Annotated in this window: 56 protein-coding genes (2 of these 56 running past the window's edge); 36 read left to right on the forward strand and 20 right to left on the reverse strand. The window is 32.9% G+C overall.

Translation table 11 applies throughout. From position 1 onward, the window contains the following. From treP to ACFWM3_RS06305, 4 genes are all read left to right on the forward strand, one after another. Positions 1–454, forward strand: the final stretch of a protein-coding gene (gene treP, locus ACFWM3_RS06290; RefSeq protein ID WP_390310751.1) for a PTS system trehalose-specific EIIBC component. Its footprint begins 965 nt before the window's first position; 454 of the gene's 1,419 nt are visible here — the last part of the coding sequence; its start codon lies beyond the left edge, outside the window; the stop codon is at positions 452–454. Positions 455–523: 69 nt separating this feature from the next. Then, positions 524–2,200: an alpha,alpha-phosphotrehalase gene (treC, locus tag ACFWM3_RS06295; protein WP_390310752.1), complete on the forward strand. Its 1,677-nt coding sequence runs from the start codon at positions 524–526 to the stop codon at positions 2,198–2,200. Positions 2,201–2,223: 23 nt separating this feature from the next. After that, entirely contained in the window at positions 2,224–2,949 is a 726-nt protein-coding gene (gene treR / locus ACFWM3_RS06300) for a trehalose operon repressor (RefSeq protein ID WP_056469120.1), read from the forward strand. 538 nt (positions 2,950–3,487) lie between these two features. Further along, a complete protein-coding gene (locus ACFWM3_RS06305; protein ID WP_390310839.1) occupies positions 3,488–4,684 on the forward strand; it encodes a class I SAM-dependent rRNA methyltransferase in 1,197 nt (398 codons plus the stop codon). A gap of 35 nt (positions 4,685–4,719) precedes the next feature. Here the strand turns inward: ACFWM3_RS06305 and pepT are convergent, their stop codons facing one another. The 5 genes from pepT to ACFWM3_RS06330 form a co-directional block, all read right to left on the reverse strand. Further along, positions 4,720–5,961, reverse strand: a complete 1,242-nt coding sequence (gene pepT / locus ACFWM3_RS06310) for a peptidase T (RefSeq protein ID WP_390310754.1) — start codon at positions 5,959–5,961, stop codon at positions 4,720–4,722. 117 nt (positions 5,962–6,078) lie between these two features. Continuing rightward, a complete protein-coding gene (locus ACFWM3_RS06315; protein ID WP_082459416.1) occupies positions 6,079–6,714 on the reverse strand; it encodes a lysoplasmalogenase in 636 nt (211 codons plus the stop codon). Between the two features lie 131 nt (positions 6,715–6,845). Then, positions 6,846–8,417: a L,D-transpeptidase gene (locus tag ACFWM3_RS06320; protein WP_082459417.1), complete on the reverse strand. Its 1,572-nt coding sequence runs from the start codon at positions 8,415–8,417 to the stop codon at positions 6,846–6,848. Positions 8,418–8,588: 171 nt separating this feature from the next. Then, entirely contained in the window at positions 8,589–8,804 is a 216-nt protein-coding gene (locus tag ACFWM3_RS06325; protein ID WP_390310757.1) for a hypothetical protein, read from the reverse strand. Positions 8,805–8,892: 88 nt separating this feature from the next. Beyond that, positions 8,893–9,411, reverse strand: a complete 519-nt coding sequence (locus ACFWM3_RS06330) for a sigma-70 family RNA polymerase sigma factor (protein WP_390310759.1) — start codon at positions 9,409–9,411, stop codon at positions 8,893–8,895. A gap of 430 nt (positions 9,412–9,841) precedes the next feature. On the opposite strand from ACFWM3_RS06330, the gene ACFWM3_RS06335 reads away from it, so the two are divergent. Further along, entirely contained in the window at positions 9,842–10,564 is a 723-nt protein-coding gene (locus tag ACFWM3_RS06335; protein WP_390310760.1) for a phospholipase A2 family protein, read from the forward strand. Between the two features lie 52 nt (positions 10,565–10,616). On the opposite strand, the gene ACFWM3_RS06340 is transcribed toward ACFWM3_RS06335, so the two are convergent. Continuing rightward, positions 10,617–10,877, reverse strand: coding sequence for a YesK family protein (locus ACFWM3_RS06340; RefSeq protein WP_390310762.1), 261 nt, complete (start codon positions 10,875–10,877; stop codon positions 10,617–10,619). 130 nt (positions 10,878–11,007) lie between these two features. On the opposite strand from ACFWM3_RS06340, the gene ACFWM3_RS06345 reads away from it, so the two are divergent. Both ACFWM3_RS06345 and ACFWM3_RS06350 read left to right on the forward strand, forming a co-directional pair. Beyond that, positions 11,008–11,241, forward strand: a complete 234-nt coding sequence (locus tag ACFWM3_RS06345; protein ID WP_390310763.1) for a hypothetical protein — start codon at positions 11,008–11,010, stop codon at positions 11,239–11,241. A 143-nt stretch (positions 11,242–11,384) separates the two neighbouring features. After that, on the forward strand, positions 11,385–13,565 hold the full coding sequence (locus tag ACFWM3_RS06350) for a DNA topoisomerase III (RefSeq protein WP_390310765.1): 2,181 nt from the start codon (positions 11,385–11,387) through the stop codon (positions 13,563–13,565). 36 nt (positions 13,566–13,601) lie between these two features. Here the strand turns inward: ACFWM3_RS06350 and ACFWM3_RS06355 are convergent, their stop codons facing one another. Further along, on the reverse strand, positions 13,602–14,099 hold the full coding sequence (locus tag ACFWM3_RS06355; protein ID WP_082459418.1) for a precorrin-2 dehydrogenase/sirohydrochlorin ferrochelatase family protein: 498 nt from the start codon (positions 14,097–14,099) through the stop codon (positions 13,602–13,604). 281 nt (positions 14,100–14,380) lie between these two features. Between ACFWM3_RS06355 and ACFWM3_RS06360 the strand changes: the two genes are divergently transcribed. Further along, positions 14,381–14,923: a PTS sugar transporter subunit IIA gene (locus tag ACFWM3_RS06360; RefSeq protein WP_390310767.1), complete on the forward strand. Its 543-nt coding sequence runs from the start codon at positions 14,381–14,383 to the stop codon at positions 14,921–14,923. 26 nt (positions 14,924–14,949) lie between these two features. Here the strand turns inward: ACFWM3_RS06360 and ACFWM3_RS06365 are convergent, their stop codons facing one another. Beyond that, complete coding sequence (locus ACFWM3_RS06365; protein WP_390310769.1) at positions 14,950–15,999, reverse strand: acyltransferase family protein; 1,050 nt, start codon at positions 15,997–15,999, stop codon at positions 14,950–14,952. A gap of 361 nt (positions 16,000–16,360) precedes the next feature. Here ACFWM3_RS06365 and ACFWM3_RS06370 point away from each other — a divergent pair, with 361 nt between their 5' ends. From ACFWM3_RS06370 to ACFWM3_RS06395, 6 genes are all read left to right on the forward strand, one after another. Next, positions 16,361–17,281 (forward strand): ABC transporter ATP-binding protein, encoded by a 921-nt coding sequence (locus ACFWM3_RS06370; protein ID WP_390310771.1) that lies wholly within the window; start codon positions 16,361–16,363, stop codon positions 17,279–17,281. Beyond that, on the forward strand, positions 17,278–18,375 hold the full coding sequence (locus tag ACFWM3_RS06375) for an ABC transporter permease (RefSeq protein ID WP_056469138.1): 1,098 nt from the start codon (positions 17,278–17,280) through the stop codon (positions 18,373–18,375). Before ACFWM3_RS06370 ends, ACFWM3_RS06375 begins: the two co-directional genes overlap by 4 nt. Before the next feature lie 197 nt (positions 18,376–18,572). Next, on the forward strand, positions 18,573–20,720 hold the full coding sequence (locus ACFWM3_RS06380) for a YhgE/Pip family protein (protein ID WP_390310773.1): 2,148 nt from the start codon (positions 18,573–18,575) through the stop codon (positions 20,718–20,720). Positions 20,721–20,829: 109 nt separating this feature from the next. Next, on the forward strand, positions 20,830–21,756 hold the full coding sequence (locus ACFWM3_RS06385) for a glycosyltransferase family 2 protein (RefSeq protein WP_056469143.1): 927 nt from the start codon (positions 20,830–20,832) through the stop codon (positions 21,754–21,756). Between the two features lie 112 nt (positions 21,757–21,868). Next, positions 21,869–22,852 carry a YeiH family protein gene (locus ACFWM3_RS06390; protein WP_390310775.1) on the forward strand — a complete coding sequence of 328 codons (984 nt, stop codon included), beginning with the start codon at positions 21,869–21,871 and terminating at the stop codon, positions 22,850–22,852. A gap of 76 nt (positions 22,853–22,928) precedes the next feature. Next, positions 22,929–23,597: a uracil-DNA glycosylase gene (locus ACFWM3_RS06395; RefSeq protein ID WP_390310777.1), complete on the forward strand. Its 669-nt coding sequence runs from the start codon at positions 22,929–22,931 to the stop codon at positions 23,595–23,597. A gap of 57 nt (positions 23,598–23,654) precedes the next feature. On the opposite strand, the gene ACFWM3_RS06400 is transcribed toward ACFWM3_RS06395, so the two are convergent. Continuing rightward, on the reverse strand, positions 23,655–24,467 hold the full coding sequence (locus ACFWM3_RS06400; protein ID WP_390310778.1) for a Cof-type HAD-IIB family hydrolase: 813 nt from the start codon (positions 24,465–24,467) through the stop codon (positions 23,655–23,657). A 139-nt stretch (positions 24,468–24,606) separates the two neighbouring features. Between ACFWM3_RS06400 and ACFWM3_RS06405 the strand changes: the two genes are divergently transcribed. Continuing rightward, a complete protein-coding gene (locus ACFWM3_RS06405) occupies positions 24,607–24,894 on the forward strand; it encodes a DUF5327 family protein (protein WP_390310780.1) in 288 nt (95 codons plus the stop codon). Positions 24,895–24,912: 18 nt separating this feature from the next. Continuing rightward, entirely contained in the window at positions 24,913–25,278 is a 366-nt protein-coding gene (locus tag ACFWM3_RS06410) for a DUF423 domain-containing protein (RefSeq protein WP_056469157.1), read from the forward strand. A 51-nt stretch (positions 25,279–25,329) separates the two neighbouring features. Here the strand turns inward: ACFWM3_RS06410 and gerQ are convergent, their stop codons facing one another. The 3 genes from gerQ to hemQ form a co-directional block, all read right to left on the reverse strand. Next, a complete protein-coding gene (gene gerQ / locus ACFWM3_RS06415; protein WP_390310782.1) occupies positions 25,330–25,722 on the reverse strand; it encodes a spore coat protein GerQ in 393 nt (130 codons plus the stop codon). 28 nt (positions 25,723–25,750) lie between these two features. After that, a complete protein-coding gene (locus tag ACFWM3_RS06420; protein ID WP_056469162.1) occupies positions 25,751–26,179 on the reverse strand; it encodes a cell wall hydrolase in 429 nt (142 codons plus the stop codon). 222 nt (positions 26,180–26,401) lie between these two features. Further along, the gene (gene hemQ, locus ACFWM3_RS06425) at positions 26,402–27,148 is read right to left on the reverse strand and encodes a hydrogen peroxide-dependent heme synthase (RefSeq protein ID WP_390310784.1); all 747 of its coding nucleotides are present in this window, start codon (positions 27,146–27,148) and stop codon (positions 26,402–26,404) included. A 235-nt stretch (positions 27,149–27,383) separates the two neighbouring features. Here hemQ and pta point away from each other — a divergent pair, with 235 nt between their 5' ends. Then, entirely contained in the window at positions 27,384–28,355 is a 972-nt protein-coding gene (gene pta, locus ACFWM3_RS06430; RefSeq protein ID WP_390310785.1) for a phosphate acetyltransferase, read from the forward strand. A 177-nt stretch (positions 28,356–28,532) separates the two neighbouring features. On the opposite strand, the gene lipL is transcribed toward pta, so the two are convergent. Beyond that, positions 28,533–29,381 (reverse strand): octanoyl-[GcvH]:protein N-octanoyltransferase, encoded by an 849-nt coding sequence (gene lipL / locus ACFWM3_RS06435; RefSeq protein ID WP_056469174.1) that lies wholly within the window; start codon positions 29,379–29,381, stop codon positions 28,533–28,535. A 196-nt stretch (positions 29,382–29,577) separates the two neighbouring features. On the opposite strand from lipL, the gene ACFWM3_RS06440 reads away from it, so the two are divergent. After that, positions 29,578–30,501 (forward strand): iron-hydroxamate ABC transporter substrate-binding protein, encoded by a 924-nt coding sequence (locus ACFWM3_RS06440; RefSeq protein ID WP_390310786.1) that lies wholly within the window; start codon positions 29,578–29,580, stop codon positions 30,499–30,501. Between the two features lie 96 nt (positions 30,502–30,597). Here ACFWM3_RS06440 and ACFWM3_RS06445 read toward each other — a convergent pair whose 3' ends face one another. Further along, on the reverse strand, positions 30,598–31,440 hold the full coding sequence (locus ACFWM3_RS06445; protein WP_390310840.1) for an RsfA family transcriptional regulator: 843 nt from the start codon (positions 31,438–31,440) through the stop codon (positions 30,598–30,600). A gap of 221 nt (positions 31,441–31,661) precedes the next feature. Here ACFWM3_RS06445 and ACFWM3_RS06450 point away from each other — a divergent pair, with 221 nt between their 5' ends. Beyond that, positions 31,662–31,889 carry a YuzB family protein gene (locus ACFWM3_RS06450; RefSeq protein ID WP_025671004.1) on the forward strand — a complete coding sequence of 76 codons (228 nt, stop codon included), beginning with the start codon at positions 31,662–31,664 and terminating at the stop codon, positions 31,887–31,889. 510 nt (positions 31,890–32,399) lie between these two features. Further along, the gene (locus ACFWM3_RS06455) at positions 32,400–33,713 is read left to right on the forward strand and encodes an HD domain-containing protein (RefSeq protein ID WP_056469180.1); all 1,314 of its coding nucleotides are present in this window, start codon (positions 32,400–32,402) and stop codon (positions 33,711–33,713) included. Positions 33,714–33,839: 126 nt separating this feature from the next. Here the strand turns inward: ACFWM3_RS06455 and ACFWM3_RS06460 are convergent, their stop codons facing one another. After that, a complete protein-coding gene (locus ACFWM3_RS06460; protein WP_056469182.1) occupies positions 33,840–34,025 on the reverse strand; it encodes a 2-hydroxymuconate tautomerase in 186 nt (61 codons plus the stop codon). A gap of 162 nt (positions 34,026–34,187) precedes the next feature. Between ACFWM3_RS06460 and ACFWM3_RS06465 the strand changes: the two genes are divergently transcribed. Further along, complete coding sequence (locus ACFWM3_RS06465) at positions 34,188–34,856, forward strand: site-2 protease family protein (protein WP_056469185.1); 669 nt, start codon at positions 34,188–34,190, stop codon at positions 34,854–34,856. A gap of 10 nt (positions 34,857–34,866) precedes the next feature. Continuing rightward, the gene (locus ACFWM3_RS06470) at positions 34,867–35,379 is read left to right on the forward strand and encodes a YwhD family protein (RefSeq protein ID WP_056469188.1); all 513 of its coding nucleotides are present in this window, start codon (positions 34,867–34,869) and stop codon (positions 35,377–35,379) included. Between the two features lie 285 nt (positions 35,380–35,664). On the opposite strand, the gene ACFWM3_RS06475 is transcribed toward ACFWM3_RS06470, so the two are convergent. Next, positions 35,665–37,683: a transglycosylase domain-containing protein gene (locus ACFWM3_RS06475; RefSeq protein WP_390310787.1), complete on the reverse strand. Its 2,019-nt coding sequence runs from the start codon at positions 37,681–37,683 to the stop codon at positions 35,665–35,667. A 314-nt stretch (positions 37,684–37,997) separates the two neighbouring features. Between ACFWM3_RS06475 and speE the strand changes: the two genes are divergently transcribed. From speE to ACFWM3_RS06500, 5 genes are all read left to right on the forward strand, one after another. Next, the gene (gene speE / locus ACFWM3_RS06480; RefSeq protein WP_025671010.1) at positions 37,998–38,825 is read left to right on the forward strand and encodes a spermidine synthase; all 828 of its coding nucleotides are present in this window, start codon (positions 37,998–38,000) and stop codon (positions 38,823–38,825) included. Positions 38,826–38,838: 13 nt separating this feature from the next. Continuing rightward, entirely contained in the window at positions 38,839–39,711 is an 873-nt protein-coding gene (speB, locus tag ACFWM3_RS06485) for an agmatinase (protein WP_025671011.1), read from the forward strand. Between the two features lie 189 nt (positions 39,712–39,900). After that, positions 39,901–41,016, forward strand: a complete 1,116-nt coding sequence (locus ACFWM3_RS06490) for a PepSY-associated TM helix domain-containing protein (protein WP_390310788.1) — start codon at positions 39,901–39,903, stop codon at positions 41,014–41,016. A gap of 278 nt (positions 41,017–41,294) precedes the next feature. Then, positions 41,295–41,717 carry a MerR family transcriptional regulator gene (locus tag ACFWM3_RS06495; protein WP_082459421.1) on the forward strand — a complete coding sequence of 141 codons (423 nt, stop codon included), beginning with the start codon at positions 41,295–41,297 and terminating at the stop codon, positions 41,715–41,717. Positions 41,718–41,740: 23 nt separating this feature from the next. Then, entirely contained in the window at positions 41,741–42,961 is a 1,221-nt protein-coding gene (locus tag ACFWM3_RS06500; RefSeq protein ID WP_056469198.1) for an MFS transporter, read from the forward strand. 117 nt (positions 42,962–43,078) lie between these two features. On the opposite strand, the gene ACFWM3_RS06505 is transcribed toward ACFWM3_RS06500, so the two are convergent. Then, a complete protein-coding gene (locus tag ACFWM3_RS06505; RefSeq protein ID WP_390310789.1) occupies positions 43,079–43,333 on the reverse strand; it encodes a hypothetical protein in 255 nt (84 codons plus the stop codon). A gap of 428 nt (positions 43,334–43,761) precedes the next feature. Between ACFWM3_RS06505 and ACFWM3_RS06510 the strand changes: the two genes are divergently transcribed. From ACFWM3_RS06510 to ACFWM3_RS06530, 5 genes are all read left to right on the forward strand, one after another. Next, positions 43,762–44,199 carry a YwiB family protein gene (locus tag ACFWM3_RS06510; RefSeq protein ID WP_056469204.1) on the forward strand — a complete coding sequence of 146 codons (438 nt, stop codon included), beginning with the start codon at positions 43,762–43,764 and terminating at the stop codon, positions 44,197–44,199. Then, a complete protein-coding gene (argS, locus tag ACFWM3_RS06515) occupies positions 44,196–45,866 on the forward strand; it encodes an arginine--tRNA ligase (protein ID WP_390310790.1) in 1,671 nt (556 codons plus the stop codon). The genes ACFWM3_RS06510 and argS overlap by 4 nt, the downstream gene beginning before the upstream one ends. Before the next feature lie 249 nt (positions 45,867–46,115). After that, positions 46,116–47,414 carry a DUF5667 domain-containing protein gene (locus tag ACFWM3_RS06520; protein WP_390310791.1) on the forward strand — a complete coding sequence of 433 codons (1,299 nt, stop codon included), beginning with the start codon at positions 46,116–46,118 and terminating at the stop codon, positions 47,412–47,414. A gap of 182 nt (positions 47,415–47,596) precedes the next feature. After that, positions 47,597–48,325, forward strand: coding sequence for an RNA polymerase sigma-I factor (gene sigI / locus ACFWM3_RS06525; RefSeq protein WP_082459423.1), 729 nt, complete (start codon positions 47,597–47,599; stop codon positions 48,323–48,325). Between the two features lie 2 nt (positions 48,326–48,327). Continuing rightward, complete coding sequence (locus tag ACFWM3_RS06530) at positions 48,328–49,404, forward strand: anti-sigma factor domain-containing protein (RefSeq protein WP_390310792.1); 1,077 nt, start codon at positions 48,328–48,330, stop codon at positions 49,402–49,404. Between the two features lie 56 nt (positions 49,405–49,460). On the opposite strand, the gene ACFWM3_RS06535 is transcribed toward ACFWM3_RS06530, so the two are convergent. The 3 genes from ACFWM3_RS06535 to cls form a co-directional block, all read right to left on the reverse strand. Then, positions 49,461–49,829 (reverse strand): YybH family protein, encoded by a 369-nt coding sequence (locus ACFWM3_RS06535; protein WP_390310793.1) that lies wholly within the window; start codon positions 49,827–49,829, stop codon positions 49,461–49,463. A 228-nt stretch (positions 49,830–50,057) separates the two neighbouring features. Then, positions 50,058–51,014 (reverse strand): UV DNA damage repair endonuclease UvsE, encoded by a 957-nt coding sequence (uvsE, locus tag ACFWM3_RS06540; RefSeq protein ID WP_390310794.1) that lies wholly within the window; start codon positions 51,012–51,014, stop codon positions 50,058–50,060. A 42-nt stretch (positions 51,015–51,056) separates the two neighbouring features. Further along, on the reverse strand, positions 51,057–52,250 hold the full coding sequence (cls, locus tag ACFWM3_RS06545) for a cardiolipin synthase (protein ID WP_390310795.1): 1,194 nt from the start codon (positions 52,248–52,250) through the stop codon (positions 51,057–51,059). A gap of 213 nt (positions 52,251–52,463) precedes the next feature. On the opposite strand from cls, the gene ACFWM3_RS06550 reads away from it, so the two are divergent. The 4 genes from ACFWM3_RS06550 to icmF form a co-directional block, all read left to right on the forward strand. Further along, positions 52,464–54,572: a heterodisulfide reductase-related iron-sulfur binding cluster gene (locus tag ACFWM3_RS06550; protein ID WP_390310796.1), complete on the forward strand. Its 2,109-nt coding sequence runs from the start codon at positions 52,464–52,466 to the stop codon at positions 54,570–54,572. A 159-nt stretch (positions 54,573–54,731) separates the two neighbouring features. Next, positions 54,732–55,913, forward strand: a complete 1,182-nt coding sequence (locus ACFWM3_RS06555; RefSeq protein WP_390310797.1) for an acetyl-CoA C-acetyltransferase — start codon at positions 54,732–54,734, stop codon at positions 55,911–55,913. Between the two features lie 403 nt (positions 55,914–56,316). Then, positions 56,317–57,447 carry an acyl-CoA dehydrogenase gene (locus tag ACFWM3_RS06560; protein WP_056469221.1) on the forward strand — a complete coding sequence of 377 codons (1,131 nt, stop codon included), beginning with the start codon at positions 56,317–56,319 and terminating at the stop codon, positions 57,445–57,447. Positions 57,448–57,575: 128 nt separating this feature from the next. Then, positions 57,576–57,671, forward strand: partial view of a fused isobutyryl-CoA mutase/GTPase IcmF gene (gene icmF, locus ACFWM3_RS06565; RefSeq protein WP_390310798.1) — the 5' end (the start) only. It continues 3,144 nt past the right edge of the window; 96 of the gene's 3,240 nt are visible here — the first part of the coding sequence; its start codon is at positions 57,576–57,578; the stop codon falls past the right edge of the window.

The following is a 57,671-nucleotide window of genomic DNA, read 5'->3' on the forward strand; positions in this document are numbered from 1 at the left end:
GCATCATATGACTAATGCAATCGATCTTCAACTAATGAGTCAGCTTAATGGAACAAATCTGTGGCCGATGATCGCTTTATCAAATATCGCGCAAGGTTCAGCTGTTTTAGCAATCATTTATTTGAATAGAAAGAATGAAGAAGAAAAGCAAGTATCAATACCTGCTGCAATCTCTTGTTTCTTAGGCGTAACAGAGCCAGCAATGTTTGGTATTAACTTAAAGTATGCTTATCCATTCTTAGCTGCTATGATCGGATCTGGTATAGCTGCTATTGTTTCAGTTGGTTCAGGTGTAATGGCGAATTCAATTGGTGTTGGAGGCCTTCCAGCAATTTTATCTATTCAACCTAAACATATTGGGATGTTTTCAATCGCTATGCTAGTTGCAGTCGTTGTCCCATTTATTTTAACGATTATCTTTAACAAGAAAAAACTACTAGTGAAAAGCTCATAATTATTTAAGGGGAAGGAAATCTATTTTCCTTCCTTTCGAATTTATTTATAAATCAAGGAGATTATCAAAATGAAGGATTTTAAGAACAGTGTCGTATACCAAATTTATCCTAAGTCTTTTTATGATTCGAATGGAGATGGCTTTGGAGACTTAAGAGGAGTTACAAAAAAGCTTGATTATTTAAAAGAATTAGGTGTTGACTACATTTGGCTTACTCCATTTTATGTATCTCCTCAAAATGATAATGGTTATGATGTCGCAGATTATCGAAAGATTGATTCAGCATACGGAACAATGGAAGATTTTGATGAATTAGTGAAGGCAGCCAAACGCTGTGATATAGAAATAATGCTGGATATGGTTTTTAATCATACTTCATCAGAACACGAGTGGTTTAAGAAAGCTCTTGACGGAGATGAAAAATATAAAAATTACTATATTTTTAGGGAAGAAAAGGACGGAAAAAAGCCAACGAATTGGATTTCCAAATTTGGTGGTTCTACTTGGGAAAACATTGAGAATTCGAATGAATATTATTTACACCTCTTCGATAAAACTCAACCAGATTTAAACTGGGAAAATTGTGAGGTACAAAATGAACTATTCGATATCATTAATTTCTGGATTGATAAAGGGGTAAAAGGATTTCGTTTGGATGTCATTAATCTGATTTCTAAGCCAGAAGTTATGGTTGATGACGAAACAGGTGATGGCAGAAAATACTATACAGACGGTCCTCGAATTCATGAGTATTTAAAGAAGTTAAATAATGAGACGTTTGGTAAGAGTGAAGAAATCATTACTGTCGGTGAAATGTCTTCAACTTCAATCGACCATTGTATTCGATACTCAAATCCGTCTGAGAATGAGTTATCGATGGTTTTTAGCTTTCATCATTTAAAAATTGACTATAAAGATGGACAAAAATGGTCATTAATGGATTTTGATTTTATGTCACTTAAGTCAATTCTGGATCAGTGGCAAAAAGGTATGCAATCAGGAAATGGATGGAACGCCCTATTTTGGTGTAACCATGATCAGCCACGTATTGTTTCACGTATTGGAGACGATAAAAAATATCATAAAGAATCAGCCAAAATGCTTGCTACTACAATGCATTTATTAAGAGGAACGCCATATATTTACCAAGGTGAAGAAATTGGAATGCCTAATCCTAAATTTGACGCAATTGAAGACTATCGAGATGTAGAAAGCTTAAATTATTATAAAATCTTAAAAGAAAATGGTGTTCCAGAAAGTGAAATATTAGCCATTTTAAAGAGCAAATCTAGGGACAATTCTCGTACGCCTATGCAATGGAATGGTTCAATACATGCAGGATTCACTACTGGTACACCTTGGATTTCAACAGGAAAAGATTACGAACAAATAAATGTCGAAAAGTCTCTAGTTGATGAAGATTCAGTGTTTCATCATTATAAAAAACTAATTAATTTAAGAAAAGAATTCGATATAATTTCGACAGGTACGTATGATTCTTTATTACTAAATCATGAACAAATTTTTGCATACACTCGTAAGCTTGATAATCGAATGTTGTTAGTCGTTAATAATTTTTATGGCGAGGGTGCTCTTTTTAAGTTACCAGAAGATATTGCTATTGGGGAGTATGACAAGCAGATATTAATTTCAAATTATAAGGATTCTAGTCAAGATTTAACTGAGTTTACGTTGCGTCCATATGAGTCAATTTGTTACCTTCTTGAGAAAAGTGTGAGAATATAATAAAATTTTTCTAGGTGATGAAAATGAACACAAAGTATATTTCGATCTATCATAAGTTAATTGAACAGATTGAAAAAGGGGCTTTTACTGTTGGTAGTAAAATACCTTCTGAAAAGTCATTAATGGAGCAATTTAATGTTTCTAGAGATACAATTAGAAAATCATTACAAATGCTTGAACAAAACGGTTATATAAATAAAGTTAAAGGCAAAGGTTCGTTTATTTTAGACACTGCAAAATTAAATTTCCCAGTAACAGGTTTAATTAGTTTTAAAGAATTATCAAATCAAATCGGTAGAGAAGCAGAAACGATTGTAGAAATTCTTGAAAAGAAGTGGCCTAGTAAATTTATAAGAGAACAACTAGAAATAGATGACCAAACCACGATTTGGAAAGTAGTTAGAGCTAGAAAAATCGACGGGAAAAAAATAATTTTAGACAAAGAGTACTACAATAGTGTTTATGTCGAAAAACTTTCAAGGTCAATCTGCGAAGGGTCAATTTTCGACTATATAGAAAATACTCTACACTTAAATATTGGCTTTGCGAAAAAAGAAATTGTCGTACAAGCTTGTACAGAAGATGACCAAAAATATTTAGATTTAGATGGCTATGATATGGTAGTAGTTGTAAATACATTCGTATACTTAGACGATGGTTCTCTATTACAATACGGTCAATCTAGACATAGGCCTGATAAGTTCAAATTTGTTGATTTTGCTAGAAGAATAAAACAGGTTAATGAATGAATTTAAAACCTTATTCAATTTAGACTACACCCCTTAAAGTAGATGTTGGAAATACCCTCTGTCGGGCAACATTGAATATAAGGGGTGTTTTTTATAGCCAAAAAGTTCTTACGTGCACGAATAAAAGGCTATTTCCAAAAGAAATTATGCTATTCTCTTTTAAGTCCTCTATTTGTTTGGTATTACATCAAAAGGTATTTGTGATATTAAAAATAAAATGGCTTGCGGGAGTAATTCCCTGGTCCTTTAAGTGAAAGAGATTATTCTATGTCTCCTATTATAAAACTCGAACATTCTTGCTAAGAAAAAGAGTTGATTAGTGTAAAAAGAGAGATTGCAATATAGAGAATAAGTCATTTGTTTGATTGTCATGTTATAATTAAAGACTTGACAGCGTGATGTGCGCGAAATGGCTTCAGCGGTTATTTCATAGAAAAAGATTATATAATATCAAAATCTACAGTTTTGACTAATAGGTCACACTATAAAAGTTGATAATGGAAATAATGAGTAAAAAAGAGGATGAATGGATGGGCTTATGGATAAAGAAATGAATCTAAAAATTAAACAAAAATTTGTAAGAGATTATAAAACCGGGTATCCACTAATTTCAAAAGAATCGATCGTGAATAGCAAAGATTTAAAAAGTGAAGGTACGATAATTAATCTAGTAGATGAGCGTAATGGTTTTATCGGAAAGGGTTACTATGGAAAGCAAAATAAGGGTTTAGGTTGGATTCTTAGCCTAAAAGAGCATGAAAAGATTAGTCCTAAGTTCTTTGAAGATAAAATTAAACAAGCAATCGAAGACCGCAAACAATTTTATAATAGCTCTGATACGACAGCATTTAGAGTATTTAATGGAGAAGGCGATGGGATTGGCGGATTAACGATAGATTTTTTTGACGGATTTTATTTAATTAGTTGGTATAGCGAAGGAATCTATCAATTCAAAGATTGGGTTATTCAAGCATTAGAGAATATTGTCGAATTCAAAGGGATTTATCAGAAGAAGCGCTTCGATACAAAAGGTCAGTATATTGAAGAAGATGACTTTGTGATGGGGGAAAGATGTCAATTTCCTATTATCGTAAAGGAAAATGGAGTTAATTTTGCTATCTATTTAAATGATGGAGCAATGGTAGGCGTATTTTTGGATCAACGCGAAGTTAGAAAGCTAATTCGAGATAAATATGCTTACGAGAAAACAGTTTTAAATACTTTCTCATATACAGGCGCATTCTCTGTCTTTGCAGCAGTAGGAGGGGCTAGTAAGACTACTAGTGTTGACTTAGCTAATCGGAGCTTAGATAAAACAAAAGAACAATTTAAAATTAATGGGATTGATCCTTCTACCGAAAGCATAGTCGTTGAGGATGTATTTCATTACTTTAAATATGCAGTAAAAAAGAACCTTTTATTTGATATGGTTATTTTAGATCCACCAAGCTTTGCAAGATCTAAAAAACATACCTTTAGTGCCGAAAAGGACTATAAGAACCTGTTGAAAGAAGCGATTACGATTACAGAAAATGATGGTGTAATTGTTGCTTCAACGAATTGTAGTACTTTTGGAATGAATAAATTTAAAGGGTTTATTGACACGGCGTTTAAGGAATTAGGCGGGCAATATAAATTAATGGAAGAATTCAGCCTACCTAATGATTTTAAAACAAGTAAACAGTTTAAAGAAGGTAACTATTTAAAAGTCGTATTTATTCGTAAAATAAAGTAAAAAAATGGACTGACAGATCTGTCAGTCCTACTTTTTTACTTTGAAGTTGCTTTTTGTTCATATAATTTGATTACTTCAATCATAACATTCGTTGCTTTAGCCATATTGTCGATTGAGATGTATTCAAATTTACCGTGGTAGTTTTCTCCACCTGTAAAAATATTTGGAGTAGGTAGCCCCATATATGAAAGCTGTGATCCATCTGTACCACCACGAATTGGTTCTACAATTGGTGTGATTTCTAGGTTTGTCATTGCCTCGTGAGCAATATCAACAACCTCTTTAACAGGTAAGATTTTCTCACCCATATTATAATACTGATCTTTTAATTCTAAAATTATGGTATTTTCACCATGTGTTTCTTTTAATTGATTTACAATATTCGACAATGTCTCTTTTCGATTAGCAAATTTTGTTTTATCATGATCTCTAATTATGTAGTGCATTTTTGTTAGCTCTACATCACCTTCAATTGATACTAGATGATAAAAGCCTTCGTAACCTTCAGTTGATTCTGGCGCTTCTTCAACAGGTAATAAATTATTTATTTCCATGGCAATTTTCATAGAATTTATCATTTTACCTTTAGCAGTACCTGGGTGCACATTTTTACCTTTTACCGTAATCATTGCTCCTGCAGCATTAAAGCTCTCGTATTGAAGCTCTCCTAGTGGACCACCGTCCATTGTGTAAGCATATTTAGCATCAAATACTTTTACATCAAATTTATGTGGGCCTCTACCGATCTCTTCATCTGGTGTGAATGCGACTCTTATTTTGCCGTGTTTGATTTCCGGATGTTGAACTAAATACTCCATCGCAGTCATAATTTCAGCGATTCCAGCCTTATTATCTGCACCAAGTAATGTTGTTCCATCAGTTGTCATTAATGTATGACCTATATATTTAGTTAACTCTGGTGAATGACTTGGAGATAATACGACATTTAAACTCTCGTTTAAAACGATGTCATTTCCATCATAGTTTTCAACTAGCTGAGGGTTAACATTTTTTCCTGTAAAGTCTGTCGCTGTGTCTAAATGCGCTAAAAATCCAATTGTTGGAATATCTTTGTCGGAATTTGCCGGAAGTGTAGCCATTACATAACCATTGTCATCCATTGTTACGTCAACTAATCCAACTTTGTTTAACTCTTCCACTAACATGCGGCCCAAAGTTAATTGGCCAGATGTAGAAGGGCATGTTTCACTACTTGCATTTGATTGTGTATCAACCTTTGCATAACTAATTAAACGATTAATTAACTCATTTTTCATATGAAAATCTCCTTTTTTACATTTCATATTTCTTGGGTAATACGCTTTCATTTTTTACTTTTAGCGAAAAGAGGCTATATTTATATTGTAGTTCTTTCTATATTTGAAAGTAAAATATTACGCAACTCTGTTCCTATTTAAAATGCTTTTAGCGATTAAAAACTGTGCCGAGTAGTAGGTAATCATGATTAATTCATGACCATATTTAACACTTTCTACAAATAGGTCCCACGATAAGATAGAATCTGAAATGATAAATAATAAACTCCCAAAAATAGCCCATTTGTTTCCAGTCATTATGGCTGTAAATACCATCAAAGAGATTGCTACTGAATAGGCTATTACCGGAATAACTAAGTTTTCCTGTCCACTTTCGTTTAACGATTTTACTAAATTAGAGCATAGAAAAAACGCATAAATTGCAATTGGAATGATCGCTAGTACGCGATAAATTGAAAATTTCCATCCTGATATAAAACCAGCAGCGTAAAACAAATGCCCAATTAGAAAAGCACTTAAACCAACAACAAACCAGATTAACGTTCCGTCACCAATCATACAAAAAATAAGACCTAAAAATATAAGAGCACGATATTTAGTTGATTGATAAGGAATTTGTGAAAAGGCATAACTAATAATCAACACCATTGGAATTACCTTAAATAGTATTTTTATGCTCACAGGTTCTGAAGGAATAAAAAAGATATAGAGAATACCAAAAAATAAAATAAGTATAGGTAAATACTTCTTCAAAATAAAATTACCCCTTTCTAACTATTTCCTTTTTACTAAATATTATCAGTGAAAAATGAAAAGAATGCTATTAGAAATAAAGATAGCAGTCTATTAAACTATAAAAAAAGCAAACCATAAATGGTTTGCTTTTATGCGATAGAAATACCATATGCGTGAGCAATTTGCCCATTTGTATTAGAGGATTTTGCAATAATAACTGTTGCTCCAACATTTATTTGATCGAATAACCATTCGATCTCACTGTTATGCATTCGGATACAACCGTGACTAACTGATTTTCCGATTGAGCTCTCATTAGCATTTCCGTGTATTCCGTATGCGCTACCGACACTTAAGCCCATCCATCTTTTACCTAGTGGATTATTTGGAGCTCCTCCAGGAATATTTTCTTTATACCAAGGTCTATTTTTAATTTTATTTACGATTTTAAACTTTCCAGTAGGTGTAGGACTCGAAGCTTTTCCTGTTGCTACACTAAATGTTTTAACTAGTTTTCCCTTGTTATAATATGAAAGTTTATTTGTATTTGTATTAATAATAATTAGCTGTCCATTCGAAAGGGGTTTGGAGCTCTTTGCCTCAGTAAATGAAGGCTTACTTTGATTTCCAGCAGCGTCAATTGATTGTACTTTTATAGGCGTAAATACTTTTAATTTACTGACCTTAAAAGTATAACTACCATTGTTTAATGCAGCCGTTTTAGCAGTATATTTACCGTTTAAATACAGTTTAACGGAAGCATTTGGTTCTGTTTTTCCACTAATGACAGTAGCATTTTCTTTAACTGTTTGGATTGTAGGTGCTGCAGGTGCAGTACGATCTAATACACGAATTGAAACAGGTTTACTTTGATTTTTACTCTTATCAACTGCAACAACTTGAAGAACTGTGTTTGCCTTTTGCTTCGCAATTTTAATAGTAAACTTACCTGCCGTGTTAACTTTACCTTTTGCTAATACTTTCTTGTTTAAGTAAATGAGAACATCAGCATTCGGCTCCGACTTACCTGATATACTTTGAGATTGATCTGAAATTGAAGGTATTGAAGTGATAGAAGGTGCGATTACATCTGAAACATATGATGTAGCAATTTTACTTTTTAATCCAATTGAAACACCAACTGCATTTATTTTAGTAAATTCTTTTAGAGGTTTAGTATTGAATAGAAAATTGCCTTTTGCATCTGTTTGTACAGTGCTTACCAGCTTATTGTTGATGAGAATTTGGACACTGCTTTTTTCTAAAAATGCTCCTGATACTGAAGTAGATTTATTAGTAATTGGATTGATTTTTGGGGTTGGTAAATCTTTAATTATAAATTTAACATTCTGGTCTGAAACAGGTAGAGTTTGATCACCTAGCGTAATTGAACTAAGTTGATAAGTACCTTTTATAAAAGAAGCTGCAACTCCTATTTTTCCAGAATAGTAAAGATCTGATGACGATGGATTTTTTAGTAAAACTTCTGTCAAATTAGTTCCATTTTTAAATGTTAAAGATACATTGTCGAAATGTTCTTTAGTTGTTAAACCAACTTCAATCGATTGTCCAAAAGTGGCTTCAGTAGTGTTTAAATTTAGATTATCTATATATTTCGATAACTCACCATCACTAAAACCTTGAGAAAAAGAAGTTGCATTAGCAGTGGGTAAAAGGAATAAAAATACCCCCAAAAGTACAGATACAATCTTATTTATCATTTTCTCTCTCCTTATATATGGAATTTAATTACTAAATTTGCCATATATAGAGTGAATTCCTTTGTTTTTCTAATAAAATAAAACGTCAATTTTCAGCAAAAAAATAATAAAGTAGAGAGAAAAATGTTATAAATAACTTTTCTTAATATAAGATTGATTTTTTTTTATTTACTATGATTTGTCTGATAAAAATTCAAAAAAGCCTGGGGCCTTAATTTCTTTTATGACGTCAAACTTTTCATAAAGCTTTAATTTAATTTCTTGCTCAACGTCTTCTCTATCATGAAATGCTGTATTATAGAGGCTTTTTTTTATTTTTAAATTAAAAATTTCTAAAACTTCATCAAAACTTATATCTTCATAATCATGTTCAAAATTTTTAATCATAAGTACTTCCGCCTTTTTTATCTGAATTTACTTTCAAACTAATTTTTTTGAAAGCAGCTTTACAGTTATATGAAACTGTTTGCTCGGATTATTTTATTATTTGAGCAATTTCTTTATTAGAGTAGTTATAGATGAATTTGTAATTTAAAATTTTTAATTGTTTTTCTGAAAGTAGTTTTAAAGAGTAGAAAATTTGTTCATCAGTTATATAATCTTTGATGCTATCTTGGAGGTTTTGAAATGTATTGAAAGTCGAATCCTCTAAACTTTTGAGTGTAGATTCGAACTCATAGGGGTTTTTGTCATTTTCATTTTTAAAAGAGTGATTATATATTAAGGGATATCTTTTGGAATACAAATTATTCTTCTTATATAGATCGATTGAGTAAAAGTGTATCAATTTACTTATATAAGAAATAATTTTTACATTTTTATAATGTTTTTTAAATGCGTTATCTAACATTTCCTTATTTTCGTAACTTGGATTATTTATAGCCCTTAATAATAATTCCTTGTTTTCTTTTTTTTTTAAGAACGCCTTAACAACAGGATCATTTATTTTTTCTTTATGTTGGATATAAAATTTGTTTAAGGCATGATTTTTCATTGCTTGATACCTCCTACCATTAAATTAGAACAAATTTAAATTAAAAAAATTACCATTAATCAATAAGAATGAAAATGTTTAATTTCGAGATAATCTCATTTTTTGTTAAACAAGAAATTAAGTAGGAAAATGAACTACCTCTGTTGGTATTTCTTCGTTTCTTTTCGAATTTTGCTTAAGAAGCGTAGAATGATATTTCCTAATAGTTCTCCTCTTTAACTCCTAACATATAGATTAAAAATTATTATCGTTTCTTATCATTAAAAAAGGTTTTATTTTTTTATAAACAAAAAATTATCTAGATTTCATCTAAAATACAAAAATGGAAAAAAAGTTTTGTAACAATTTTGAAAATTAATTTATAAGTTACTTTTTTAATAGCATAAAGGTAAAAACGGCCGTCCTTTATTAAAAAAAAGGAGTTGAGGATATGTATAATTTAAATGGTAGTTTTATTAAAGGTAAAGAATTAGAAGAGTTGAGAAAGAGAGTTTTTTGTGAGGCGAGTTTTCGGAGATTAGAGGATGCTATTGCCCAATATATCCCATTTAAAAAAGGGGAGTTAGAGATTAAGCATGCATACGAATTTAATTTTCAACCTGAAGAAAGTCTTTTAATTACAGGGAAGCAAATTTTATTTATGAATAATCTTAAAACTATACAAATAGTTTATCGTGAGTCATTTAGCAACGAACTAAATGAAAAGGATGCATTACATGCACATATATTGGTTCCGAATAATAATGGAAAGTCTTTATTAAGTCTCTGTATATTAGATTCGAAAATTAATATAGAAACTATTGATGATAATTACCCTTATAAAGAAATTAAAATTGTAGAGGAAGATTTACCAGATAATCCTAATTTCAATTTAAATCAGTCAAATGTTTTAACGGCAAAGTATTGGTTTAATAAAAATGGGTGTCTACCAGGGGGATATCAGCACTGTGGTGGAAACTGTGGGAAAACAGGAGATTATGGTGGGGGAAAAGCAATTAATTACACAGATTCTTGCTGTAAACTACATGATGACTGCTATAGAAGTGGTGTAAAAAAATGCAAATGTGACACCATGTTAATTAATTGTATAAGAAATGAATCAACAATAGTATCAATGGCAATTAGATTGTATTTCGGACCAGGAGCGTGTTAAATAGTAACAACCAAAAAAAGTGCCTGTGCTGAAGTAGCCGGGCACTTTTTAGTTAATGCTCTTTTCTAAGAGAAACGATAGAAACTACTATTACTGCAATTATTGAGGATAATAAGAGAGAAAAGCCAACTGTACTTAATCCAAGCCCTTGCCATCTTCCTACGACTAAGCCCAAAATTATAACGGCGATACCTAATATGGAAATAACTAATGGAAAAACATACTGGAATGGTGACTTTTTTCTATTTAAAAATAAAGAAATAGAAATTAGAATCCCAGTTGAAATAATTGTAACTAACAATAGAGGATTCATATATACTCCCTTCAATATTTAAATCAAGAAAAATAACTATATTACAAAAAGAAAAGGCATTTATTTGACCATCTTTTATTTCCTCTAACTTTAGTATATAGAATAAAGATTAACAGCGGAGGCGTTAAATATGAACAATTTTAGTGAAAATGAACTTAAATATTGTCTTGAATTAAGAAGAAAGTTATTTGAAGCTAGTAAATCATTGGTAAACTGTGATTTAGAGGAAAGGAAGTTATATGAGGAACTTTGTATTTTATATTCTACTAGATTGAAAGCACTAAATATAAATTTGAAAACTAAATATGGAATAATTCTATGTGCATGTCAAAAAGAAATTAAAGATGACTGCTATGAAAATTAATAAAAAATAAATTAGAACTCTTAGTTTTTATTAGTGTATTATCATACCCTAATAAAAGTAATACAATTAGATTTTGAATTTAGATTAGTAGAAGTGTTAAAGTTAGTTAATAAGAAATTTGTAAATAAACTAAGGAGTATTATATGAGTAAAACTGTAGTATTAGCGGAAAAGCCTTCAGTTGCTAGAGATATAGCTAAAGTGCTAGGGTGCAATCAAAAGGGTAATGGTTTTTTAGAAGGTAAAAAGTATATTGTGACCTGGGCACTAGGGCATCTTGTGACTTTGGCTGATCCTGAGGGATATGATAATAAGTATAAGTCATGGAATTTAGAAGATTTACCAATGATTCCAGATAAATTAAAGCTTGTTGTTATTAAAAAGACAGGCAAGCAATTTCAAGCTGTAAAAACTCAATTATTAAGAAAAGATGTTTCAGATATCGTGATCGCAACGGATGCAGGGCGAGAAGGTGAACTTGTTGCAAGATGGATTCTTCAATTGGCAAAGGTTAATAAACCAATTAAAAGACTGTGGATTTCTTCTGCCACAGATCAGGCAGTAAAAAAAGGCTTTGAAAATTTACGTAGTGGTAAGGAATATGAAAATCTATATCTTTCTGCTGTAGCAAGAGCTGAGGCAGATTGGATTGTGGGGATAAATGCAACAAGAGCACTTACTTGTAAGCATAATGCTCAACTTTCATGTGGTAGGGTTCAAACTCCCACACTTTCGATGATTTTAGAGCGTGAAAAGGAAATAAAAGAATTTAAGCAACAAACTTATTATGGGTTACAAGTATTAGCAAATAATGTAACTTTTACGTGGCAAAATCGTAAGTCGAATGACCAGAAAATTAAAACGTCCGATGAATTACAAAAAATTATTGGAACTATAAAAGGAAAACAACTAAAGGTTAATGAAGTTTCGACAGCCGAAAAAAAATCTTTTGCTCCACAGCTTTACGATTTAACTGAGCTTCAAAGAGAAGCGAATAAAAGATTTAACTTTTCACCTAAAGAAACCTTATCCATCATGCAAAAGTTATATGAACACCATAAAGTTGTCACATATCCACGAACTGATTCAAGATATTTATCATCGGATTTAGTTGATACATTAAAGGAACGTTTATCAGCATGTAACATAAAACCTTATGGAAAAATCATTATGAAGTTAACGAATCAACCGATTAAAGTTAATAAGTCATTTGTAGATGATAACAAGGTTTCAGATCACCATGCGATTATACCAACAGAGCAGGCGCCTATATTGAGTGAACTTTCTTCAAAAGAATTTAAAATATATGAACTAATCGTAAGAAGATTTTTAGCAGTCTTACTACCTCCGTACGTATATGAACAGGAAAAGGTTATTGCAGAAGTTGATAACGAAGTATTTGTTGCCAAAGGTAAAAGGGTTATATCACTGGGATGGAAAGAAGTCTTTAAAGACGAAGACGATCTTGACAGTTCAGAAGATCAACGATTACCAATTATTAATGAAAATGAGCGTCTTGAAGTCGCTAAAGTAATTGAAACAAAAGGGTATACGAAACCACCAGCATACTTCAATGAAGCCACACTTTTAAGTGCAATGGAAAATCCAGTTCATTTTATGTCTGGTAATAGTAATGATTTAAAAAAGACGATTGGCGAAACAGGCGGATTGGGAACAGTTGCAACAAGAGCGGATATTATTGAAAAACTTTACAGTAGCTTTTTAATTGAAAAAAAGGGAAAAGATATTTTCATCACAAATAAAGGGAAACAATTATTAAATCTTGTTCCAGAAGCATTGAAGTCACCAGCTCTAACAGCCGAGTGGGAGCAGAAGCTTCAAGCCATCTCCAAAGGTAAATTAGCTAAATCTAAATTTATGAGTGAAATGATTAGTTTTTCTTCAGATGCAGTGAAAGAAATAAAACAAACTGAACAAAAATTTAAGCATGATAACATGACAAGTACTAAATGTCCTGACTGCGGAAAGCTTATGTTAGAAGTAAACGGTAAACGTGGAAAAATGTTAGTGTGCCAGGACAGGGAATGTGGTCATCGTAAAACAATTTCACAGTCAACTAACGCGAGATGTCCTAATTGCCACAAACGTTTAGAACTAAGAGGCGAAGGAGAAGGTCAAATTTTTGTATGTGCATGTGGGCATAGAGAAAAACTTTCTACTTTTAAAGATCGACGTTCGAAAGAAAAAAATAGTAAAGTATCAAAACGAGACGTTCAAAAATATTTAAAGCAACAGGATAAACAAGATGATGAACCATTTAACAACCCATTTGCAGAAGCCTTAGCAAAGCTGAAAAAACAATAAAGGCAGGGATACTGCACTAGAACCAGTCATGTGAGTTTACTCTATGACTGGTTTTTTTCGTTCAATTGCATATTCATTTACGACTTCACTATAATGATCGTCAAAATAAGTGTCTAGTTCCTTTTTTATCTTTTTTGATAGGACTGGACTTTTACCAGAAGTTGAGACTGATACAATAAGGTCTCCTCTACGAACCACAGCCGGTGTATGGAAATCACTGTTATTTTGATCACTTACATCATTAAACCATTGGAAATCTGATGTGCAATCTTTGACGAATTTATTTAGATTTTTATCATCTGTAGCTGCAATAACAATATGTGCTTCAGTTAGGTCAGCTTTTTCAAAATACTTATTTATCCATTTTATTGTAGGTAACTGTTTAAATTCATCACATAGTTTTGGGCTTATAATCGTAATTGAAGCACCACTTTTTATAAACGCTTTTGCTTTTCGAAAAGCGATTTTTCCTCCTCCGATGATCACTATCTTTTTGTTTTGAAGTGAGAAAACTAATGGAACCATTTCAGTCATCTAATCGCTCCTATCTATTAATTGGATGGACAAATAGTAATGCATCATTATTTTATCATATGTATTGCCAATTTTTAGAACTAGCTACTAGCTAATAAATGATTCGTGTGAGGATTTTTCATGTCATTTATTGTAGATATGCTACAGTTTGGTTAATAATTCAATAAAAGTTCATCTTTTCTTTAGCATAAAAGTATTTTTTCTGTTAGGATAATTAGTATTATTTTCTATGAAAAGATAATGATAAGACTGGAATCTAATTTAAAGAAAAGGTGAGTATTATGTTTAACAAATTAAAAAAAATGTTCGGTTTAGAGGAAAATGAACAGCAACAAGGATCTGCTCCTGTATCTACGGAAGCAGTTAAGGAAGTTGTCATTAAAGCGCCATTAACTGGTGAGATACATCCACTATCTGAAGTACCAGATCCTGTATTTGCAGAAAAAATGATGGGTGATGGATTTGCTATTACACCTACGGAAGGCGTTGTCGTAGCTCCTTTTGATGGAGAAATCGTACAAGTATTCCACACTAAACACGCTATTGGAATTCGTTCAAAAGAGGGTGTTGAAATTTTAATTCACGTTGGCCTAGAAACAGTAAAACTAAATGGTGAAGGTTTCGATGCTCATATTACAGAAGGACAAAGTGTTAATGCTGGAGACCATTTATTAACATTCAATATTGACTACATAAAAGAAAATGCCAAAAGCACAATTACTCCAGTTATTTTTACAAATGGAGATGCGCTAGAAAATATTAAAGTTACAGCAACTGGCTCAATCCAAAGAGGTTCAGATGCAGCTGTAGCTACATTAAAATAAAAAAAATAGCCCTAGGGCTATTTTTTTTATGCAGTTCTTACTTTTAAATGTTGTTTTCGTTTTACATTTAAACCAATGAACAACGGTTTTATAGTAGGTTGTGTTTCAATAATAAATTTCTTCGCAACCATAGGTACGACTAAGCCAATCATTGTGTACAATAGCGGTCCATAATCGAAAAACTGTGAAAAAACAGCATTTGCAAAAATGTGGATGTACATAATCGTTAATGATTCTTTACCAAATATTGTGCAAGGCTGGATAAATTGTAGTTTTGCAAGCTTTTGACATAAATAAAGTACGGCAATCGTCATTGTTATTGGAATTAATGCATCTAAAAATAGGTGGTTATATCTTAAATATTTAAGACTTAAATGGTAGTCTAATTTATTCAATTCATATAGGGTCATATAACCGATGCTTAGCGTAATACAGGATATTCCAATGAAGTTAGAAATGGACGCTAACAATTTTTTTGTAAAGAATCCTAACCCTAAAAAGAAAATAGCCAGTAGAGCAACATCCATATTCCAAGGAATCGTAATTTGATTAAAGGTATTTTTACCAACTTGTGGAATTAATTTAATTGTTTCAAAATGTGCAAGCAAATAGCATGCAATAACGATGAATAGACGGGTACTATTCTTTTTAAAGTATAAGCAGATTAACGCAAATAATATTTGAGTAATAAATAAACATGTCACATACCAAAATACGCCATGGACTCCAGTAATAAATCTACCACCAATTAACAAAGAAAGGACTTCTTTTGATAAATTTAATTGGTTAATGGTTCCGTTTAGTACCTCTATGGCGATGTTATATAAACTAAATAAAACTAAATACGTACAGTAAGGTACAAGCAATCTAAATGTTAGTTTTTTTATAAAAAATTTAAGTTCATTAATCGAATTGACCGGTTTAAATAAATAGCCACTAATTATAAAAAACAGGGGCATATGGAACCAGTAAATAAATGTAATAGAATTCGGACCTTCTGTAGAATGACCATAAACAACCAAAAAGATGCCGATCATTTTGGCAACATCCAACCATTTTTCACGTTCTATTTTCATTTTATCACCTTGTTTTTATGGCTTACTTAAAGCAAAAAAACTTCAGATTAAAGCCAATTTTTTTTAATAATGTCCAACATATTGTAACGGATGAGTATTACAAAGTGACAACATGGACATTACAATCAAGTTATAAAATGTAAATAAATATTTCATAAAAGGCTGCAAATAAGTTTGGGGGTAAAGTGTAGCGCCAGATAATACATGTTGGTAAAAAATGTAAATTTTTATTAAAAATTATTAATAATCAGTTCTTTCGACAAATAAAATATGTTTTGCATTATATACTTAGCAGGCTGAATTAAAAAAGATAGTGCACTCTTTAAATAATCATTTGATTAGTCGAGGTGAAGGAAAAACTATGGGCTCAATTATTAAAGTTGAAAATCTTAAAAAGAGATATGGAGATTTTTACGCTGTAAATGGAATTAGTTTTGAAGTTGAAAAGGGTGAAGTTTTTGGATTACTTGGTCCAAATGGAGCTGGTAAATCTACGACAATGGAGATGCTTGTAGGATTAAGAAAACCAGATGAAGGTACGGCTACTATTGCAGGCCATGTGATCGGTAAAGACTCATATAAAATCAAACAAGAGATTGGAATACAACTCCAATCAACATCCTTATTTGAACTGTTAAAAGTAAAGGAAATCATTGAAATGTATGCAAGTTTTTATCCAAGTCATATCCCGATTCAACCGTTGATTGATGAAATGCTTTTATCTGAAAAGCAAAATAGTCTAGTAAAAGGATTATCAGGTGGACAAAAGCAGCGATTAGCAATTGCATTAGCATTAATTCATGATCCTCAAATCATATTTTTAGATGAGCCAACTACAGGACTTGATCCACAAGCTCGTAGAACATTGTGGGATATCATTTTAAAACTAAAAGAACGCGGTAAAACAGTCGTTTTATCAACTCACTATATGGATGAGGCACATGTACTAGCTGATCGCATTGGTATCATGGATAAAGGCAAATTAATTGCGCTAGATACACCAAACAATCTGGTTAGTTCAATTTCTGCAGAGAGTGCGGTTGAATTTAAGACAAAACTACCAGAGCAAGAAGAAAAGTTTGCACATTTAGACAGTGTAATGAATGTCGTGATCAATCATGATTTTGTTACATTGTATACTCGAAACTTACAAGCTTCATTAATGGCTTTACTTGAGTATACAAAAGATCAAGATATGAGGATTTCGGATTTATCGACTAGAACTGCCACTCTTGAGGACGTATTTTTACATATGACTGGAAGGGGGTTACGTGAAGAATGAAGGCTTATTATCAATTGACTTTAGCCCAACTCCGGATTTATGTACGTAATCGTCAAGCACTAATCTGGACATTATTATTTCCGTTTTTCTTTATGATTATTTTTGGATTAATGTTTAATGATGGGAATACAACTAGTTATTCCGTAAACTTAATTGATTATGACAACACTCAAGTAAGTAAACAAATTACAACTGTTTTAGATAAACAAAAATCGCTTAAAATTCATCAAAAAACAAATGAATTAAAGTCTAGGAAATTATTATCTGATGGTAAAACCGATTTTGTAATCGTCATTAACAAAGGATTTCAAGATCAAGTGACATCTAAACAAAAATCCGCTCCTGCACAAATAAAAGTACTTTATAATGAAAGTAATGCAGCCCAGCTTCAAGGTGGAATTGCAACAATTACAGCATATGTTGATGCCGCTAGTAAACAAATGGCAGGGTATACACCTAAAATCGTAACAGACTTTAAAGGGGTAGCTGGCATTACTCTTTCATATTTAGACTTTTTAGTACCTGGAATTATTGCAATGCAAATCATGAATAACAATATGAATGGTGTCGCAGGCCAAATTGCGTCTTGGAGAGAACGAGGAGTTCTAAGACGAATGCAAGGCACTACATTAAGAGCCTCAACGTTTATTGCCGCGCAAATTACAGCAAGGCTAATATTGAATAGCTTACAAGCAATCTTAACCATTCTAATTGGCTATTTTGGATTTGACGTAAGTATTCGAGGATCATTTCTATTAGTAGTGTTATTTGTTGTATTAGGTACATTAACATTTATGAGCATTGGATTTATTATAGCAAGTTTAGCGAAAAGTCCAGAAAGTGCTGGACCAATTGCAGGTTTCATCTCGTTCCCACTAATGTTTTTAGGTGGAGTATTTTTCCCTGTAAATAATATGCCCGAATATTTACAGCCGATTATAAAGACAATTCCAATCACGCACTTATCAACTGCGATGCGCGATATTATGAATGTCGGAGCATCATTTGGAGATTTACTTCCAGATTTCGGCTGGTTATGTGTCTGGATGGTCGTAAGTTTCTTCATTGCTGCACGTACTTTTAGATGGGAGTAAGAGGGAAAAATTAGATAATGAATAATGTAGATAAAACAAAGTAATTCAAAGACTTTCGTTAAAAAAGACTTTCGCTAATTTTAGTGAAAGTCTTTTTTTTACCTTTTCTTTATCAAGATTCATCCATACTACTTTAAGAATAGTTATGCATTATTTATTGCATACTACTTAAAAAATTAAGATTAGGTGAGTTACAGGTGAGTTCAATATTTGAAATCTATTTTCGTGATGTAAAGCGGGTTGTAACAAATTGGGCTGCATTGATGATTATCATTGGTTTAATTATCATGCCCTCAATGTATGCATGGTTTAATATAAAGTCCTCTTGGGATCCGTATGGAAATACAAAGGGCTTAAAGATCGCGATTGTAAATGAGGATCGTGGTGCTACTGTCTTAAACAATAAAATTAATATCGGAAACGAAGTAATACATTCTTTAAAACAAAATCCCTCTTTAGGCTGGAGATTTACAAGTAAGAAAGTTGCAAATGAAGGGGTTAAACAAGGAAAATATTACGCTAGTATTTTAATACCGAATGATTTTTCAAATAAAATTAGCACGGTTTTAACAGATCAGCCTCAAAAACCCGAACTAATTTATCAAGTGAATGAAAAGCTAAATATAGTTGCGCCGAAATATACTGAAAAAGGTGCAACCGGTATTGCGAGTGAGATTACAAAGAAATTTGAAAAGACCGTAAGTAAGGAAGTATTGCAGGAGTTTAATAAAATAGGAATTGATTTACAAGCAAATTTACCTGAAATAAAAAAATTTGAGCAAATGGTTTTTAAACTTGAAAAAGATTTACCCGAAATAAAGACAACTGTGAATACAGCATTAAATGACTATAAAAAAGTACAAAGCGTTATTCAAACTACAAAAAAAGACATGGAATTGATTAATAATATTGTAGCGAATGGTGAAAAATTAACAGCTAGTTTAAGTGGCTTTTTTAATCAAATTAACCAATCAATACAAGATTCAACTCCATTTATTAAAGAGACACTTAACCTACTCCAGAACCAGTCTGCTGTTATACAAAGTACATTATCACAATTGCAGGATCAAACAATTAGTCAAGATGAATCGATGAGGCTATCGAATGAAATCGGAAAAGTACTACCGAATTCAAGAAATATGGTTACTTCTTTAAATCAAGTTCTGCAATCGTTTAATAGCTTAGGCAATAAAGCGGGTTTTAGTAAAGATGTTAGTGTATTAAAAGGTCTAGAAGCAGATTTAATGACGATTCAAAATGAGAATGCTCAATTAAAAAATGCAATACAAAGCGGAAACGACCTACCGACTGATTTACTTCAAAAAATGAATGAGAACGTGGCAAGTATAAATAACAAGATAAACAGTTTAAACGGAAATTTTGATCAAGATTTAGCGCCAAAAATAAGTGAAGCTTCAAGATTAGTGAATGAATCAATAAAAAATACCCAGACTGTTTTGGCTGATGCAAAAACGAGTATACCAACAATAAAAGGTGTACTTCAGGATACATCAAATTTATTAGCAACGAAAAAGGGTGATATACAGCAATTAGTAAATGAGTTACCAATGATTGAGACGAAAATAAAAAAAATAGCTAATGAGATTAGAAAGGCGAAAGAAAAAGGAAACATCGAGGATTTAATTAATTTTCTTCGAACAGATATAGAAAAGGTAAGTGACTTTTATTCTAACCCAATCCTAATAAAAAAGGAGCGAATGTTTCCAATACCGAATTATGGTACAGGTTTGACTCCATTTTATACAACATTGTCATTATGGGTAGGAGGTTTATTAATGGTATCGTTATTAACTACTGAAGTTCATGAAGAAAAGCCATATAAGAGTAGAGAAGTTTATTTTGGAAGATTATTGACCTTTATTACTATTGGGATATTACAAACATTAGTAGTGACTACTGGTAACTTTCTGATCTTAGGTACTTATGCAGCAAGTAGAGGTTATTTTATCTTATTTGCACTATTGATTAGCATTGTATTTACGTTTATTGTTTATACGCTTGTTTCGGTTTTCGGAAATATTGGGAAAGGTATCGGTATTATCTTTTTGGTTCTCCAAATATCAGGAGCAGGAGGAGTTTATCCGATCCAAGTAACTCCACCATTTTTTCAAAAAATAAATCCATTTCTGCCTTTTACCTATGCATTAAGCTTGTTAAGAGAGGCGACTGGTGGAATCGTATGGGATACGATTTATAAGGACCTTCCAATCCTAATTCTTTTTGTCATCATTGCAATTATAGTGGGGGTTGTTCTTAAAGCACCTATTAATAAAAGAGCAAGTAAAATTGTAGATCTTTCTAAGAAGAGTAGACTCATCCATTAGTCTTTTGAAAAAATAAATTCATATAAAAATCATTGAACTGTTTTGCCAAGTGCTATAACATAGATAAAAGTTATATCTTCATAGCTTTTAGGAGAAGTAGGTGTTTTGTATGAAATTATCAGTTGTTGTATATTGTTATAACAATGGAGAAAATTTTGAGAGATTTCACGTTGATTTATCAAATACAATAAAGTTACTAAAAGAAGATTATGAAATTATTTATATAAACGACGGAAGTGAAGATGATACATTATTAGCACTTCAAGTTGTTGCAAATCATAGCAGTCATTTGAAATATATCTCGTTTACCCGCCGCTTCGGAAGAGAGGGAGCAATTTGTGCTGGACTTGAACATGCAAAAGGCGATGTTGTCATCCTAATGGATGGAAACTTTGTACATCCACCGAATGTTATTTTAGAGATGATGGATGAATACAAAAAAGGTCATAACCATGTAGTAGCTTCAAAAAAAATAGAGAATTCAGTTCTTAAAAAAGCGAAAAAAGGCATTTTTGAGAAGGTCATTAAAAAATTTGTGGACCCTGATATTTTGCAAAATGAATCAGACTTTCGTTTATTAAGCAGAAAAGTAGTGAATGCTATTTTAAATATGCCAGAATCAAATCGCTATTCAAAAGGTATTTTTAACTGGATTGGTTACAAAATAAAAACGATTGAGTATGAAATAACATCAAGAATCATTAACAAAGAGTCAGAAGTAAGAAGACTAGATTCGGTAAAAAAATCCATTGAGTATATATTGTGTTTCAATACTAGACCATTGAGGTTGTTAACGAAAGTCGGATTATTATTAATTGGAATAAGTCTTGTAATTTTTATTATGATGAGCTTTAAAGTAATTTTTGTTGGGATTAGAATTCCTGGTTTATATACGATTTCCAATTTCATTATGTTATTTGGCGGAGTTCAAATCTTGATGATTGGGGTATTAGGTGAATATTTAGGTAAGATCTATTACGAAACAAAGAGAAGACCCCAATACATTGTTGAGTCTTCAAGCTATGATGAAGATTAAATTTCACGATATGATAAATTTGGAAATTCGACAAGAATCTTGTCGAATTTCTTTTTTCATTACATAATATTTAAAGATAGAATAATATTTTAATGAAAGCTTGGAGAATAATATGGGGAATCTTTATAAAGCTATTCCAGGGATAGTTCTTTGCCTTTTTATTGCACTTATTAGCGAAACACTTTCTTATATATTGCCGGTTGGAGCAGCTACATTTTCAATATTAATCGGATTGATTGTTGGTAATACAATACACTTAAAGCCTTATTTTGAAGGCGGTAGAAAGTTTGCAGAAAGTAAATTATTAGAGATCTCAATATTTTTACTAGGTGCAACGATCAGTATTCAAATGATTGGCTTATTAGGATTAAAAGGAATTTTGTTAATCGTGATACAAATGTGTTTAGTCATCATTTTTACGATTTGGTTAGGCGAAAAACTAGGTTTTGGTTTGAATTTTAGCTATTTAATGGCAAGTGGAAATGCAGTTTGTGGTTCATCAGCAATTGGCGCAACAGCCCCAGCTATACAAGCCACTCAAGAAGAAAAGGGACTGGCTGTGACACTTGTAAATATGATGGGAACAGTCTTAATGTTTATTTTGCCTTTAATAGCATCTGTATTATATCACTCAGAAACATTGCCGACCTCTGCACTAATCGGAAGTACATTACAATCAGTGGGACAAGTAGTTGCTAGTGGTAGTTTAGTGAATGATGAAGTAAAGAATTATGCCACTTTATTTAAACTGATTCGAGTAGTTTTTTTAGTTTTTGTAGTTTTTAGCTTATCTTCTATAAAAAGAAGACACTTAGCGGAGGATTCGATTGAAAAAGTAAAAATCCAATTTCCTTGGTATGTAATTGGATTTGTCATCCTTTGTGTTTTTTATAGTTTGGGAGTGATACCAAGTTGGGCTGCGAATATTTCGAATAAGACTAGTCACTTATTTGAAATTATTGCACTCGCTGCAATTGGTTTAAATGTAAATCTAAAAATGATCATTAAACAAGGGAAGTCACTTTCACTTTATGCATTAAGCATCGTAGGATTTCAAATCATCATAGCAATTTTATTAATTCAAGTAATCTATTAATAAACGCGAACAACGACAAAAAACAACAATTCATATCTATTTCTCGGGAAATTTCGTCAGGAAAGGTGGTATTTCATTGTTTAACTTATCATCAAATTGGAGAGAAAAATTAAAACCAGAGTTTGAAAAAACGTATTTTAAAGATTTATTGCAATTTCTTGAAAAAGAATACAAAGAACAAACAATATACCCTGCCAAAGAGCATTTATTTCAGGCATTAAACGAGTGTTCATATGAAGATTGTAAAGTAGTGATAATTGGACAAGATCCTTATCATCAGCCAGGTCAAGCGCATGGGTTAAGTTTTTCTGTATTACCGGGAGTGAAAATACCGCCCTCTTTAAGAAATATTTATAAAGAATTAAATAGTGATTTAGGGTTAGAAATACCTACGAGCGGATATTTAAATAATTGGGCAAAACAGGGGATTTTATTATTAAATACTGTTTTAACTGTTCGTGAAGGGGAAGCAAATTCCCATAAAAATAAAGGGTGGGAACTATTTACGAATACGATCTTATCCGAGTTAAATAAGCAAGAACGTCCGATTATTTTTGTTCTATGGGGTAAACATGCTCAAGCTAAAGAAGAATTGATTACCAGTAACCACCATGTAATATTAAAATCACATCATCCAAGTCCATTGTCAGCTAGTAGAGGTTTCTTTGGTAGCAAACCATTTTCACAAATTAACCAAAAACTAGTAGAACTTCAACTGGAACCGATTGATTGGACAGTTGAGTAGCCTATAAATAGGATTTAAAAAAAGGTTGTCTTTTTAGACAACCTTTTTTTGTGTTTATTATTTATTACTCAATATAAACTTTTCAACGACTTTAGCCACGCCATCTTCATTATTTGTAGCAGTGACATAATCTGCTTGTTGCTTAATTTCTTCAGGAGCATTTCCCATCGCAACACCTAGACCCGCAAATTTAATCATCGGTAGGTCATTATATCCGTCTCCTACAGCGATTACTTCGTCTTGTCGTATTCCTAAAATTTGAATTAAGTGATTTAGACTTTTACCTTTATCTACCTCACTGTTTGTTAGTTCTAAAAAGAACGGCTTCGAGCGCATGACACTAATTTTACCTTCAAGCTCTTTTTGGAGTATCTTTTCAACTTGAGCTAGTTTTTCTGGGTCCTCTAACATTAACAACTTCACAACGTCATTTTGCACATGCTCGGTAAAGCTGCTTACTTCTTTAATTTGCATGCCTGTGAGTTGGCCTTCAATATCAGTATATTGATTCCCTTGTTCTGTAATAATATCATTTTCAACATATGTATGAACGAAGACATTATGTTTCTTACTAATCTCATAAAGTTCATGTGCTTGCTCTTTTGTTAGCGTACATTCATAAACATTATTTTTTGTTTGATAGTCAGTAATGATCCCCCCGTTAAATGATAGAACATAACTACCATAATCATGTAGTAATAGTTCCTCAGCTAACTTATGCATTGCAAAGGTTGGTCTACCGGAAGCTAACACTACTTTTACACCCATATCTTGAGCTTTGAGTAAAGCTTCCTTCGTTCTTTGCGAAATAACATGTTGATCCGTTAAAAGTGTGTCATCGATATCCAAAACGATCATTTTATAGTTCAAATTACATTACCTCCTAAAAATTAACTTTTTTAGTATACCACCGTTCGATTAAAATAGTGCTTAATTTGGTTGGTATTCGCTTTCAGAAAAAAGCCATAGTATAATAGGGTTTATTGGATTGTGTTAATAAAGTTTGGTGGTGATTTATCTGAATATCAGTGTAGAAAAAGTAATCCAGCAAATTGAAAATGAGTTACATAAGGCAAAAGTAAGTACGCAAAAACCTGGACAGTTTCGAGAAAGAATTGCCAGTATTCGTTCTTTATGTGAGTTGCTTCTTGAAGACGAGGGCAGAGTAGAGGTTCCAAAGAATATAATAACTAGTAGTATCATTCAATCAATACCAAGTCAGCCTATTATGTCCGGACCTTCTGTGATGCCTAAATTAGATGACTCGGAACAAAGTGGATCATTATTAGATTTTTAAGATAAAGGGGGAGAAAAAGTGAAACTATTTTTCTTATTTGGTAGTATTTTTGCATTTTTATCAATCGCATTAGGTGCATTTGGAGCACATGGACTAGAGGGGAAAATTTCCGAAAAATCGCTTCAAATTTGGCAAAAGGCTGTTCAATATCAAATGTTCCAAACAGGTGGACTATTTATTATCGCATTTTTAATTGATAAATTTGGTTCAACGACTCAATTAATGTGGGCGGGATGGTTATCTATTATAGGGATCGTCTTATTCTCAGGAAGCCTGTACATATTAAGTGTATCTGGAATTAAGATACTAGGTGCAATTACACCATTAGGTGGTTTAGCATTTTTAGTAGCTTGGATTTTAGTAGGGATTTCAGTAATGAAATAAAAAAAGTGTTCAATAAAAGTGCAATTATTGCACTATATTGAACACTTTTTTTTATAGTTGATAAGGTAAAGCTATTTCTTCGTCAAATGTGACGTAATCTAAGTAAATTGTCAACAATACGAATGTTTTGGTTGTATTTACATCTCTGAGTACAATATGGTCACGTCCAGCTCCCATAATATACCCGACAAATACTTGTTGCTGGTGACCAGTGAACGTCATATAAACCGTAGCAATTTTCCCACGATTGGCTCTAAGTATATTTTCTACATAGGATTGTTCAAACATACTAGCCGAGGCGGTAACTTGACCTTGTTGGGTAATCATACCGCCTGATGGGGCTGCATATCCTTGCCCCTGTCCGGTTTGTTGTCCTTGCCCTTGCCCTTGGGCAGGTTGCGCCGCACGATAAAGATTTGGATAATATTCGTAAGGATTACTCAAAGAAAAAACCTCCCTTAGTTAAATCAAACTAAACACTGTAAACTTTAGGACAATCTTGAGAAGTTGGTTGATAAAAGCAATGTGATTTAAATCTTCCTGCTAGTTTTTGGTTAAACCAAGTTCCTGGGCATGAACCTGCAGGTCGGAAGAACCATAGGCCATAAGTGGCTGGCCAAAAACGTTGCCCTGCTATTACTTTTCTAGATAGTTCAATATCTTGATCCCTGGCACGTTGGTAAAAGTAAGATTTTTGAACAGCTTCGAATCCACCAGGATTTTGATAAACCATATCTGATATACTTCGAATGTCTCTAAAATCTAAGCAATCACATAAAACCCTATTAACACAGACATTTCCAACCATTAACATACCTTGTTGACCTTCACCTTCAGCTTCAGCACGCATTAATCTTGCAAGCAAAGAAACCTCAGCATCGGTAAAACGAATTACAGCCATAAAAAAGCCTCCTCATCCGAATTAAATATTCTGCATGAATCCCATTGGTGATCGGAAAGCGAGGACTAATTAGTTCGTTCACTACTGTAACTATATTAAAATTGAAAGAAACATATGACTTCTTTTCCAATAGGAAAATAAAAAAAACTTCTCAAAAAAGAGAAGTCTTTTAATTTATATACTATGACTGATCGTATTCAGTGGATACTCTAAAGTATTCAATTATACGTAAAGATATTTCGAGAATCCATCTTCTTTTAGAATTGTTCCAACAAAGAATGAACCAAATACTCCATAACGAGCACTTACTTCATCAAAGCGCATTTCATAGATTAATTTTTTGAATTGTAGTACGTCTTCAGAGAATAAAGTAACGCCCCATTCATAATCATCAAATCCAACAGAACCAGTAATAATTTGTTTAACTTTACCAGCGTAAGTGCGACCAATTTTTCCGTGACTGTACATCATTTCTTTACGAGCACCTGAAGGAAGCATGTACCAGTTATCTTCACCTTCACGCTTTTTATCCATTGGATAGAAGCATACGTATTGAGATTTTGGTAAAGCAGGGTAAAGTCTAGAGCGAACATGCGGATTTTGATATGGATCGCCATCTTCTTCGCTTAAGTAATTACTTAATTCAACAACAGAAACGTATGAATAAGTTGGAATCAAAAATTGAGATAATGTAGTTTTGTTAATTTCTGTTTCGATATGTAATAACTCATCCATTGTAGGTCGTAAAACCATAAACATAATGTCTGCTTTTTGACCTAAAATATTGTAAATAGCATGGCTACCTTCACCAGAATCAGCAACTTGATTCCATTTTGAGAAAACTTGTTGGAACTCTGTAATCGCTAGTTGACGCTCATCACTACTTAATTGTTTAAAAGCATGCCAATCCATACTTCTAAAATCATGTAAACAATACCAGCCATCTAAAGTTTTTGCAGCTTCACTCATTTTAAATCCCCCAAACGTTATCGTATTGATTTTCATTTATATAGCATACTACAAATAAAAGTATTTTGTAAAAACATACAAAATTATACAGTATTCAAATTTAGTTTGAAAATTAGGAATTAATTTACTTTAAATGATAGCGCTTTATTAAATATATTATATTTTTCATTATACTAAAAAGGTTTTATTCTAATTATGTACAAATAAAATAATTTTAAAGATTTCGGAGGCTATTATGAGCAATCTATTTGAAAGCATTAAACAAAAAGTATCAGGTAAAGGTATTTCGATTGTTTTACCAGAAGGTACAGATGAGAGAATCTTAACAGCAGCTGACAGACTAGCGAAAGAAGATGTATTAAAACCGATTTTAATAGGTAATGTAGAAAGCGTGAAAGAAAAAGCAAGTAGCTTAGGTTTAGAACTTCAAGGAGTAGAAATTTTAGACCCATCTACTTATGGAGAAATAGAGCAATTAGTTGCATCATTTGTTGAACGCCGTAAAGGAAAAGCAACTGAAGAGCAAGCTCGTAAAGCATTATTAGATCCAAACTACTTTGGAACGATGTTAGTATATGCAAACATTGCTCAAGGATTAGTTAGTGGTGCAACACATTCAACTGCAGATACAGTACGACCAGCGCTTCAAATCATTAAAACAAAACCAGGCGTTACAAAAACATCTGGTGTATTTATCATGGTTCGTGAAGATGAGAAATACGTATTTGCAGATTGCGCGATTAATATTGCCCCAAATAGCCAAGACTTAGCTGAAATTGCAATTGAAAGTGCAAAAACAGCTAAACTATTTGACATTGACCCTAAAATTGCAATGTTAAGCTTTTCAACAAAAGGATCTGCAAAATCGCCTGAAACTGAAAAAGTTGCAGAAGCAGTTAAAATTGCAAAAGAGCTTGCTCCTGAATTAACTTTAGATGGCGAGTTCCAATTTGATGCAGCATTTGTACCATCTGTTGCAAAAAGCAAAGCTCCTGATTCAGTTATTCAAGGTGATGCTAACACATTCGTATTCCCAAGCTTAGAAGCAGGTAACATTGGTTACAAAATTGCTCAACGTTTAGGTAACTTTGAAGCAATCGGACCAATCCTACAAGGCTTAAATATGCCTGTTAATGACCTATCTCGTGGTTGTAACAGTGAAGACGTTTATAAATTATCAATCATCACAGCTGCTCAAGCACTATAATTAGGGCTTGTGTTAAGTAAAAAGAGTGCTCTTAAGTCAATGAACTTATGAGCACTCATTTTTTATTAGAACACTTTGTGTTTATTGATTAAACCTGTATTTAAGAAAAAACCAAAAAAACAAAAGGTATTTTTCAGCCTTTTGGTTTTTTCAATTTATAAAATCCTTATTCTGCTCTTATCTTTCTTGCATAGAACTTATTTCCGAATTACGATCGATCATTCGTTGCAAATGGTAATTATATAATTCTATTTCATCATCAAGTAAAGAGTTAGGAGTTAATTTTGGAGTTAATTTAATTAAAGATTGAAGTAGTCTTGTCATTACATCCGTCACTGTAAGATTTAATGATAGTAGTTCGGAAAGAGATGCCATTGTATCAGGAATAATTGTAGGATATTTAAACGAAGTTTCTTTGTTATCAATCGCAATTTCATAAAAATCTTTAATAACTGAAGCACGTTTTGAACCACTTTCGTTAATACATAAATAAATTTGAACAGCAACCCCTTTACGGATCCGACGTTGAGAAATACCCGCAAACTTCTTGTCATCAATACTTAAATCAAAATCTCCTGGACAATATGATCCGACTATTTCTTTAGCAACTATTTTATCTGTTAAGTCCTTAAACATATCTTGAATTAGTGCATACATCGTTTCATAGCCGTCATTAATTTGCAGCTTATGTTCAGCCTCTGGAAAGAGGATAGAGATATTTAAAACACCTTCATCTAAAACAACAGCAAGCCCACCTGAATTTCGTACGATTGCCTTGTATCCATGGTCATTAAGAAATTTAACCCCATTTGTTAGATTCGGCAGTCTAGTATCTTGAATTCCTAGAACGATTGTATTGTGATGTACCCATGTTCGAATTGTTGTTGGAGACTCCATTTTCCCAATTTTTGTACATAATGTGTCATCTAATGCAAAAGATTGGATCGCCTCAAAGGATGGCCCTAAAGTTGAGCCGTCTATAAAACGTATTTCATCTGTTTGTAACCGATTCAAATGTTGATTCATTAAATAAGCCCCTTGCGTTTTGCGTTTGTTTTCCTATTTTAGCATGATTTTAAACTAAATAAAAAAACTTCATATTCTGAATAGTAAATATAGGTTGACAATAATTTAAATCAAACATATAGTAAATAAAGTAATGAAAATGATAATCGTTATCAATTAAGTATAAGGTTGATAATAATAAAAAAAGGAGATTTAAATGAAAAAGTTATTATTACCGTTTATTCTTATTTTTGTATTAATCACGAGCGCATGTAGTTATAATTCGTCAGATAAGAAGGCTAGCACTTCAAATATGGATGATCAATCTAAAACATTTACATATCAATCAGAAACTGGTCCCGTTGAATTACCAACACATCCAAAACGCGTTATCTTACTTTCAGGTTTTACGGGTAATGTCATTTCTTTAGGAGTAAATGTTGTTGGGGTAGATGTTTGGTCAAAGCATAATCCAACTTTTACGAAAGAATTAAAGGATGTAGCGGAAGTATCAGATGAGAATCTTGAAAAAATAATTGAGTTAAAACCGGATTTAATTATTGGGTTATCAACTATTAAAAACATAGATAAATTGAAAGAGATTGCTCCAACGGTTACATACACGTGGGGTAAGTTAGATTATTTAGCACAGCATATCGAAATTGGTAAACTGTTAAACAAAGAGAAGGAAGCCAGAGAATGGGTTGGTGACTTTAAACAACGCGCGGAAAAAGCAGGAGATGAAATTCGAGCTAAAATTGGTGAAAATGCAACTGTATCAGTATTTGAATCATATGATAAACAGCTATATGTATTCGGTAATAATTGGGCCCGAGGAACTGAAATACTATACCAAGCAATGAAATTAAAAATGCCTGAGAAAGTAAAAGAAGTGGCTTTAAAAGATGGTTATTACACGCTTTCTACAGAAGTGCTGCCACAATATGCAGGAGATTACATTATTTTAAGTAAATACGCAGATGGAGATATATCGTTCCAGAAAACAGATACATATAAATCTATTCCAGCTGTAAAAAATAATCGTGTATACGAAATGCTTGGCGATGGCGCTTCGTTTAGTGACCCAGTTACACTTGAAAAACAGCTAGCATTCTTTAAAAAATCATTTTTAGAAAATTAATAGATTGTAGTCGGAATTTCAAAATTTAGTGAACATAAAAATAGAGGGACTAAATCAAAACCAAGATTTAGTTCCTCTATATTATAACCGACAATGTTATTCTGCAATTTTTTCTAAATTTCCGTTCTTATCCATTCTAAAGGATGTTGCTGCTGGTTTCTCTTCCTCTTCAAATAGTACTAATTTTCTAGCACGGTTCATTATTTTCATCATTGTTTCATAGTCTTCTTGAACAGTAGTAGCATCTTTTTCAAGCTTTTCTACTTGTCTCTGTAACTGTGAATTTCGTTCCTGCAATTGCATAAGCTCTCTTTTTAGTTGATCATTTTCACGGACTAAACGATCACTACCAATCTGACTACTTGAAAGACCTTGTAAGAACTGGATGACATCAAACATTGTAATTGAACTTTTTCTAGTATTTACTGGTGAAGCTGGCGTAGTCTGTGATTGATACTGACTTTGAACTGAAGGAATACTTGAAAATATCTCAGTTGTTGGTTCATCATTATGCGTTACTTCAACAGTTGTGTCATTTTCATTATCAGTTTCCACAAAAGAACCAAATTCTTGATCGAGTTCAACACCATATTCTAAGTCTTGTTCATCATTTAAATAACGATCAAAATTACTAGATACATCTGTTTGTATATAACTAGATTCAGAAGGTGTATATAATAACTTTTTCTTAGCATCTTCACCTTTAGCGTGACGAAGCTTTTCTTTACGGAATTTCTTTGCTAATTGAAGTGCTTTTTCATAATTATAGCGAACTACAGCATTCCAACGAAAACCACATGCAGCCGAGGTACGTTCTAAAACATCGCCTACTTCTTCAAAGGCATTTAATTGGGTACTACCTTCTCGTACATGACGTAAAACGGTTTCTGCTAAAAGTAAATCATTTTCTTCAGTCCAAGCATCTTGTCTTAATTTCATCATAGAAAATTCTCCTCAACTTTCTTTTATTCAATTAAATTGGTTTATTTTCGTAGCTGATTAATAGAAGTTTGGACAAAAAAATAGAAAACTATACAAAAAATAGAAAATAGTAGAATACTATTTGGAGTGATTTAATTGGAAAACTTGCATGTCCTTTTTGGAACGAGTAAAATTACTGCTGAGTATGTTCAATTTAGAACAGAAAGGATTGTAAAAAAATGTCAAATGAATTTAGAATATGTGATGACTGCCAGGCGACAAATATTAAAACATTAGTCCCTCGCTTAAAAAGAATAGATGATGAAGCAGAGATTAAAATTGGTTGTCAATCTTACTGTGGACCAGGACGAAAAAAATCATTTTGTTTCGTAAACAATCGCCCTTTATCTGCACCAAACGAAGATGATCTACTTGTAAAGATAAAGTCAAAACTAGGTAAGAATTAAACGTTCCTTCATCTTCAGGAGCGTTTTTTTGATATAATAGTAAAGAAATGCGGAAGGCGTTTGGTCAGCCCCGACAAGCATAAGTCGAAATCCAAGGAAGGTTGGTTTTTACCTTCATTGGAATTGGGCTTATGACCTCGAGGGGCTAACGCCTGTAGCTAGACAATTTGAAATGTGGAGAAAGCTTGTTCAGCTCTGAAGGGAATATCTCCATTCAGCTGAAGAAGTGGCGATCTTTCCACTTCGAAGATGGATGGAATATTACCGAAGAGCTAGCTTTCGGAACTAGACATCATAAAATACATATTTTAATTTTGGCTTTTAAGGATTAAGGGGCAAAAGTTGAATAATAAAAGTAGAAGGTTGGTTTTTACCTTCATTGGAATTGGGCTTATGACCTTGAGGGGCTAACGCTTCGGACTACAAAGAGAAAGATAGAAGAGTCCTGTTCAGAAAGTAAATCAATTAGCATATAAAGAATTAGTGTACATATTGAAAGGGGGCCAACATATGTCATATCGTTTCCAAAAGCTTTATGAGGAAAAAGTATTTAAAGATCCTGTACATCGTTATATCCACGTAAGAGATCAAGTTATTTGGGATTTAATCGGAACAAAAGAATTTCAGAGACTACGCAGAATTAAACAGCTTGGTACTACATATCTGACGTTTCATGGAGCTGAGCATAGTCGATTTACTCATTCGCTTGGCGTTTATGAAATTATAAGACGTATGGTAGATGATGTTTTTTCTGGTCGTCCTGATTGGAATGATGATGATCGCTTATTAGCTCTTTGTGCTGGATTATTACATGATGTTGGTCATGGTCCTTTTTCGCATACATTTGAAAAGATATTTAATTTAGATCATGAAGAATTAACGAGAGAAATTATTGAGGGTTCAACAGAAATTAATGATGTTCTAAAAAAAGTAGGGGATGACTTTCCTAAGAAAGTATCGGAAGTCATTGAGAAAACATCGGCGAATAAGTTAGTTACGAGCATGATTTCAAGCCAGATTGATGCAGATCGAATGGATTATCTTCTTAGAGATGCATACTACACTGGCGTAAGTTACGGTAATTTTGATATGGAACGTATTTTAAGAATTATGCGTCCTCGACCTGATGGTGTCGTTATTAAACAATCAGGTATGCATGCTGTTGAGCACTACTTAATTAGTCGATTCCAGATGTACTGGCAAGTATACTTTCATCCTGTGTCTAGAAGTGCAGAAGCTATTTTACAAAAGATATTACAAAGGGCTAAATATTTGCATGAAACAGGTTACCATTTTAATTATGTACCAGTTCATTTTGGTCAATTGTTTGAGGGGAAAGTTGACTTAGATGAATATATCAAATTAGATGAATCAGTCCTTTTGTATTATTTCCAAGTATGGCAGGAGGAATCTGACCAAATCTTAGGTGATCTGTGTCAACGGTTCTTAAGTAGAAAATTATTTCAATATGTAGACTTTGATACGCAAAAGCATACTGAAAAGTTTGCTGAACTAAAAGAGTTATTTTTAGAAATAGATATAGACCCAGAATACTATTTAGTTATCGATACAATTTCAGACGAGGCTTATGATTACTTTAGGTATGGTGAAGAAGGTGGAAAGAAGCCGATTCTACTATTACAAACGAACGGGGATTTGAAAGAAATCTCGCGTAAATCAGAGCTAGTAGATGGAATAACTGGTAAAAAGTTATTCGATTCTAAGTTATATTTTCCTCATGATTTAATTTATAGCAATCCTGATGAAAAGAAAAAGAAAGTAATCGAAATGATTGAAGAAATAGCAGGGGCTAAAAGAAGATAAAAACAGTAAACGGAAGTTACTCCGTTTACTCATTATTTAGACAAAGTACTAAAAACTTGTTTTTCAGACTGATTGAAAGCGTTTGGCGGGCAGTCTGACGTTTACTGTTGATGTATGTAAGGAATTCTATTCGTCACTTAGGCGTTTACCTGCAACGGCATAATGGTTTTTTGTCATTTCTTCAATGAAAACAACAATCTTTTCGGTTGGAGCACCTGTTGTTTCACTAACAGCTGAAGTAACTTTTTCTACTAAAGCTTTTTTTTGTTCTTCAGTGCGACCTTCTAGCATTTTTACTGTAACGTATGGCATATTATGACCTCCTTCGTTTTGTCATTTTTATTATAACTCAGGAAGTCAGAATAATAACGATTAAATCGATTAACATTGAAGAAATCATAAAGAATAAATTAAACTATTAATAAATTAACCGTTCAGTTAAGTAAAACAGTAATTTCTTGAGAGGAGTAAAGAATGGGATCATTTTTTCAATATCCATTAAAAGATATACCATTAATATTACTAGTTGTTGCGATTTCGTTATCAGTTCACGAATTTGCGCACGCTTATGTAGCTTATAAATTTGGAGATGACACTGCAAAAAGACAAGGCAGATTAACGCTTTCTCCATTTAGACATTTAGACATTTTCGGAACAATTGCGATTATTATTTTAGGTTTTGGTTGGGCAAGACCAGTTCCTGTAAATCGCCATAACTTTAAACATCCTAGATTAGCGGGTATCTTAACGACAGCAGCGGGACCGATTAGTAATTTAATACTAGCGACGCTTGGTTTAATCGCTTATTCACTATTGTATAAGTTCGGATTTTTTCATTCTTTCCCACAATCGCTATCAATGACTTTAGATTCTTTCTTTAATATTTTCGTTCAAATGAATATCGTATTATTTGTGTTTAACTTAATTCCTCTTCCGCCATTAGATGGATATCGAATTTTAGAGGATTTGGCTCCTAATGACCTTCGTGCAAAAATGTCACAATACGAGCAATATGGAGCATTTGTATTTTTAGTTTTAGTATTAACTCCATTAGATAACTATACAATACAGCCAATTTTCCAGGTTGCTATACCTTCAGTTTTCCACTGGATTAATTCAATCGTTACACCATTAATTTTTTAGGAGGGGCATAATGTCTGAACAACCAAAAAAGAAATCACTAGGTTTTAATATATTAAAAAATGATTCAACGAGTGGGCATGGCGGATTCGGTGTTGGAGCAATTAGTTTAGAAAATATTTCTCCAGTCTTTATAGATATACAAGAGAATGATGTTTTTGTAGATATCGGTGCAATGCATGCAAGAAGTTCAGTTGAAAAAGGAATCAAGTTTTTAACAAATGAGGATGAAGTTCCTAATGGAAAACCATATTGGTTAGTGTGGGTCGCAACGGAGCGAACTGAAAGTGGACCTTATTATGCTGGAGTAACTGGCTGTTATATGACAGTTGATCGTGAAGCTAGAAGGGGATATAAACTTCTTCCTGACCACGTAAATAAAATGGATAAAGCGATGAAACGAAAAATAATGGTTGAAGAGATGGATGAAAAGTCTCGCAAATTATTAGCCGATTTCTTAAAATCGCACAATGAAGAGATGTGGAATAATTCATCTGACCAATTAAAAACTGTGCTTTTAGGATAGTATACTTTTTTGCACATTAAGTAAGTATAAATTGGCAGCGAAGAAGGAAAGTCCACGTAGTTTCCAATTTTAAGTATTAAGTATAAGTGCAACTACGTCTCTGTCTTCGCCCTAAGGCTCGCTAATTGACGAGTTTTCTTTTGGTAAATTATATAAAAAATTTGAAGAAATCGTCGAATAATCTTTTTACATTTAAGACTAAATAAAGTAAACTAATATTAGCTTGGACAAAGCTAGGACTAGGACAAACAAAAGACCTTACCAATTTGGTGAGGTCTTTTGTTTTTATAGTAAATATTTAGAATACCAAGGTTTACTGTCTTTATTTTCCTTTTTATGTTTTTGGTTCATTTTTTTATTCATACAAGGTTTTGTAGGTTGTGTCCCTCTACGAAAATAAAGTGAAACCTTATCGCCGCAGCCTTCTTTATACAAAAGGCCAGTCTTTTCATCTATAGCAACTTTTACTAGATCATTAGGTAGTTTAGAGTCTATATTTTTATCCATTAAATTTGTCATAACGGATGCCCATACTTTCTTGGACAGTGTACCTTCCTCTGCGGTTAAATTTTTTGAATGATCATACCCAACCCATACTCCAACAATAAGATTCGAATGGAATCCAATCATCCAACTGTCCGTTTTTGTAGTTCCAGTTTTACCATAATAATCTTTTGATAGTTCAGGAATAATACTAGTACCTGTTACTGGCAAGTAGCTTGAAAAATTTGTGTTGAACATTCCGTTCATTAGTTGTTTAAGAATAATGGTTTGATCTTTATCTAATATTTGTTTTTTATCAAACTTTTCTTTATAAATCGTCTTTCCAGTTTGAGTTTTAATCTCTTTTACGAAATGAGGAATAACTTCTTTACCATTATTCGCAATTAGTGCGTATGCTCTTGTCATATCGAGCAATGAGGCATCTTGAGTGCCGAGTGCCATTGAAGGTAGTTTATTATTTGGTGTGGTTAAATGGAATAACTTCTGTGCTTTAATAAATTCGTCAGTACCAACTGCCTGTTGTGTTTTTACAGCGTATATATTGTCTGAAACAGCAATAGCTTTAGCTAGAGTAATTGAATCATGCGCGTATAGATTGCCACTGTTTTTGGGACTATATGAATCTCCATTTTCAAAGTGAAATATAGTAGGCTTACTTTGAAGTCTTGTTGATGGGGTATAACCATTTTCAAGTGCACTGTAATATAGAATTGGTTTTATTGTACTTCCTACTTGTCGTTTTGACGTTATTGCTCGATTAAATAAAAACTGTCCTTTCTCGCGGCCCCCAGTCATACCTAATACTTCACCAGTTTGACTATTTAATACGACTACACTAGCCTGTAAATCAGGTTGTGGTCTAATATATTTATCAAATGCTTGATCAATATGCTTTTGAATAGTGGAATTAAATGTTGTATAAATTTGACTACCATTGTTATTGATTGATTGGCCAATTGAAGCTGTAATCTCTTTTTGAACACTTTGTTGAAAATAGGATGTAAATGAAGAATTTGAAGTATGTTTAATCGGTTTTAACTTTATCGATTCATTAATTGCATTTTTAACAGTTTTTGAGCTGATTAGTTTATTTTGTTCTAATGCCGATAAAATTCGTCGCTGCCTTTTCTTTACAGATGAAAAATGAACGTAAGGATCATATGTTGAAGGATTAGCCGGAATACTTAATAAAAATGTAGATTCACCAATTGTAAGCTCGTTTGTCTCTTTTCCTAAGAAGGTATTCGCCGCAGTTTCTAGACCATAAATACCATGTCCAAAATAAATGGTGTTTAAATATGCTTCTAATATTTTATTTTTACTGTAGGCTGACTCAAGTCTCATAGTAAAAAAAGCCTCTTTTAATTTACGACTAATCGTTTTTTGTTGTGAAAGATATAAATTTTTTGCAAGTTGCTGAGTTATTGTACTTCCGCCTTGAGCGTATTGTCCTTTCGTTATATTAATTAAAATAGCAGAGCCCAACCTTTTTAAGTCAAAGCCATGATGATGAAAAAAATTACGATCTTCAGAAACTAAAATACTATTGATCGCAATCGGAGGCACATCTGCAATTTTTAGTGTTTTACGATTTTGAAGTAGCTTAGTTTTACTAATTAGTTTTTGATTGTGATCATAATAACTTGAATTTGACTCAATAAATAATGAAGGTTTAGTAGACGTAATTGCAAAGAGATAAACACAAGATAAAAATAGTGTTCCTGAAATTGAAATAATAGTAAGCAAAATGCCGACCTTTTGAAGTGTACGCCAATGAAAAGAGTAGTTGATATTATACAAAAAATGTATCCTCCTCTCGATTCGTTTCTCTAATTTAATACTAGTATGGTAGATTAAGAGAAATTTTATTCAAATTACCGAAGTAAAAAATATCAAATAATTTAGCTTTAAAAATCTTGCATTTCACAAAAATTACTCTATACTTTTCTTTTGTACGGCAAAAAATTGTTGTAACAACACAAATCCGATAGGAATTAGGAAGAGTGGGGATAATACGGAACATAATCGAAAAGTCGAGGCGCATTGTTTTAGCCCCGACAAAACAATACTTATGTTTCAAACTAAATCTTGATAAAGAAGGGTAGATGCATTAAATGGAATTATGGTTTACTGAAAAACAAACAAAAAACTTTGGAATTACTGCTAAAATTAATAAAACTTTACATACAGAGCAAACAGAGTTTCAAAAGCTTGACATGGTAGAGACAGAAGAGTTCGGAAACATGCTTATTTTAGATGGTATGGTTATGACAACTCAAAAAGATGAGTTCGTTTACCACGAAATGGTTGCGCATGTACCTTTATTCACACACCCAAATCCTGAAAACGTATTAGTTGTAGGTGGCGGTGACGGTGGTGTTATTCGTGAAGTATTAAAACACCCAAGCGTGAAGAAAGCAACTCTAGTTGAAATCGATGGAAAAGTAATTGAGTACTCTAAAATATACTTACCTGAAATTGCAGGGAAATTAGAAGATCCACGTGTAGAAGTAAAAGTAGACGACGGATTTATGCATATTGCAAATAGTGAAAATGTATACGATGTAATTATGGTAGACTCAACTGAACCAGTTGGTCCTGCAGTTAACTTATTTACAAAAGGCTTCTATGCTGGAATCTCTAAAGCATTAAAAGAAGATGGTATTTTTGTAGCACAAACGGACAACCCATGGTTTACGCCAGAGTTAATCACACAAGTTCAACGTGATGTAAGAGAAATCTTCCCAATCACTCGTTTATACATTGCAAATATTCCAACATACCCAAGTGGAATGTGGACATTTACAATCGGTTCGAAAAAACATGATCCTCTTGAAGTAGAAGAGAATCGTTTCTTTGATATTGAGACAAAATATTATACAAAAGAGCTACACAAAGCAGCGTTCGTATTACCAAAATTTGTAGCTGATCTTACTAAATAAGGGGGCTTTATTTATGCGTTTTGATGAAGCTTATTCTGGAAATGTATTCATAAAGAGTCATCCAAGCTTTGAAGAAAGTAAAGCAGTTATCTATGGTATGCCTATGGATTGGACTGTAAGTTTCAGACCAGGTTCTCGTTTTGGTCCTACACGTATTCGTGAAGTTTCAATTGGATTAGAGGAATATAGTCCATATCAAGATAAAGAACTTGAAGAAGTTAAGTATTTCGACGCAGGGGATATTCCATTACCATTTGGTAACGCGCAAAGAAGCCTTGATATGATTGAAGATTATATTGACGGTTTATTAGCTGAAGGTAAATTTCCTCTAGGAATGGGTGGGGAGCATCTTGTATCATGGCCAGTAATGAAAGCTATGTACAAGAAATACCCAGATTTAGCAATTATTCATTTTGATGCTCATACTGATTTACGTGATTCATATGAAGGTGAGCCATTATCTCACTCAACACCAATTAAAAAAGTTTGTGATTTAATTGGACCAAAAAATGTTTATTCATTTGGAATCCGTTCTGGTATGAAGGAAGAATTTGAATGGGCTAAAGAAGTTGGAATGAATTTATTCAAATTCGAAGTGCTTGAACCGTTAAAGAAAGTACTTCCAACGCTTGCTGGACGTCCAGTATATGTAACGATTGATATCGATGTATTAGATCCTGCACACGCTCCTGGAACAGGAACTCTTGAAGCAGGTGGTATTACATCAAAAGAAATGCTTGATAGCATCTTAGCAATCGCAAACAGTGATATAAACGTTGTTGGGGCAGACTTAGTAGAAGTAGCTCCAGTTTACGATCATGCAGAGCAAACTCAAGTTGCTGCAAGTAAATTTATTCGTGAAATTTTATTAGGTTGGGTAAAATAATAAGATTTGAAAAGGCGATTTTTCGTTCATTAGAGCGAAAAGTCGCCTTTTTATATTGATTTGAAATTGAAACACTTGTAGCAATACAAATAATATTTAACAAAAAATGTAAAATCCTATTGATAATGATAATCATTACCTTTATAATTGAGAACGATTATTGTTATCAAACTATAGGAGAAGATGAAGATGAAAAAAGGGGTAAGGAAATCTATTTTAACTCTACACTTGGTAAGCAGCTTAGTTTTTGGACTTTTTATTATTGCTGTTTGTGCAACGGGTAGTGTATTGGTGTTTGGGAATCAGATTGAGCATGTATTAAATCCGCAGTATTTTAAGCCTGCAAGTAGTGAAAGAAATGTTGGAATTAAAGAAGCAGAAAAGGTTTTCCTTGAACATTACAAAGGTTTTCAAATTTCGAGGATGGATGTGCCTTCAAAGTTATCAGATGTATATCATGCAAGTATGTCAAAAGGACATAATGAAATTGATGCATATGTAGATCCTAGCAATGGAAAATTATTAGGTAATTTTGATAGAGAGAAATCGATCGTTTCTTTTTTTAAAGAGTTGCATACACATTTATTATTAGATGATATTGGTGAAACAATTATTGGTATCGTTGCAATTGCATTTATTTTAATTCTTGTTACAGGTATTTATTTATGGTATCCAGGCATTAAACGAATGTTTAAAAGCTTAAAAATTAAATGGAATAAAAGTCAAATGGCTAAAAATCTATCATTACATAATTTCATTGGGGTTATTACTTTACCCTTTTTACTTGTTGTAGCAATAACAGGAATGCTATTTCCATTCCAAGAAAAGATTGAAGAATCTTTGAAATTGAAATTTACATCGAATTATCCTGAAGAACTTAAATCAGTTGATAATGGTAAACATCAAATAGGGCTGGATACTATAGTTGCCCAAATTAATAAATTGCACCCGGAAGGTGAGTTATACAAGTTGAGACTTCCAACGGATAAAGATGGTGTTATAGAAGCTCAATTAAGCGATGGTAGTTATGATCCTGAAGGTAAAGGAAATACCAGTGAGTTTTTCGATCAGTTTTCAGGAAAGCATTTAGGAACTTTTTCGAAAAATACTGAAACAGCCTATGATAAATTTTTTGTTTGGCGAGAAAGTTTGCATAGAGGAACTTTTGGTGGTGTGTTCGTAAAAACAATTTATGCCTTAGTTGGAATAGCTCCACTTGGTTTGGGGATAACTGGGATTACAATGTGGGCGCTAAAACGAAAAAACAAAGTTAAAAAAATGAGAAAATTACAGCAAACGGCCTAAGACTAACAGAATTTTACAAGGAAGTATGATAACGATATTCGGTTGAAATATTTGTTAGAACCCGAAAGAAAATGCGCATAAGCCGTATTTATCTTTCGGGTTTTTTGAATAGGTAACAAAAATGATTATTTGTACTGTTTTTATAGTAAAACAACAATTTTGTAGAAAGATAAAAATAGAAAAATGTACAAAGTTAACGTTGACGTTAACGATACATTAGGAGTAAGATAGATAAGTGATATAAATAATTTAAATTCATTTCGAAAGGAGGAAATGATTTGCTATACAAAATAGATGATGTAGCGAAAGAATGTGGATTAACAAAGCGCTCGATTCGTTATTACGAAGAAATCGGTTTGATCTCTCCGCCTGAAAGAAGTGAAGGAGGATTTCGACTTTATTCTGATCTGCATATAGAACGGCTAAAGAAAATAATGAATGTTCGTGATGTTCTTGGTTTTTCTTTGCAGGAGGTACAGGAATATATGGAAATTAGTGAGGCGTATGAAGAATTCCGATTACATTATAGAGAAAACAAGGAAAAAATGAATGAAGATGAAAGAAAAGAAAAGCTATTAGGGGCGGAAGTAATACTTGCTCAACAATTAAAAATGATTGATGAAAAGCTTAAAAAAATGAACGATATTCGAGATGAAATGAATGCGATGTATCAGAGGGTGCAAAAAGCTTTAGAACAATAAATAATATGGGAGATGGATGAAATATGTCAAACTTGGCAGATCGTAAGAAGCAAACTGCAAATCAAAAATCTGGTCTTTTGAATCAGCCAAAAGCAATTTGGGCTGTTGGTTTTGCTTGTATTATCGCATTCATGGGGATTGGATTAGTTGACCCAATTTTACCAGCAATCGCTGAAAAAATGCATGCTTCTAAAAGTGATGTAACGCTTCTTTTTACAAGTTACAATTTAGTAATGGCATTCGCGATGTTAATAACAGGTTTTATCTCTTCACGTATCGGAATTAAATGGACACTGCTTTTAGGTATACTAATTATTGCAGTCTTCGCGGGACTTGGAGGAAATTCAAGCGGTATATGGGAATTAGTATGGTTACGCGGAGGTTGGGGTCTAGGTAACGCACTATTCGTTGCGACTGCATTATCTGCTATTGTTTCATTATCTAGATCAGGTGTTGCACAATCGATTATTTTATACGAAACTGCAATTGGTCTTGGGATATCAGTTGGTCCATTATTAGGTGGGGAATTAGGTTCAATCTCTTGGAGAGGTCCATTTTTTGGTGTTGCTTGTTTAATGGTTATTGCATTTTTATCTCTATCCTTAATGATGCCAAAAACACCTATTACACAAAATACGAAAAAAGCATCGTTTCTTGATCCATTCCGTGCTCTTAAACATAGATCATTATTAACATTAGGGATTACAGCATTTTTATATAACTTTGGATTCTTTACTCTATTAGCATTCTCTCCATTCTATATGGGATTAAAGGAACGCGGTTTAGGATTCGTATTCTTAGGTTGGGGACTTTTACTAGCAATCACATCTGTATTTATGGCACCAAAACTTCAAAGAAAATTCGGTACGCTTAAATCGATGTATGCAATGTTAACTCTTTTCGCAATTACGCTTCTTATTATGGGAGTAGGAACAAATACGAATAGTGTTGTTATCGTTTGTGTAATTATAGCTGGTGCATTTTTAGGTAATAACAACACATTAATAACAACAGCAGTAATGCAAGCAGCACCAGTCGAACGTTCAACAGCATCAGCTGCATATAGCTTTTTACGTTTCCTTGGTGGGGCAATTGCTCCATATTTAGCAGGTAAACTTGCTGAATGGTATAATCCACACGTACCTTTCTATGTAGGTGGATGTTTTGTATTATTATCGGTACTTTTCTTGTTTATTAATAAAAAGCATTTAATTCATATTGATAAAGCAGAATCTGCACATTAATTTTATCGAGTATTTCTCGATAATTGGTGAAAACCCGCTAGGAATTACGTTTCCTGGCGGGTTTTTGTGTTTTTTTGAATATAAACAAACAAAAAACAGCCCTTTACAAGCTGTTTATCATGGTCCAAAATGACCGAAAAACATCAGATAAACAATAAAGCCGATGAGTGCGAGTACTCCGATTATTGCAGCTGTAAAACTGCCAAACATGATCGCTTTTCGTTTGAGAATGAACCACAAGATGATTCCCACAACGAATGGGGCGAAAAATGAGTACAAATAAATGAGAAAAATGCTCGATAACGAAATGATTCCTATACCTAGTCCGATGAAAAATAGTTTGCTAGATGATTGTTGTGCGATTGTTTTCATAAAAACCCCTTTTATTCATCATATGTTCTTTATTGTCTCATAAACTGTTTTCAATTGAAAACAAAAATCCTCCTTACATTCATGGCAAGATTGTTTGTTAGTAGGTTGATGCGATTGAAATCCGTGGCCGTTTAATGAGTAATAGTGTCTGCAGTTTTAGATTTAGGGAGTCGAAATAACTAAATGAAATTCATCATTATAAAGAACGAAGCTACGGAAATTATGTAAAAAAGCTCTATGAATTTTTTTAGAAATAAGAAAGTACTCTAATTTTTCAGATTGTCCTATTATTTCGTTCACTTTAATGAATATTTTTCACAATTTTTTTCTTACCTATTTTATTTTTTTTATTAGATTATGCTAAAATGGGAAAAGATGATTTTTGGATGTGATTCGTTACGTTCATTGGGAGAAAAGGACGTGTAAAAGTGAAAGGACAACAAGGCATACCTGTCTCAATTGACTTTGAGACTTTGATAAAAGATCCACACGGGCGTGATAAAGTCAGTTTTCAAGCAAATGGCCTATACTATAAAAAAGATGATGTCTCATATTTATTATTTGATGAAAATCACGAGGACCGAAAAGTAAAGGCTACAATGAAAATAGGTAAAGGGGAAGTAACAATTATTCGTAATGGCGGGGTTATGATGCGTCACCAATACCGAGTAAATGAAACAACTGAAGGTACTTTCTCAAATGAATTAGGCGTATTCCAAACGAAAGCATATACGAAAAAACTACAATTTCTAGTATCTGAAGGACCTTTAAAAGGGGTACTTCAATTAGGGTATAAGTTATTCGTAGGTGATGAAAATGCTGGGTCGTATAACATTACAGTATCAATTAAGGAGGCAACGATATGAATACATTAGAACAAGTAAAAAGTCGTTTAAAAAATGAAATCGAAGCTGCGGTATTAAAAGCAGGATTAGCAACGGAGGAACAATTACCACAAGTTGTATTAGAAACACCAAAAGATAAAGCGCACGGAGATTTTTCAACAAATATGGCGATGCAATTAGCACGAGTTGCTAAAAAGGCTCCTAGAATGATTGCAGAAGAGCTAATTAATTCTTTTGACCAAAGTAAGGCAAGCATTCGAAAAGTAGAAATTGCTGGACCAGGATTCATCAATTTTTATATGGATAATAGTTACCTAACTGATTTAATCCCAGCAATTATTAAATCTGGAAATGAATATGGCCAAACTAACTTTGGTAACGGTGAAAAGATTTTAGTTGAGTTTGTTTCAGCGAATCCGACTGGCGATTTACATTTAGGTCATGCCCGTGGAGCAGCATTTGGAGATTCACTATGTAATATTTTAGACAAAGCAGGTTATGAAGTAACTCGTGAATATTATATTAATGATGCTGGAAACCAAATTAATAATTTAACACTTTCAGTAGAAGCTCGTTATATGCAAGCACTTGGAATGGATAAAGAAATGCCTGCAGATGGCTACCATGGAGCAGATATCATTGAGATTGGTAAAACATTAGCTGCTGAATTTGGTGACCGTTATATAAATGAACCAGAAGAAGCTCGTTACAAGTTCTTCCGTGAGTACGGTTTAAAGTTAGAAATGGAAAAACTACAACGCGATCTACGTAATTTCAGAGTAGAATTTGATGTATGGTATTCAGAAACTTCATTATATAAAAATGGCAAAGTGTTAGAGGCTCTTGATGATTTAAAACAACGCGGTGAAACATATGAAGAAGAAGGAGCGACTTGGTTCCGTTCTACAACATATGGAGATGATAAAAACCGTGTACTAATTAAAAGCGATGGTTCTTATACTTATTTAACTCCGGATATTGCTTATCACCGTGACAAACTTAGTCGAGGAGCAGATAAATTAATTGATATTCTTGGAGCTGACCATCACGGATACATTCCTCGTATGAAAGCAGCAATTCAAGCATTAGGATATAATGCTGATACGCTTGAGGTAGAAATTATCCAAATGGTTCAGTTATATCAAGATGGTGAAAAAGTTAAAATGAGTAAACGTACAGGTAAAGCTGTTACGTTACGTGATTTAATGGAAGAAGTAGGTACTGATGCTACACGTTACTTCTTTGCAATGCGCGGTTGTGACTCACATTTAGACTTTGATATGGACTTAGCTGTTTCTAAATCAAATGAAAACCCTGTTTATTATTCACAATACGCTCACGCTCGAGTTTGTAGTATTCTTCGTCAAGGAGAAGAAATGGGTATTGTTTACAATGGGGAAGCTGATTACAGCCTTGTTTCATCTGAAAAAGAATATGAGTTATTAAAGAAATTAGGAGAATTCCCAGCAGCGGTTTCATTAGCTGCTTCAAAACGTACTCCTCATCACATTACAAACTATGTGTTTGAATTAGCGGGGACTTTCCACAGCTTCTATAATGCAGAAAAAGTGTTAGATGCTGAAAATGTTGAAAAATCAAAAGCTAGACTGGCTTTAATGAAATCAGTTCAAGTTACATTACAAAATGCATTAGCTTTAGTTGGAGTTTCTGCACCAGAAAAAATGTAAGTAATTAATGAAAGTACCATGCCCCAATTTAGGGTATGGTACTTTTTTTGTTAGAAAAGTATGATTTTGTAATATTTTAGTTTGTTAATTTATAAAAATTTGTCGGTAAATAGGGAAAGAAAACAAGTTTCACCATATTTTTATTAATTTTTTAAATTTTTTTTTAAAACGACCCCCTAAAAAATGAAACTCTCTACGAATAGTTATAGTGAGAATAAATAAAGAAATTTTTACAAAGGGGAAAAATTCATGAAAAAGTTATTAGTACATACAACTGCAACAGCATTATTATTATCTCAGTTAGGATTTTCTAGTTCAGTACTGGCTGCTGAAAATGATACAGTTTCACCAACTGATCAAAAGGAAGAAGCACCTGCATTAGTTAAAGGTGATTTCTTTTACTTTGTAAAAACAACTGTAGAAAAAATCCAACTATTACTAACAACAGACAAAGTTAAAGAAGCAGAACTTTTAGCAGAATTTGCACAAGAACGTATTCATGAAGCAAGAGAATTAATAAAAGATGGCAAAGAAGATTTAGCAAAAGAAACAATAAAAGAAGCTTTAGGTCAGATGGAAAATGCTCAAGGCCAACTCGATGTTAAGTTACCAACTGTTACTGTACCAACGACTTCAGAAAAAACAACTACAGAAGTAGATAAAGAAGATCAAGAAAAAGTTGAGACAGATAAACAAGATACAGACAAACAAGAAACTGAAAAAGAAGATCAAGAAAAAGCTGAAACGGATAAACAAGATACAGATAAACAAGAAAAAGACGATCAAGAAAAAGCTGAGACAGACAAACAAGACTCAGACAAACAAGAAACTGAAAAAGAACATGTTGAAAAAGATGAAAAACAAAAATTAACAAAAGAGCAAAAAGAAATTGCAAAAATTCAACACCATTTAAATAACAATTTACTAGTTTTAGCAAACGTTTTAGATCAAGTTAAAAATCCAAAAGCAAAAGCTGCGATTGCTAAAAATATTGAAAAGAGCTTTAACAAAATTTCTGAAAGATTAGAAAAAGTCTTAAAGAATACAGAACAGGATTCAACTACTTTAAAACCTGTTATTACAGTTCAATACCCTGATGCAACTACAGATCAATCAGCTACACCAGAAGTTATTACAACTGTAACGAAAATTGAAGACGTAAATGACAAAGACGTGAAAAATGTTAATGAAGATAATCAAGGTGAAAATGAAGACAAAGATGACGCTACTGAAGTTGCTACAAAACCTGTAAAAGTAGAGCATAAGGAAGATCAACATAAAGTTGAACATAAGTCAAAAGAAGTAAAACCAGTTAAAGTAAAAAAAGTAAAAGTTGAAAAAGAAGAAAAACACGTAGAAAAGCACGTAGAAAAACATGTAGTAAAACACGAAAATGGTACAAACCATAGAAATCAAGAACACCAAGGAAACCAAGGTGAACATGAAAATCGTGGGAAACATAAGGAAAATGAAAAGCACGAATGGAAAAAAAATGAGGATTCAAATGATCAAGGTGAAAACCACGGAAATGGACATCATGAAGACTAATAAGTAAATTTTTCCTTTCGCCTTTCAATAAAATCACATGAAACATTTCATAAGATGCGATATGCTTAATTGCAAACGGTTAAATTAAAATGGTGCCTCTGATATTCATTGATTATATAATGAGTGGAGGCGCCTTTAAGTTTTAATAGCCAAGCAATCCTCTTTTGAAAGGAGATGGGGTCTTGTTACTTACAATTTTTCAAACGCTTTATAAAAGAAAAGAAAAAATTGAAGATATTGTATTAACAATACAACAGTCTTCATCAAAAGAACTAGATGATTTTATAGTTCAATATACCCCTTTTATAAACAAAACTGTTTCTACTATTTGTGGAAGATTTATTACAAATCAAGAAGATGAATTTAGTATCGGTTTAAATGCATTTCATGAAGCTATTAAACTATATTCATATAAAAAAGGTGCGTCATTTCTATCTTTTGCAAAGTTGATCATAAAGCGAGAATTAATCGATCACTTTCGCAAGGAATCTAAGTATCAATTATTAACTTCAGAACAAACTGGGTCCGAGGATCTGCATAAACAATATGACGACCATGTATATAGCACTTATATAAAAAATTTTGATGAAATAAATCGTAAAGAGGAAATTATTCATTTCAGTGAGATGCTTAAACAATTTGGAATTTCATTAGAAAGTTTAGTAGAGGTTTCACCTAAACATGAAGACACAAGGGAGCATATTTTTTCAGTTGTAGACCTTATTACATCTGATGAAGAAATGTTAACTTTTCTATATAATAAGAAAAAATTACCGATGAACAAACTAGAAACTAAAGTGAATATAAGCCGAAAAACGCTTGAAAAACATAGAAAATATATTATTGCCATGAGTATTATAAGCGTCAATGAGTATATTTATTTACAAAACTATTTAAAAAGGGGGAACTGAAGATGAACAATGGTATTGTATTAAAAGTAAATCGCTCATCCGTAGTTGTACTAACTGCGAACGGAGAGTATTTAAAATGTAAAAAACTATTGTCGTCCTATTCAATTGGTGAAGAAATTCAGTTCCCCAACAATGCAATCATTTTGAATAAAAAAATGAAATTGAGCATCCCTAAATTAATACCTGTCGTAATTGTGAGTGGATTAATACTTTTCTCTTTTACATTTATAAATTTAAACAGAGAAGAAGCATTAGCAGCAGGAAAGGTTACAATTGATTCTGGGGCAAAAGTGTCATTAATTTTGGACAAACAGTTAAATGTTATTGATTTAAAAGCTCACAATGAACAAGGTAAAAAAGTGATCAATAAAATGGATAACTGGAAACAGGAGCCCCTACATTTAGTTATGGATGATTTAGTTGGTGAAATGGAGAAGTCTAAAGTAATTGAACCAAATAAAAAAATCAAATTAACTGGTGAGATGAATAAAGAATTTGAAAATAAACAAAGTGTGCTAAATCACGAATTGAAGGATATTCAAGAAAGTGATAATCATTTTAATATCCCAAATTCTAAGGAACTTGATCAGCCAAAGATTAAAATTCAAAATCATAAACAAAATCAAAGTCAAAATCAAAATAAACAAGAAAAAAGTTTTAATTCAAATTCAACGAAAGTCATAAAAGGCGAAAATAATTACAAGGATAAATCTATTATAAAGTCACCTACAATCATAAAAGATAAAGAAAATGATAATGGTCATCCAAAAGAAGTTCAAAATAATAGACATCAAGAAGAGCACTGGGGAAATAAGCAGCGTCAATGGAATCATAGAAACCAAGATGAACATCATGAATCATCGAAGCAAAATCAAAAGAAACAATACAACAACAATGAAAAGCATCAAGACAAAAAAAAAAATGACTATAATGATAACCGCAAATTAAGAAGAAGTGATAATGATCAAGGCAGAAATGAACATAACGAAGGATGTCATGGGTGCAATAATCGTTATAAAAACAATGAAAACGATAACGATAACAGCTGGCATAATGGTAGTGAAAAACGCTCAGATTAATAATCTGAGCGTTTTTTATACAAATAATATACTTTAACTCATGAAAGAATAAAGGCTTAGGAAATGCCGCTCAAATGCTCATGAATAACCTTCCATTCACCATGTTCATTCTTAGTAAATAAATTAGTAGCCCTGCCATGTCCAATTACAAACTTCCCGTTCATATAGCCTTCATATTGAAATTGATAAACACATGAAGCAGAATTTTGATCGATAGTTAACCATTTTACATTCGTAGCTGTATAAACTTCATCTTGAATTACATTCCAGGCATTCTCAAAATACTGCTGAATTTCTAGCAAAGAAGTACAGGTTTTGTCTGAAAACCAATAAATGGCGTCCTTATGAATATATTTTTTTGCTTGATTAAAATCATGTGTATTTGTCGCTTTTATGTATTGTTGTAGCGCACTTTGATAGTTCATTTACAAACCGCCTTTATAGTAGAATTGAAGTAAGACCTGTAGGTGAATATCTATAAACCATCATATCATTGCAATCCATAATGAATCAGTTGTTTTAAAGATATTGCCAAATGAAAGAAACCCTCAAGGTAAGTTAAAACTTCCTTAAGGGCTACGCATGTAGAAATGAGCTTTTTAAATGCTTTCTTGACCCCTTTATTTCCTGTTGTTATCATTTCGTTACTCTTCTTAAGTAACTTCGATTATTCCACCACTTATTCGCTTATAACCTCTCCATTTCGAAAGATCTTCCATTAACTGCAATAGAGCTAAATCCTTTTTTTTCGATTCAATCATTATATCGATATCACTTCCAATTGATCTGACAATGTCAAAAAAAGGCTTAATAAAATCAGGGTCAATTAGATCTGAATGCGCTCTAAACTCTTTATCGGATTTCGGAGATGAAATATGAATTTTAGGCTTCAAATCTGTATGATCCCAAGTAGAGAATATAAGGGGTAATAATTTCTCTAACGGCTCTTCACATAAGTTTGCCATATGATGATGATAGTCAAATACGAGCGGAATGCCTTCGTTTTTGCAAACCATTAGTGTTTCAGTGGTATTATACGTTTTATCGTCATTTTCTAAAGTCATTTGTTTTTTAATGTGTGTAGGGAGCTTTTTTATATTTTCATAAAAACGTTGGATAGCAAGCTCTTTATTTCCATAGGCTCCTCCAATATGTATATTAATGACGCTTTCGTCTGAAATACCCATTGCTTCAAGAACTTTATAATGATATTCCATATCAATCACAGCATTATCAGTTATATGAGGTTTATCACTTGTAAAAAGCGTGAATTGGTTAGGATGAAAACTAACTCTTAATTCATGCTTCTTGATAAAATCACCAATTTCTTTAAATTGTTTGTGAAAAATATTTATATAATCAAATTCTACATCTGGATGAGTCGCCAAAGGGACCATTGAAGAGGACATTCTATATAAGGGGATTTGTTGTCCCACATTATAATGAAGTGCTCTATACGTATTTTCGATATTTTGCGAGGTAACATACATTAATTTCTCTAAACGCTCTTCTCGGTCAAGAGCCTTATAACGTGTAAATGTAAGAGTTTTTGCAGGTGAACAATTATATAAAGATAATGCATGTGATACATATCCGAATCGAATGATCATTTTTTGTTCACCTCTAACTTGGTTTTTGTATACCTAAAAAAACTACATTAATGGAGAAAGAAGCTTAGATAAAAGCTTGCGACACTTCCATAAGAATGTTGTATTTTTATAATGCTGGGTAGGATATGATTTTGAGTGCTCTAAGTCCTTAATAAATATTTCCTTGATCTTCAATATGAAAGACTCACTTGAAAAAATACAACTCCATTCATCATTAATGCAAAGACTTCTACGATCAAAGTTAACGGATCCTACATCACAGCAACAATCATCGATGAGTAGTACTTTTGCATGAAAAAACCCCTTCTGATAATGAAAAACTTCCCCGCCACCTTCTAAAATTAAAAGGAGATGTGGAAAACTGGCCTCTTTAACTAGTCTGTGGTCTTCTTTTTCTGGGATCATTACGCATATTTGGACGCCTCGATTAAGAGCGGCAAGAAGTGCGTTCATCAGTTTTTTTGTTGGAATAAAATAAGGTGTACCAATATAAATATGTTTTTTTGCTTGATCAATTAAATCTTTATATAGGTTCTCAATGCGTACAAAGTCCGACGAATAGAAGTGATGCTCAATTTTTCCTTTTGCTAATTCACCGTCATTAATTAGCGTATAGGATTCTCCGCCACTTCTAACCCAGTCAATTAAAAATTGAACGTGCAAATCTTTTACACCTTCACCAGTCATTCGAATATGATAATCTCTCCAATAACCTAAGTCTTCATCAAAACCAATATATTCTTTGCCAATATTAAAACCGCCAAAATAGCCGGTTTTTTGATCTATTACTGTAATCTTACGATGGTTTCGGTGTTGAAACCGATAGAGAGTATATGGAAATCCGGTTCGCCGATTAAAAAGTACTTCCACGCCATTTTCTTTTAGTTTTTTTATTCGTTCACGCTTTAGTCTAAAGCTTCCGATCCAATCAACAAGTAAGCGTACTTGTAATCCTTCCCGAGCTTTCCTTTCGAGCAGTGATAAAAATTTTTCGGATGTATCATCGTTTCGAACAATATAAAAAAGCATAGATATGCTACTACTTGCTCCTGTTATATCGTCTAGAAGATGCTTGTACAATTCATTACCTTCTGTTATTAACATTGTTTCACTATATCTTTTTTTAAATGGACAAGTTTTATCATATTTATGAAAAGCTTTATAACCAAAATAAAGATCTAAGCTAGCAAGGAGTATAAGAAAGAGTAGAGCAATTAAGCAAATGCAAAGAATCATATAATTAAACTCCTTTACCTTTTACGTGTTGATAGTATGACCATATAAATTGAAGAATATGAAAAAGAGCCAACTTAATATGAAAAAGTATTTGACTGAATAGTCATTCATAATATAATTAAAGTATATATTTTCTGAATATTACTATGGTTATAAATTTTTAAACAGTAAGCGTTTTCTTTATAGCCGGGAAAATTGGGGGAGGAATACATCATGGATCATGCACTTTTGTATTTGAACGCACTAGGGTTTGTGGCAATTACAGTTTATGCAATTTATTTATTCATTTACCTAATTAAAACAAGAATTGCCTACATTAAACTTGGTAAAAAAGAAGAATTTGAAAGAAATTTGAAAGATCGCTTTCAAAAAATTTGGGTCAATGTTTTTGGGCAAAAAAAGCTATTGAAGGATAAGAAAAGTGGATTTATTCATTTGTTATTCTTTTATGGATTCATTTTAGTTCAAGCTGGAGCTTTAGACTTTATTTTAAGAGGTCTTGTTCCTGGAGTACATTTACCACTTGGACCTTTATATGGTGCATTTACATTTTTTGAAGAAATCGTTGCGTTACTAATATTGGTGGCAGTTGTTTGGGCCTTCCATAGACGATATATTGAAAAATTAGTTCGATTAAAAAGAGGTTGGAAAAGCGGGTTAGTCTTAATTTTCATTGGTTTATTAATGTTATCAACTCTGTTTGGTAATGGAATGGGAATCATTTGGAGTGGAGATGGAACGAGCTTCCACGAACCAATCGCATCTTTAGTTGCAACAATTTTTAATGGTATTAGTGAACCTTTAGCAATTTCATTCTTTTATGTTGCTTGGTGGATTCACTTAATTTCACTTTTAACTTTCTTAGTATATGTACCACAATCAAAGCACGCACATTTACTTGCAGGTCCAGCGAACGTGTATTTTAATCGCTTATCGAAGGCAGGAAAATTAGAAAAAATAGATTTTGAAGATGAAACGCAAGAGACATTTGGTGTTGGAAAAATAAGCGACTTCCGTCAGTCGCAATTAATTGACTTATATGCATGTGTAGAATGTGGTCGTTGTACAAATGTATGTCCTGCTACTGCAACTGGAAAAATGCTGTCACCAATGGATTTAATTTTAAAACTTCGTGATCATTTAACTGAAACAGGGGCAGTTGTAACGTCTCGTGCACCTTGGGTTCCAACTGTTGCGTTTTCTAAAACAAAAGGAAATCAATTAGCATTTGCTTCACAAGGAAAACAAGAATCAGCGGCAACATTGGAATATAGTCCAAGTTTAATTGGCGATGTAATTACTGAGGAAGAGATTTGGGCATGTACAACTTGTCGTAACTGTGAAGATCAATGTCCAGTAATGAATGAACATGTTGAAAAGGTTATTGATTTACGTCGTTATTTAGTTTTAACAGAAGGTAAGATGCAACCAGATGCTCAACGTGCAATGACAAATATCGAACGTCAAGGAAATCCATGGGGATTAAATCGTAAAGACCGTGAAAACTGGAGAGAACTTGATGAAAGTATCCATATTCCAACAGTAAAAGAAGCTCAGAAAGCTGGAGAAGAAATTGAGTACTTATTCTGGGTTGGTGCAATGGGTTCATATGATAACCGTAGTCAAAAAATCGCATTAGCATTTGCGAAACTAATGAATGAAGCTGGAATTAAGTTTGCTATTTTAGGTAATAAGGAGAAAAACTCTGGTGATACACCTAGACGTTTAGGTCAAGAATTCTTATTCCAAGAGTTAGCAAGTAATAATATCGCAGAAATTGAAAAATCGGGAGTAAGCAAATTAGTCACAATTGACCCGCATGCTTATAACACATTTAAAAATGAATATCCTGATTTTGGTTTATCAATAGAAGTTTATCATCATACAGAATTATTATCTCAATTGGTTAAAGAAGGTAAGTTAAAGCCGGTTCATCAAGTAGATGAAGTAATTACTTACCATGATTCATGCTATTTAGGCCGATACAATGAAGTTTATGAAGCTCCTAGGGATATTCTTCGTGCAATTCCTGGCGTCAAACTAGTTGAAATGGAGCGTAAACGTGAAACAGGTATGTGCTGTGGAGCGGGTGGAGGATTAATGTGGATGGAAGAGCATGTTGGTAATCGCATTAATGTAACGCGTACTGAACAAGCACTTGCAGTTAGTCCGAATGTAATTGGAACAGGTTGTCCTTATTGCTTAACAATGTTATCAGATGGAACAAAAGCAAAAGAAGTAGAAGAAGCTGTTAAAACACTTGATATAGCAGAGCTTTTAGAGTTATCGATTTTTGGTGACAAACAAAACCAAGCTTCATAAAAGTTCTATAACTTTTCAATCTTCATAAAATAACAATGAAAGGTGTGCAACTTGTACACCTTTCAGACTGCCTGCTGGCGTTTTTTATTTGGTGAATTGATTGATTATAGAATTTTATTATAGAGGAGAAATAGATAATATTTTAAGGGGGAAAATGGGATGAGTAAAACAGTTATAGTAAGTGCAGTTCGTACACCAATCGGACGTTTTGGAGGCGCCTTAAAGGACTTTAGTGCTGCTCAGTTAGGTGGTATCGCAATTAAAGAGACATTGAACCGTGTTAACCATCCATTAGAAATGATTGATGATGTAATAATGGGTACAGTTTTACAAGGTGGACAAGGACAATTACCTTCAAGACAAGCACTTCGTAATGCAGGATTACCTTGGGAAACAAGATCAGAAACAATTAATAAAGTATGTGCATCTGGTATGCGTAGTGTTATGCTTTCTGATTTATTGATTCGTTCTGGCGAAAGTAAACGTATTGTTGCAGGTGGAATGGAATCCATGAGCAATACTCCTTATTATCAAACCTCTATTAGATGGGGAAATAAAATGGGGAACACAGAATTAAAGGATGGCCTTCTAGTAGATGGCTTAACTTGTTCATTTACTGGAGTTCATATGGGTACATATGGAAGTGAAGTTGCTAAACTCGAAGACATATCTCGTGAACAACAAGATGAGTGGGCACTTCGTAGTCAACAACTTGCGGTTGAATCGATTAAAACAGGTAAATTTGAAGAAGAGATTGTAACGATTGAGTCAGTTGGCAAAAAAGGAGTCGTAACAAAAATAGAAGTAGACGAGTGTCCAAGGGAAGATACTACTATTGAAAAACTAGCTAAGCTATCTCCAGCATTTGATCGCGACGGAACGATCACAGCTGGAAATGCACCTGGATTAAATGACGCAGGTGCAGCACTATTGTTAATGAGTGAGGAAGAAGCAAAACTAAATGGCTACTTACCTTTAGCTACAATTGTTGCAACAGAATCAATGGCTGTAGAAGCAAAGGACTTCCCTAGAACTCCGGGATATGTCATTCAAAAATTATTACAAAAAACAAATAAAAAGATTTCAGATATTGACTTATTTGAAATTAACGAAGCATTCGCAGCAGTAGTTTTAGCAAGTGCGAAAATTGCGGATATACCTTTAGAAAAAATAAATGTAAATGGTGGAGCTATTGCACTAGGACATCCAATTGGAGCAAGTGGTGCAAGAATCATCGTAACTTTAATTAATGCACTAAAAGCAAGAGGCGGAGGCCTTGGAATTGCTGCAATTTGTAGCGGTGGTGGTCAAGGTGACGCTGTTTTAGTAGAGGTACGATAAGAGAGAAAAGCAAGAAAAGCAGGGTATGGGAGGAGCAGGAAAGGTATGGAGGGAAATATTTCTTTCTACCTAAGTACTGCCTCCCTTAAGCTGTTATTTTTTTTGCTTTTCTATTATTGCCTATTAACTTGATCCTGTTTTTCCTTCCTTCCAGGCTTAAAAATTTTTCTACAAAAAATAACAGGAATTTTCAGATTTTTGTCTAATATTATACGAAGTAGACTATCTTTTTAGTCAAAGTAGAAAATATTTTGTTAACGCTTACAAAAATCGACAAAAACAACATGGCAGTGATAAGGAAGCAATTAAGTTAAGGGGAATAGGATATAAAATAATGATCTTTAATTAAAACCTTTCATTTGATTGTGATCCTTGTCCTAGCAAAAATCGGGGGAAATGATCTATGCAATTTCGTTTAAGTGAAGAACATGAAATGATTCGTAAAATGGTAAGAGATTTTGCTAGAAATGAGGTTGCTCCGTCAGCAGCTGAGCGTGATGAGCATGAAAAATTTGATCGTTCAATATTTGATCAAATGGCTGAGTTGGGATTAACAGGCATTCCATTCCCAGAAGAATATGGTGGAATCGGTAGTGATTATTTAGCTTACGTTATCGCGGTTGAAGAGCTTTCAAGAGTTTGCGCTTCAACGGGTGTAACTTTATCAGCACACACTTCATTAGCTAGTTGGCCGATATATAAATTTGGTACTGAAGAACAAAAACAAAAATTCTTAAAACCGTTAGCACAAGGAACAAAAATTGGTGCTTATGGGTTAACTGAACCAGGATCTGGATCAGATGCTGGTGGTATGAGAACGACTGCTAAAAAAGAAGGAAACGAATATATTTTAAATGGTTCAAAAATATTTATTACTAATGGTGGAGAAGCGGAAATTTACGTAGTATTTGCAGTGACTGATCCGACAAATAAACACGGGGTTTCTGCATTTATCGTTGAAAGTGATACACCAGGTTTTTCAGTTGGTAAGAAAGAAAGTAAATTAGGTATTCGTTCATCGCCAACAACTGAAATTATCTTTGAAGAATGTCGTATTCCGGCTGAAAACCTATTAGGTGAAGAAGGTAAAGGATTTAAAGTTGCAATGCAAACCCTTGACGGGGGCAGAAATGGTATTGCAGCTCAAGCGGTAGGTATTGCACAAGGTGCTTTAGATGCGTCAGTTGATTATGCTAAAGAGCGTGTTCAATTTGGAAAACCAATTATTGCTCAACAAGGTATCTCATTTAAACTTGCTGATATGGCTACAAGTATCGAAGCCTCTCGTCTATTAACATACCAAGCTGCTTGGTTGGAATCTAATGGACTTCCATATGGTAAGGAATCTGCAATGTCAAAATTACTTGCTGGAGATACTGCAATGAAAGTTACAACAGAGGCAGTACAAGTATTCGGTGGATATGGATATACGAAGGACTATCCGGTAGAACGCTTTATGCGAGATGCTAAAATCACTCAAATCTATGAGGGAACACAAGAAATTCAAAAACTAGTAATCTCAAGAATGCTATAAAAGTTAATTTTTATTCTTCTTTTCGCTTTACGAATGATTAGGATCACTTGGTACAAGGAATATTGATTGCCCTTTACCAAGTTTTCTTTTACAAAAAAAGGTAATTATAATTTCGGGGGATGATTAGTATGGTAGAAAAGTATCAAGCTAAGCACAAGATTCGTTTCGTAACTGCATCAAGCTTATTTGATGGCCATGACGTGTCAATCAATATGATTAGAAGA

Origin of the sequence: Gottfriedia sp. NPDC058432 (assembly GCF_042721555.1) — a bacterium.
Classification (GTDB): Bacteria; Bacillota; Bacilli; order Bacillales; family Bacillaceae_G; genus Gottfriedia.

Coding starts and splice junctions, on each gene's coding strand:
- pta (WP_390310785.1), top strand. CDS start 27,384: ATGAGCAATCTATTTGAAAGCATTAAACAAAAAGTATCAGGTAAAGGT.
- ACFWM3_RS06470 (WP_056469188.1), top strand. CDS start 34,867: ATGTCTGAACAACCAAAAAAGAAATCACTAGGTTTTAATATATTAAAA.
- ACFWM3_RS06345 (WP_390310763.1), top strand. CDS start 11,008: ATGAACAATTTTAGTGAAAATGAACTTAAATATTGTCTTGAATTAAGA.
- ACFWM3_RS06390 (WP_390310775.1), top strand. CDS start 21,869: ATGGGGAATCTTTATAAAGCTATTCCAGGGATAGTTCTTTGCCTTTTT.
- ACFWM3_RS06490 (WP_390310788.1), top strand. CDS start 39,901: ATGAAAAAAGGGGTAAGGAAATCTATTTTAACTCTACACTTGGTAAGC.
- ACFWM3_RS06440 (WP_390310786.1), top strand. CDS start 29,578: ATGAAAAAGTTATTATTACCGTTTATTCTTATTTTTGTATTAATCACG.
- hemQ (WP_390310784.1), bottom strand. CDS start 27,148: ATGAGTGAAGCTGCAAAAACTTTAGATGGCTGGTATTGTTTACATGAT.
- ACFWM3_RS06550 (WP_390310796.1), top strand. CDS start 52,464: ATGGATCATGCACTTTTGTATTTGAACGCACTAGGGTTTGTGGCAATT.
- ACFWM3_RS06360 (WP_390310767.1), top strand. CDS start 14,381: ATGTTTAACAAATTAAAAAAAATGTTCGGTTTAGAGGAAAATGAACAG.
- ACFWM3_RS06455 (WP_056469180.1), top strand. CDS start 32,400: ATGTCATATCGTTTCCAAAAGCTTTATGAGGAAAAAGTATTTAAAGAT.
- argS (WP_390310790.1), top strand. CDS start 44,196: ATGAATACATTAGAACAAGTAAAAAGTCGTTTAAAAAATGAAATCGAA.
- ACFWM3_RS06370 (WP_390310771.1), top strand. CDS start 16,361: ATGGGCTCAATTATTAAAGTTGAAAATCTTAAAAAGAGATATGGAGAT.
- lipL (WP_056469174.1), bottom strand. CDS start 29,381: ATGAATCAACATTTGAATCGGTTACAAACAGATGAAATACGTTTTATA.
- ACFWM3_RS06335 (WP_390310760.1), top strand. CDS start 9,842: ATGTATAATTTAAATGGTAGTTTTATTAAAGGTAAAGAATTAGAAGAG.
- ACFWM3_RS06530 (WP_390310792.1), top strand. CDS start 48,328: ATGAACAATGGTATTGTATTAAAAGTAAATCGCTCATCCGTAGTTGTA.
- ACFWM3_RS06325 (WP_390310757.1), bottom strand. CDS start 8,804: ATGATTAAAAATTTTGAACATGATTATGAAGATATAAGTTTTGATGAA.
- speB (WP_025671011.1), top strand. CDS start 38,839: ATGCGTTTTGATGAAGCTTATTCTGGAAATGTATTCATAAAGAGTCAT.
- ACFWM3_RS06535 (WP_390310793.1), bottom strand. CDS start 49,829: ATGAACTATCAAAGTGCGCTACAACAATACATAAAAGCGACAAATACA.
- ACFWM3_RS06450 (WP_025671004.1), top strand. CDS start 31,662: ATGTCAAATGAATTTAGAATATGTGATGACTGCCAGGCGACAAATATT.
- ACFWM3_RS06340 (WP_390310762.1), bottom strand. CDS start 10,877: ATGAATCCTCTATTGTTAGTTACAATTATTTCAACTGGGATTCTAATT.
- treR (WP_056469120.1), top strand. CDS start 2,224: ATGAACACAAAGTATATTTCGATCTATCATAAGTTAATTGAACAGATT.
- ACFWM3_RS06365 (WP_390310769.1), bottom strand. CDS start 15,999: ATGAAAATAGAACGTGAAAAATGGTTGGATGTTGCCAAAATGATCGGC.
- ACFWM3_RS06385 (WP_056469143.1), top strand. CDS start 20,830: ATGAAATTATCAGTTGTTGTATATTGTTATAACAATGGAGAAAATTTT.
- ACFWM3_RS06500 (WP_056469198.1), top strand. CDS start 41,741: ATGTCAAACTTGGCAGATCGTAAGAAGCAAACTGCAAATCAAAAATCT.
- ACFWM3_RS06305 (WP_390310839.1), top strand. CDS start 3,488: ATGGATAAAGAAATGAATCTAAAAATTAAACAAAAATTTGTAAGAGAT.
- ACFWM3_RS06355 (WP_082459418.1), bottom strand. CDS start 14,099: ATGACTGAAATGGTTCCATTAGTTTTCTCACTTCAAAACAAAAAGATA.
- uvsE (WP_390310794.1), bottom strand. CDS start 51,014: ATGATCATTCGATTCGGATATGTATCACATGCATTATCTTTATATAAT.
- ACFWM3_RS06465 (WP_056469185.1), top strand. CDS start 34,188: ATGGGATCATTTTTTCAATATCCATTAAAAGATATACCATTAATATTA.
- ACFWM3_RS06520 (WP_390310791.1), top strand. CDS start 46,116: ATGAAAAAGTTATTAGTACATACAACTGCAACAGCATTATTATTATCT.
- ACFWM3_RS06445 (WP_390310840.1), bottom strand. CDS start 31,440: ATGAAATTAAGACAAGATGCTTGGACTGAAGAAAATGATTTACTTTTA.
- ACFWM3_RS06555 (WP_390310797.1), top strand. CDS start 54,732: ATGAGTAAAACAGTTATAGTAAGTGCAGTTCGTACACCAATCGGACGT.
- treC (WP_390310752.1), top strand. CDS start 524: ATGAAGGATTTTAAGAACAGTGTCGTATACCAAATTTATCCTAAGTCT.
- ACFWM3_RS06350 (WP_390310765.1), top strand. CDS start 11,385: ATGAGTAAAACTGTAGTATTAGCGGAAAAGCCTTCAGTTGCTAGAGAT.
- ACFWM3_RS06375 (WP_056469138.1), top strand. CDS start 17,278: ATGAAGGCTTATTATCAATTGACTTTAGCCCAACTCCGGATTTATGTA.
- ACFWM3_RS06560 (WP_056469221.1), top strand. CDS start 56,317: ATGCAATTTCGTTTAAGTGAAGAACATGAAATGATTCGTAAAATGGTA.
- ACFWM3_RS06330 (WP_390310759.1), bottom strand. CDS start 9,411: ATGAAAAATCATGCCTTAAACAAATTTTATATCCAACATAAAGAAAAA.
- ACFWM3_RS06460 (WP_056469182.1), bottom strand. CDS start 34,025: ATGCCATACGTTACAGTAAAAATGCTAGAAGGTCGCACTGAAGAACAA.
- ACFWM3_RS06420 (WP_056469162.1), bottom strand. CDS start 26,179: ATGGCTGTAATTCGTTTTACCGATGCTGAGGTTTCTTTGCTTGCAAGA.
- speE (WP_025671010.1), top strand. CDS start 37,998: ATGGAATTATGGTTTACTGAAAAACAAACAAAAAACTTTGGAATTACT.
- cls (WP_390310795.1), bottom strand. CDS start 52,250: ATGATTCTTTGCATTTGCTTAATTGCTCTACTCTTTCTTATACTCCTT.
- pepT (WP_390310754.1), bottom strand. CDS start 5,961: ATGAAAAATGAGTTAATTAATCGTTTAATTAGTTATGCAAAGGTTGAT.
- ACFWM3_RS06505 (WP_390310789.1), bottom strand. CDS start 43,333: ATGAAAACAATCGCACAACAATCATCTAGCAAACTATTTTTCATCGGA.
- ACFWM3_RS06320 (WP_082459417.1), bottom strand. CDS start 8,417: ATGATAAATAAGATTGTATCTGTACTTTTGGGGGTATTTTTATTCCTT.